The sequence below is a fragment of the Oribacterium sp. NK2B42 genome (assembly GCF_000424445.1).
Classification (GTDB): Bacteria; Bacillota; Clostridia; order Lachnospirales; family Lachnospiraceae; genus Oribacterium.
The window spans coordinates 32,356-90,026 of sequence record NZ_KE384187.1; the positions used below are offsets into that span (position 1 = coordinate 32,356).

46 protein-coding genes and 3 tRNA genes (1 of these 49 running past the window's edge) are annotated in these 57,671 nt (G+C 44.6%); 41 read left to right on the top strand and 8 right to left on the bottom strand.

From position 1 onward, the window contains the following. Positions 1 to 291 precede the first annotated feature (291 nt). The 5 genes from G625_RS20285 (at position 292) to G625_RS20295 (ending at position 6,479) form a co-directional block, all read left to right on the top strand. The gene (locus G625_RS20285; RefSeq protein ID WP_049895935.1) at positions 292 to 687 is read left to right on the top strand and encodes an FMN-binding protein; all 396 of its coding nucleotides are present in this window, start codon (positions 292 to 294) and stop codon (positions 685 to 687) included. 168 nt (positions 688 to 855) lie between these two features. Continuing rightward, positions 856 to 2,688: an MBOAT family O-acyltransferase gene (locus G625_RS0114845; RefSeq protein ID WP_029201717.1), complete on the top strand. Its 1,833-nt coding sequence runs from the start codon at positions 856 to 858 to the stop codon at positions 2,686 to 2,688. Between the two features lie 83 nt (positions 2,689 to 2,771). Next, positions 2,772 to 3,980, top strand: coding sequence for an alginate O-acetyltransferase AlgX-related protein (locus G625_RS0114850; protein ID WP_029201718.1), 1,209 nt, complete (start codon positions 2,772 to 2,774; stop codon positions 3,978 to 3,980). Positions 3,981 to 4,068: 88 nt separating this feature from the next. Then, positions 4,069 to 5,349, top strand: a complete 1,281-nt coding sequence (locus tag G625_RS20290) for a replication-associated recombination protein A (protein WP_044933066.1) — start codon at positions 4,069 to 4,071, stop codon at positions 5,347 to 5,349. Between the two features lie 233 nt (positions 5,350 to 5,582). Next, positions 5,583 to 6,479 (top strand): hypothetical protein, encoded by an 897-nt coding sequence (locus tag G625_RS20295; RefSeq protein WP_049895936.1) that lies wholly within the window; start codon positions 5,583 to 5,585, stop codon positions 6,477 to 6,479. 75 nt (positions 6,480 to 6,554) lie between these two features. Here the strand turns inward: G625_RS20295 and G625_RS0114865 are convergent, their stop codons facing one another. Then, entirely contained in the window at positions 6,555 to 7,682 is a 1,128-nt protein-coding gene (locus tag G625_RS0114865; RefSeq protein WP_029201719.1) for a cation diffusion facilitator family transporter, read from the bottom strand. A gap of 300 nt (positions 7,683 to 7,982) precedes the next feature. Here G625_RS0114865 and G625_RS0114870 point away from each other — a divergent pair, with 300 nt between their 5' ends. The 9 genes from G625_RS0114870 to dtd all read left to right on the top strand — a co-directional run bounded on the left by G625_RS0114870 (position 7,983) and on the right by dtd (position 17,110). After that, positions 7,983 to 9,653: an AAA family ATPase gene (locus G625_RS0114870; protein ID WP_029201720.1), complete on the top strand. Its 1,671-nt coding sequence runs from the start codon at positions 7,983 to 7,985 to the stop codon at positions 9,651 to 9,653. 323 nt (positions 9,654 to 9,976) lie between these two features. Next, on the top strand, positions 9,977 to 11,074 hold the full coding sequence (locus G625_RS0114875; RefSeq protein ID WP_029201721.1) for a glycerol dehydrogenase: 1,098 nt from the start codon (positions 9,977 to 9,979) through the stop codon (positions 11,072 to 11,074). A gap of 343 nt (positions 11,075 to 11,417) precedes the next feature. Further along, positions 11,418 to 13,091, top strand: coding sequence for an AAA family ATPase (locus tag G625_RS0114880; RefSeq protein ID WP_029201722.1), 1,674 nt, complete (start codon positions 11,418 to 11,420; stop codon positions 13,089 to 13,091). A gap of 329 nt (positions 13,092 to 13,420) precedes the next feature. Continuing rightward, complete coding sequence (locus G625_RS0114885; RefSeq protein ID WP_029201723.1) at positions 13,421 to 13,636, top strand: helix-turn-helix transcriptional regulator; 216 nt, start codon at positions 13,421 to 13,423, stop codon at positions 13,634 to 13,636. 17 nt (positions 13,637 to 13,653) lie between these two features. After that, entirely contained in the window at positions 13,654 to 13,977 is a 324-nt protein-coding gene (locus tag G625_RS0114890) for a HipA N-terminal domain-containing protein (protein WP_029201724.1), read from the top strand. Next, positions 13,970 to 14,920, top strand: a complete 951-nt coding sequence (locus tag G625_RS0114895; RefSeq protein WP_029201725.1) for a HipA domain-containing protein — start codon at positions 13,970 to 13,972, stop codon at positions 14,918 to 14,920. Before G625_RS0114890 ends, G625_RS0114895 begins: the two co-directional genes overlap by 8 nt. Positions 14,921 to 14,998: 78 nt before the next feature. After that, positions 14,999 to 15,499: a PD-(D/E)XK nuclease domain-containing protein gene (locus G625_RS0114900; RefSeq protein WP_029201726.1), complete on the top strand. Its 501-nt coding sequence runs from the start codon at positions 14,999 to 15,001 to the stop codon at positions 15,497 to 15,499. 75 nt (positions 15,500 to 15,574) lie between these two features. Then, positions 15,575 to 16,423: a DUF3737 family protein gene (locus G625_RS0114905; RefSeq protein WP_029201727.1), complete on the top strand. Its 849-nt coding sequence runs from the start codon at positions 15,575 to 15,577 to the stop codon at positions 16,421 to 16,423. Between the two features lie 234 nt (positions 16,424 to 16,657). Continuing rightward, positions 16,658 to 17,110, top strand: coding sequence for a D-aminoacyl-tRNA deacylase (gene dtd, locus G625_RS0114910; protein WP_029201728.1), 453 nt, complete (start codon positions 16,658 to 16,660; stop codon positions 17,108 to 17,110). 89 nt (positions 17,111 to 17,199) lie between these two features. Here the strand turns inward: dtd and G625_RS0114915 are convergent, their stop codons facing one another. Beyond that, entirely contained in the window at positions 17,200 to 17,376 is a 177-nt protein-coding gene (locus G625_RS0114915; RefSeq protein WP_029201729.1) for a DUF4250 domain-containing protein, read from the bottom strand. A 365-nt stretch (positions 17,377 to 17,741) separates the two neighbouring features. Here G625_RS0114915 and G625_RS0114920 point away from each other — a divergent pair, with 365 nt between their 5' ends. From G625_RS0114920 to G625_RS0114930, 3 genes are all read left to right on the top strand, one after another. Beyond that, on the top strand, positions 17,742 to 18,158 hold the full coding sequence (locus G625_RS0114920) for an HIT family protein (RefSeq protein ID WP_029201730.1): 417 nt from the start codon (positions 17,742 to 17,744) through the stop codon (positions 18,156 to 18,158). Between the two features lie 142 nt (positions 18,159 to 18,300). Next, positions 18,301 to 19,392, top strand: a complete 1,092-nt coding sequence (locus G625_RS0114925; RefSeq protein ID WP_044933149.1) for an undecaprenyldiphospho-muramoylpentapeptide beta-N-acetylglucosaminyltransferase — start codon at positions 18,301 to 18,303, stop codon at positions 19,390 to 19,392. A 141-nt stretch (positions 19,393 to 19,533) separates the two neighbouring features. Continuing rightward, complete coding sequence (locus tag G625_RS0114930; RefSeq protein ID WP_029201732.1) at positions 19,534 to 20,226, top strand: 5'-methylthioadenosine/adenosylhomocysteine nucleosidase; 693 nt, start codon at positions 19,534 to 19,536, stop codon at positions 20,224 to 20,226. Positions 20,227 to 20,335: 109 nt separating this feature from the next. On the opposite strand, the gene G625_RS0114935 is transcribed toward G625_RS0114930, so the two are convergent. After that, entirely contained in the window at positions 20,336 to 20,593 is a 258-nt protein-coding gene (locus tag G625_RS0114935; RefSeq protein WP_242826651.1) for a hypothetical protein, read from the bottom strand. Between the two features lie 275 nt (positions 20,594 to 20,868). On the opposite strand from G625_RS0114935, the gene G625_RS0114940 reads away from it, so the two are divergent. Continuing rightward, a complete protein-coding gene (locus tag G625_RS0114940; protein ID WP_029201734.1) occupies positions 20,869 to 21,963 on the top strand; it encodes a hypothetical protein in 1,095 nt (364 codons plus the stop codon). A gap of 308 nt (positions 21,964 to 22,271) precedes the next feature. Beyond that, complete coding sequence (locus tag G625_RS0114945) at positions 22,272 to 24,002, top strand: bifunctional diguanylate cyclase/phosphodiesterase (protein WP_029201735.1); 1,731 nt, start codon at positions 22,272 to 22,274, stop codon at positions 24,000 to 24,002. A gap of 107 nt (positions 24,003 to 24,109) precedes the next feature. Here the strand turns inward: G625_RS0114945 and G625_RS0114950 are convergent, their stop codons facing one another. From G625_RS0114950 to asnS, 3 genes are all read right to left on the bottom strand, one after another. After that, positions 24,110 to 26,128, bottom strand: coding sequence for an ATP-binding protein (locus tag G625_RS0114950; protein WP_044933070.1), 2,019 nt, complete (start codon positions 26,126 to 26,128; stop codon positions 24,110 to 24,112). 2 nt (positions 26,129 to 26,130) lie between these two features. Next, entirely contained in the window at positions 26,131 to 27,210 is a 1,080-nt protein-coding gene (locus tag G625_RS0114955) for a metallophosphoesterase family protein (RefSeq protein ID WP_029201737.1), read from the bottom strand. Between the two features lie 355 nt (positions 27,211 to 27,565). After that, positions 27,566 to 28,954: an asparagine--tRNA ligase gene (gene asnS / locus G625_RS0114960; RefSeq protein WP_029201738.1), complete on the bottom strand. Its 1,389-nt coding sequence runs from the start codon at positions 28,952 to 28,954 to the stop codon at positions 27,566 to 27,568. 344 nt (positions 28,955 to 29,298) lie between these two features. On the opposite strand from asnS, the gene G625_RS0114965 reads away from it, so the two are divergent. The 17 genes from G625_RS0114965 (at position 29,299) to G625_RS0115045 (ending at position 47,655) form a co-directional block, all read left to right on the top strand. After that, on the top strand, positions 29,299 to 30,573 hold the full coding sequence (locus G625_RS0114965; protein WP_029201739.1) for a glucose-1-phosphate adenylyltransferase: 1,275 nt from the start codon (positions 29,299 to 29,301) through the stop codon (positions 30,571 to 30,573). After that, positions 30,570 to 31,691 (top strand): glucose-1-phosphate adenylyltransferase subunit GlgD, encoded by a 1,122-nt coding sequence (gene glgD / locus G625_RS0114970; protein ID WP_029201740.1) that lies wholly within the window; start codon positions 30,570 to 30,572, stop codon positions 31,689 to 31,691. Before G625_RS0114965 ends, glgD begins: the two co-directional genes overlap by 4 nt. A 59-nt stretch (positions 31,692 to 31,750) precedes the next feature. Further along, entirely contained in the window at positions 31,751 to 32,026 is a 276-nt protein-coding gene (gene spoVG / locus G625_RS0114975) for a septation regulator SpoVG (RefSeq protein ID WP_029201741.1), read from the top strand. 202 nt (positions 32,027 to 32,228) lie between these two features. Further along, a complete protein-coding gene (gene pth, locus G625_RS0114980; RefSeq protein ID WP_029201742.1) occupies positions 32,229 to 32,813 on the top strand; it encodes an aminoacyl-tRNA hydrolase in 585 nt (194 codons plus the stop codon). Between the two features lie 12 nt (positions 32,814 to 32,825). After that, on the top strand, positions 32,826 to 36,431 hold the full coding sequence (gene mfd / locus G625_RS0114985) for a transcription-repair coupling factor (protein ID WP_029201743.1): 3,606 nt from the start codon (positions 32,826 to 32,828) through the stop codon (positions 36,429 to 36,431). A 124-nt stretch (positions 36,432 to 36,555) separates the two neighbouring features. Continuing rightward, complete coding sequence (locus G625_RS0114990) at positions 36,556 to 36,843, top strand: HU family DNA-binding protein (RefSeq protein ID WP_198014917.1); 288 nt, start codon at positions 36,556 to 36,558, stop codon at positions 36,841 to 36,843. Between the two features lie 125 nt (positions 36,844 to 36,968). Beyond that, on the top strand, positions 36,969 to 37,208 hold the full coding sequence (locus G625_RS0114995) for an RNA-binding S4 domain-containing protein (protein ID WP_029201745.1): 240 nt from the start codon (positions 36,969 to 36,971) through the stop codon (positions 37,206 to 37,208). Between the two features lie 139 nt (positions 37,209 to 37,347). After that, positions 37,348 to 37,656, top strand: a complete 309-nt coding sequence (locus G625_RS0115000) for a hypothetical protein (RefSeq protein WP_029201746.1) — start codon at positions 37,348 to 37,350, stop codon at positions 37,654 to 37,656. Between the two features lie 134 nt (positions 37,657 to 37,790). After that, positions 37,791 to 38,858 (top strand): tRNA lysidine(34) synthetase TilS, encoded by a 1,068-nt coding sequence (tilS, locus tag G625_RS20300; protein WP_044933074.1) that lies wholly within the window; start codon positions 37,791 to 37,793, stop codon positions 38,856 to 38,858. Next, positions 38,851 to 39,378 carry a hypoxanthine phosphoribosyltransferase gene (gene hpt, locus G625_RS0115010; RefSeq protein WP_029201747.1) on the top strand — a complete coding sequence of 176 codons (528 nt, stop codon included), beginning with the start codon at positions 38,851 to 38,853 and terminating at the stop codon, positions 39,376 to 39,378. Before tilS ends, hpt begins: the two co-directional genes overlap by 8 nt. 81 nt (positions 39,379 to 39,459) lie before the next feature. Further along, the gene (locus tag G625_RS0115015; protein WP_242826652.1) at positions 39,460 to 41,538 is read left to right on the top strand and encodes a glycoside hydrolase family 13 protein; all 2,079 of its coding nucleotides are present in this window, start codon (positions 39,460 to 39,462) and stop codon (positions 41,536 to 41,538) included. Positions 41,539 to 41,687: 149 nt separating this feature from the next. Further along, positions 41,688 to 41,758, top strand: a tRNA-Gly gene (locus tag G625_RS0115020). A 5-nt stretch (positions 41,759 to 41,763) separates the two neighbouring features. Further along, positions 41,764 to 41,836, top strand: a tRNA-Phe gene (locus tag G625_RS0115025). 16 nt (positions 41,837 to 41,852) lie between these two features. Beyond that, positions 41,853 to 41,924 (top strand) — tRNA-Gly (locus G625_RS0115030). Between the two features lie 102 nt (positions 41,925 to 42,026). Continuing rightward, positions 42,027 to 44,813: a clostripain-related cysteine peptidase gene (locus G625_RS0115035; protein WP_029201749.1), complete on the top strand. Its 2,787-nt coding sequence runs from the start codon at positions 42,027 to 42,029 to the stop codon at positions 44,811 to 44,813. A 147-nt stretch (positions 44,814 to 44,960) separates the two neighbouring features. Next, entirely contained in the window at positions 44,961 to 45,476 is a 516-nt protein-coding gene (locus G625_RS0115040; protein ID WP_029201750.1) for a hypothetical protein, read from the top strand. A gap of 22 nt (positions 45,477 to 45,498) precedes the next feature. After that, on the top strand, positions 45,499 to 47,655 hold the full coding sequence (locus tag G625_RS0115045) for a hypothetical protein (RefSeq protein WP_029201751.1): 2,157 nt from the start codon (positions 45,499 to 45,501) through the stop codon (positions 47,653 to 47,655). Between the two features lie 144 nt (positions 47,656 to 47,799). Here G625_RS0115045 and G625_RS0115050 read toward each other — a convergent pair whose 3' ends face one another. Next, positions 47,800 to 49,035, bottom strand: coding sequence for a 6-phosphofructokinase (locus tag G625_RS0115050; protein WP_044933077.1), 1,236 nt, complete (start codon positions 49,033 to 49,035; stop codon positions 47,800 to 47,802). 246 nt (positions 49,036 to 49,281) lie between these two features. On the opposite strand from G625_RS0115050, the gene G625_RS21580 reads away from it, so the two are divergent. Further along, positions 49,282 to 50,733, top strand: a complete 1,452-nt coding sequence (locus tag G625_RS21580; RefSeq protein WP_029201753.1) for an NlpC/P60 family protein — start codon at positions 49,282 to 49,284, stop codon at positions 50,731 to 50,733. A gap of 580 nt (positions 50,734 to 51,313) precedes the next feature. Further along, entirely contained in the window at positions 51,314 to 51,904 is a 591-nt protein-coding gene (locus G625_RS0115060; RefSeq protein WP_029201754.1) for a hypothetical protein, read from the top strand. Positions 51,905 to 52,927: 1,023 nt separating this feature from the next. Here the strand turns inward: G625_RS0115060 and G625_RS0115065 are convergent. Beyond that, positions 52,928 to 54,325, bottom strand: a complete 1,398-nt coding sequence (locus tag G625_RS0115065; RefSeq protein ID WP_029201755.1) for an MATE family efflux transporter — start codon at positions 54,323 to 54,325, stop codon at positions 52,928 to 52,930. A 488-nt stretch (positions 54,326 to 54,813) separates the two neighbouring features. Here G625_RS0115065 and G625_RS20310 point away from each other — a divergent pair, with 488 nt between their 5' ends. The 3 genes from G625_RS20310 to G625_RS0115080 all read left to right on the top strand — a co-directional run. Beyond that, positions 54,814 to 55,233, top strand: coding sequence for a DUF2752 domain-containing protein (locus tag G625_RS20310; protein ID WP_044933079.1), 420 nt, complete (start codon positions 54,814 to 54,816; stop codon positions 55,231 to 55,233). A gap of 18 nt (positions 55,234 to 55,251) precedes the next feature. Further along, positions 55,252 to 56,829, top strand: coding sequence for a DUF4234 domain-containing protein (locus G625_RS22580; protein WP_049895938.1), 1,578 nt, complete (start codon positions 55,252 to 55,254; stop codon positions 56,827 to 56,829). 115 nt (positions 56,830 to 56,944) lie between these two features. Then, positions 56,945 to 57,671 carry the 5' portion of a phosphorylase family protein gene (locus G625_RS0115080; protein WP_029201756.1) on the top strand. The gene runs 452 nt beyond the window's last position, so the window shows 727 of its 1,179 coding nt (coding positions 1–727); it begins with the start codon at positions 56,945 to 56,947; its stop codon lies beyond the right edge, outside the window.

Sequence of the window (57,671 nt, forward strand, 5' to 3'; positions counted from 1 at the left end):
TGAGTCAATGTAACCTGCCATTCAGGATGACTCAAATGCTGGTAACCGGAATATGGGTCAATGTAATGCCTTGTTTACTGCGAAAATAAGGCATACCGGCTGAACTGTTATCATATGTAGCATAACGTGAGTGATATCCGATAAAACCCCTTGTGATAATCGGTGAAGTTTGGCATCATAGTTGTTGTAAATGCTTCCTGCCCACGGCGGCGGGATAAAATATATATTTAAGTGAGAAGCGGGGGTTCTAAGCATTAGCCGGAAACGGCAGCCCGCGGAATGGGGAGTTATATGAAAAAAACATTAATGATAATGTCTGGAGTTCTTTTACTTTCTCTTGCAGCCTGCAATGCAAATAAGGTTCCGGAGGCTACAAAGGAAGAAACAACCGAGGCTCAGGAAAGAGAGCTGGTGGGAAGCGCGGAAGGTTTTGGCGGAACCATTACCGTGACACTCACCATGAAGGGAGACGACATCGTTAAGGCTTCCATAGAGGGTAATGATGAAACTCCGGAGGTTGGCGGCGCAGCCCTTCCCGAGCTTGAGAAGCAGCTGGTTGAAAAGGACGGCTATGAGATCGACGGAGTTTCCGGAGCTACCTATACTTCGGAGGGTGTTATGAATGCCGCAAAGGATGCATTGGGACTTTTTGATACAGAGGCGCCAAAGGAAACCACTAAGGGCTGATAAGTTAAGCTGTCAGCTTTGCCGGTCAGGATTTTGAGTAGACGTTCGGCTGGATAATGCTTTTTATGAAGATAACCTTACATACTTTGAGAAGCTTTCAGCGCCGCACGATTTTATAACGTTTTACAGAGTTATGACCGTAAGCGTCTGAATGGAGAGTCATTCCTCATGGTTTTTAGTTCTATATTGTTTTTATTCGGTTTCCTGCCACTGACACTGGCAGGTTACTATTTGTGTCTGTTTTTAGATAAAAAGATATTTAAGGACCGTAAGATCTTCGGTAATTACTGGCTGCTTTTTATGAGCCTTATTTTCTTTGCGTGGTCGCAGATCGGCTACGTTTGGATCATAGCTGCAAGCATATTTATAAATTACACAGGTGCCTTGCTCATTCATTCAGGCAGGGAAAAGAATTCGCTGCCTGATTCCGCAGTACAGGTACGAAATCCTAACGGCCTTACGGCAGAGGATTCCGCAGTACATGCACGAAATTCTAACGGCCTTACGGCAGAGGATTTCGCAGTATATGCACAAAATCATCCTAACGGCCTTACGGTGAACAAGAGGCCGGAGAAGCTGTTTCTTTTCCTTACGGTTGCGGCAAATCTTCTGCTGCTCTTTTATTTTAAATATTTCGATTTTACCATTGCCACTGTCAATCAGATCTTTAAGACAGGTTTTTCGCTCAGAAATATAGTTCTTCCTATAGGGATAAGTTTTTTCACCTTTCAGGCAATGTCCTACACCATCGATGTGTATCGGAACAAGGCAGGAGTTCAGAAGAACCCTTTTAAGCTTGCTCTTTATGTAATGCTGTTCCCTCAGCTCATTGCGGGGCCCATCGTGCGCTACACGGATGTGGAGGCGGAGATCGATGAGCGAAGTGTCAGTATCGATGATTTTTCTGACGGCGCAAGAAGGTTCATCATAGGACTTTCAAAGAAAGCCCTGATAGCCAATACCATGGCAGTTACTGTGGACAGCATCTGGGGACAGGGAATAGAGAACAATACTGTTGCCATTGCCTGGCTTGGTGCCATAGCCTATGGGCTGCAGATATATTTTGATTTTTCAGGTTATTCGGATATGGCCATAGGTCTCGGAAGGATGTTTGGATTCCGGTTTCTTGAGAACTTTGATCTTCCCTATATTTCAAGGTCCATAACCGAGTTCTGGAGGCGCTGGCATATCTCTCTGTCAAGCTGGTTCAGGGACTATGTGTACATTCCTCTCGGCGGAAACCGTAAAGGCACATTTAAAACCTACAGAAATCTTTTTATCGTTTTTCTTCTTACCGGCATATGGCACGGTGCAGCCTGGAACTACATTTTCTGGGGACTCTGGCATGGCATGTTCATGCTTTTGGAGAGGGCATTCAGGAAACCGGGTGGGAGTAAAACCGGCAGGGTTTCAGGAGCAAATGCAGAAATCCGGAGAAGAGATGAACCGGAAGCTCAGCTGCCTAAAGAGGACACTATGTATGCAAATATCAAAGCATTGATCCGGCATGGCTACACGCTTCTCGTGGTGCTTATCGGCTGGGTATTTTTCAGAGCCGGTTCACTATCCGAAGGTGTGTGGTATCTTAAAACAATGCTGGGTCGTGCCCTGGGGCAGACTCCGGGATACAGTGTGATGTGGTATCTGGATGGCTGGACGGCATTTATTCTGGTGGCAGGCATTGCTTTATCCCTGAATATTCCGGGATTTTTGCTTAGAAAGACAGGGTTTGAAACTGACCGCATACTGAATATAAAAGTGAAGAAATGTGAGGAAAGAGAAGTGCAGGGCAAGACAGAGGTTAAGTCCGAGGTTAAGTCTGTGGTTAAGTCCGAGGTTGAGTCCAAGGTTAAGTCCGAGGTTAAGTCTGAGGTTGAGTCTGCTGGCAATCCGGCTGTATGGACTTTTGTGAGAGACATTGCACTGCTTCTCCTGCTCCTGTTATCGGTTATGCGTATAGTATCCGGTACCTACAATCCGTTTATTTATTTTCAGTTCTGATTTTTCGGGATACCGTTCAGAGATTACGGTATATCTGATTCATCTGTATCTTAAAGGTTTTATAGTTAAGGAAAGGTTTTCCGGTGGAGAATAGAAAACATCTGAAAAAACAGAATATACTATTTGCGGCAGCCTTTCTTCTGGTTCTCTTCATTCCGGTCATTACAACAAACAGGGAGAATGGCGGACTGTCAAAGGATGAGAACCGGTATCTTGCGAGGAGAGCGACCCTTGTGAAGGATGACGGAAGCCTGAACGAAGCATTTGCCTCAGACTTTGAGAACTGGATCAATGACAACATCGGGCTCAGATCCGTGCTGGTCAGGCTCAATGCAGGGCTCCAGTACAGGGTGTTCGGGAATCTTTCTTCTGCGGGAACCGGAAGCTCCGATTTTTATCTGGGACCCAAGGGTGAGTTCAACTATGCGGAAAAGGAAATGCTTGTCGACTATCAGCACAAGAACCTTTACTCTCAGGAGCAGCTGGATGAGACTGCGGCGGCGTACCAGAAGATAAAGGATACTTTGGAGGCGAGGGGTATAAGGTATATTTACCTGCAGTGCCGCGACAAACACAGCATTTATCCCGAGCAGTTCATGACTTCAGTGAACCAGTATGGTGAGGAATCTCTGGTGGACCAGGTCATGAAGAACCTGAAGGCAAACACCACGGTGGAGGTTATCGACACTACCGGGGTTTTGAAAGAAGGAAAAACAGAGGGAGAGACCTTCGGGCGGTACACTGACCCTTCCCATTGGACAGAGTTTGGAGCATATCTAGCCTACAGGCAGCTTATGGAGGAACTGTTAAATACAGGTTCTGATCCTGATGGATCAAAGCAGATCACGGAGAATGCCGTAGAGCCGGCAACTAAGTACAGAGTGCTGGAACCCGAGGACTATGACATTGAGCCGGTGGATATGGGGACCACTCTTTACGGCGGTATACATGAGAGAGATGTACAGCCGTGCTACAGGATAAAGCATCCCGGAGCAGTGGAGGATGATCTTCAGATAACTCCTCTGGAGGGCACCGGGCACAGGGTATTCACCTGTGAAAGCGCCGGAAATGACGAGGTGGTTCTCATCATAGGAGACTCTTATGTTGAGAACTATATCCTTGATGACATTGCCGAAAGCTTCGGAAAAACCATATTTGTCTGGGGAGATTACTCGGACAGATTCATGGATTTTGTTGAGCTGTACAAGCCCACCATCGTGATAAATGAAAATGCCGAACGCTGCAGCTACCGTTTCCCCATGATGGTCAGGATGGCATCGGAGCTGACTTAGAAAGCTGCCGATTCCTTTTGCCGGTCAGGACGACCTCGGGGATTGTGCAGGATGGCCTCGGAGATTTCAAAGAAAGGAAAGAGATATAATGGATCTTTTTGAATATATGGCGGAAAAGAATAAAGAGGATGAAGCTCCTCTTGCTTCACGTATGAGACCCCGGACTCTTGATGAGGTGGTGGGGCAGGAACATATCATCGGCCCGGGAAAGCTGCTTTATCGTGCCATAAAGGCAGATAAGCTTGGTTCCATTATATTTTACGGACCACCGGGAACCGGAAAGACAACATTGGCAAAGGTCATCGCTCATACCACAAGTGCTGATTTTGAGTCTGTCAATGCAACTGTAGCCGGTAAAAAGGACCTGGAGGAAGTGGTGACGAAGGCTAAGCAGAATCAGGGAGGATACGGCAGGAAAACCATACTGTTTGTAGACGAGATACATCGTTTTAACAAAGCCCAGCAGGATTTTCTCCTTCCCTATGTTGAGGACGGCACAGTCACTCTCATAGGCGCCACAACGGAAAATCCTTATTTTGAGGTAAACAGTGCGCTCATATCCCGCTCGAGGATATTTGAGCTTAAACCCCTGTCCCGGGACAATATTGCGACCCTTATAGACAGGGCACTTTCCGATTCCGTAAAGGGCGTCGGATCGTTCCATGCCTACATCGACGATGATGCCAGAGAGTTTCTCGCGGATATCGCAAACGGGGATGCGAGAGCTGCTCTTAATGCCATCGAGCTTGCTGTCCTCACCACTGACAGGGAGCCTGACGGACGTATCCATATCACTCTTCCGGTTGCGGCGGAATGCATACAGAAACGGGCTGTCAGATATGATAAGGACAGCGACAACCATTACGACACCATTTCGGCCTTTATCAAGTCCATGCGTGGCTCTGATCCTGATGCGGCAGTTTATTATCTTGCCCGCATGCTGAAGGCCGGCGAAGATATTAAATTCATTGCGAGACGTATCGTTATCTGCGCTTCCGAGGATGTGGGTAATGCTGACCCTGAGGCATTGGTGGTTGCTACCAATGCTTTTCTGGCTATTGAACGCGTGGGTATGCCGGAAGCACAGATCATTCTCTCCCAGGCCTGTACCTATGTGGCGTCGGCTCCCAAGAGCAATGCCTGCTGTGAGGCTGTATTTGAGGCAATGGAGGAGGTGGAAAGATCCGGAAATCTTCCCATTCCACCATATCTTCAGGATGCACATTATCATGCAAGCGCAGAACTTGGACGAGGGATCGGCTATAAATACCCCCATGATTTTCCCGGAAACTGGGTTGAGCAGCAGTATCTGCCGGATGCCATAAAGGATGCGGAATTTTATCATTATCCTCATAAACATAAAAGGTGATTTCAGATAAAAGTTCCCCCTGGTCCACATCGGCTGAACTTTTACGATTTTCACTTTTTTTAATAAAGAGTTAAGAGGTTTTGGGTAGAAGTGAAGCTTCTTTAGTGCTATTTTTATTATCACCTGGTCTGGGAGAGGGATTACTCTTTTTTGACCGGGAAACAAGAAAAAGAGGAGAATAACAGTGTGTTTATGGCCTTTTTTGGTCGGGAAACACGGAATGGAGAAACATTATGAAAAAGTTTGTATACACAGCGATGACAGTTTTTGCGGTTCTTTCTCTTGCTGCTTGTCAGGGTGGAAAGAAAGAGGCGGCAGAGACTGCTGCTTCAGTGGCTTCCGGAGAGGCTTCCGGCATAGGAGTTGACGGGGATTCCAGTGTTGCAGGACCTGTTGACGTATCAAACATGAAGGATTTTCAGGCTACAGTACAGAAACTGGACGGCACAAAACTTACAGTTGAGTATGAGGATGGCACAAGTTTAACATTGGACACATCCGATGCATTTATAAATCCTGCATGGCAGCTTATGCCGGGGGATGAAGTCGATATCTTCTATAACGGAGAGGATGGTGTAGATATCCCTGCCGATGGCACAAAGGTGGCAGAGGTTGTTATGTCGGTTCCTTATGAGTATGTTTCTGAGGACTTTTCATCAGAACCCCAGGTTTATGGAGAGATAACAAAGCTTTCTGATGATTCCATCACAATTAAAGAGGATGAGGGTATCAATTCTGACAACGGTCCTCAGGATGGAGTTGAGTATACATTTAAGATTCCTTCATATGCCACAACCATAGGAAAAGCAAAGGTTGGTGATTATGCTCAGGTTCTTTATCTCGGAAAGCTTTCATCTGATGATGCCAAGGCGTACCGCATTTGTACAGAGGACATGATGGAGAAAGAGGATTCTGAGGTTTATGAGATCAAGGGAACCATCGCTCAGTTTGCAGACGGTATCATCTACCTTAAGACGGATGAGGGTGAGGTTTTCAATTTCACTGTAGACGGTGATGAGAAGCTGGCAAAGGTTGCCGCTGATTCCATCGGCAAGAAGGCTAAGATAAGCTACACCGATTCTATCAGAATGAGGGTTTCAACCTGTAACGGAATAAAGTTTGTGAAGTGATAAAAAAGCCGGAGGGCATCCATTTAAAAATGGATGCCCTCCGGCTTTTCCTGATTTATTCACGTAAAGCGGCAATTAGTCGCTGAAGTCGGTATCCAGTGCGATGGTTAATGTATAGTCCGGATATACTTTCCGGATTCTGTCTGATACTTCTTTAAAAATTTCATCTTTATTGTTTGCCTTAAAGCTTAAAACCATATCGAAGGATATGTTTTTTGTTTCTTCGTCAACATAGAATCCATGCATCTGCAGCACATATTCATGTGACATTACGATGTTTCTGCAGGTTTCCATCATGGCGTGAGCATTATCATCCTTCGTGTTAATGGAATAAACGCTGACACCCTCAAGCATCACCTTATGTTTCTTATAAACCTCTCGACGGATATTTCTGGTGAGTCTGTCTATCTCTCCTGCAGTCATGGTATCAGGTATTTCAATGTGTACTGAACCTACATAGGTATCGGGACCGTAGGCATGAAGCAACAGATCATAGGCTCCGTTTACTTCCGGGAAGCTTGCAATGGTGGCTTTGATGGCTTTTGTAAAAGAGGCATCTGCTCGTTCTCCGAGTATCTGGGAAACCGTATCCCTGAGCATCTCAATACCTGATTTTATGATCACGATGGAAATAATGGCACCGAGCCAGGCTTCCAGGGAAATGCCTAAAGTCATATATATGGCTGCTGCCACCAGTGTCGATGCAGAAATAATGGAATCAAGGGTTGCATCCGTTCCTGATGCGATAAGGGCATCGGAGTTTACTTTCTCACCAACACTCTTTACATATCTTCCGAGAAGAATCTTAACCACCACTGCAGCCGCAACTATAACAAGTGTGACCGTACTGTAATCGGCTTTCTCAGGAGAAAGGATCTTCTTTACCGATTCCACAAAAGATGTTACGCCGGCATAGAGAACGATGACAGAGATGATGGTTGCACTGAGATATTCAAGTCTTCCGTATCCCAAAGGATGTTTTCTGTCGGGTTTTCTTCCGGCAAGTTTTGTTCCTGCTATGGTTATGACCGATGACATGGCATCGGATAAGTTGTTGACCGCGTCAAGCACGATGGCGATGGAGTTTGACAGTACACCGACTATCGCTTTAAAGGTAGCGAGGAAAACATTGGCAACTATACCTAAGATGCTGGTTCTAACGATGACGCTGTCTCTGCTTTGCTCTGTATTTTCTTGTGACATAAATTCAATCCTCCCTATAAAGGTATATTTTTCTCCGACTATGCCTTACATACCGATGCAGATATATTCGGATCCATATAGCTCTTTTTAATATATTATATCAAAGTATGTTAACCTAATCGGAAATGTTTTGTAAATAGTTAAGCTGCAAGCGGGATTGTCAGCATGATACTCTGTGGTAACAGTTCTGTCGGTGAGCCATGGGGACGGGGTTAGTGGTCCATCAATTGAGGGAAGTAATGAATTATGATAGTATAAGCACATAAGTATATATGTATGTAGTGAGAAGAGGTGCATCACATGTTAAAGACTGTCGGACTTGGCATACAGGATTATGAAAAGGTCATAGAACAAAACAATTTCTATGTTGACAAAACAAAGTTTATTTCTGAGTGGTGGAGAAGCAACGATGATATCACCCTGATCACCCGTCCGCGTCGTTTCGGAAAAACACTGATGCTGAGTACAGTAGAAAAGTTCTTCTCGGTGAGACAGGGAAACAATGAGGAACTCTTTAGGGGATTAAATATTTCCAAAGATACAGAAATGATGGAGGAGTGTGGTAAGTGGCCGGTACTCTTTGTTTCGTTTGCAGCAATAAAAGCAGAGAATTTTAAAGATGCTTTGATTCAGTTCGTTCAGACTTTTATGGATTTGAAAATAAATCTATCTTTTATAAAGGATAATCTGTCTGATGATGAACTTGAGTTATGGAATGAAATTAATTATAAAATGGATGCATCTGTAGCGATTAAGTGTCTGAACAATTTTTCATCGTGGCTCAATAGATATTATGGAAAAAAAGTCATAATCCTGATTGATGAATACGACACTCCTATGCAGGAAGCATATGTCAATGGCTATTGGGATGAAATCTCCGGATTTATGCGGAATATGTTCAACTCTACACTTAAAACGAATCCTTATCTGGGAAAAGCACTTCTGACCGGTATTACAAGAGTCAGCCGAGAGTCATTGTTTTCAGATCTTAATAACCTAAAGATAGTGACTGTATCTTCTGACAAGTATGCGGACTGTTTTGGATTTACTGAAAAGGAAGTATTTGAAGCTCTGGATAGTTACGGATACAGTTTTGAAAAGGAAAAGGTAAAAGCTTGGTATGATGGGTTCAAGTTTGGAAACACTGAGGATATCTATAATCCATGGTCCATCATCTCTTTCCTTCAGGAAGGAAAATATGAGCCGTACTGGGCCAATACAAGTTCAAACTCACTTGTTTCAAAGCTTGTAAGAGAAGGTGATGTTGAGATAAAGAAGTCTTTTGAAGAACTCCTGAAGGGCGGTAGTGTGAAATCAGAGATAGATGAGCAGCTTGTTTTCGGAGAAATGGACGGAAATAAAAAAGCAGTCTGGAGTCTTCTGTATGCAAGCGGGTATCTCAAGGCAATAGCCAAAGAAGATGTCAGTGGAGTAACTGAATATGAGCTGAAACTGACAAATTATGAGGTTATGGTGAGCTTCAGCATACTTGTAAAGAGATGGTTTGAAAATGCCGGATATAACTACAGCTATTTCGTTAAAGCACTTCTGGAAGGCAACATAGACGATATGATGGATACAATGTCGGAAATCTGTGAAGACATGATAAGTACCTTTGACGGGAGCGGCAAGGCGGCTCCGGAAAACTTCTACCATGGTCTTGTGATTGGTCTTCTTGTAGAACTCCGGGACAGATATGAGATAAAGTCAAACCGTGAGAGTGGCCTCGGACGTTATGATGTGATGCTCCGCCCGAAGGACAAAAAGGATAATGCTGTGATCATCGAGTTTAAGTCAAAACGAAGAAGCGAAAAAGGAAAATCCCTTGACGAGCTTTGCGATATGGCTCTTAAACAGATCGAAGACAAGAAGTATGAAGCTGAACTTCTGGAAGCAGGATTCGACAAGGAAAAGATAATAAAACTTGCTTTTGCCTTTGAGGGAAAGGAAGTTATGATTAAAAGGGATTAAAGATAAAAAACGGTTATACCTAATCTGCAAAAATTGCAGTGGGTATAACCGTTTTTTGAAGTGATTAATTATGAAAATGAAACAACTCAGAATCTGTAAACAAAGACGTTTTCGGTGTCCATCGTCCCTGTCACCACTGTGTTTGCCCCTATAGCAGCATTACGAATATACAATTGAGAGTCACAACGAGAGGGAAATAATTATGTGAATTGTTTATCAATAAGTACAATCTTAAACATTGTAACCCAATAGTAAAAGGGTTAAAATTATATCAGCATTGTTAATAAATTAACGTTTTCTGATAAGGAGGCACATTCATTATGATGGGCAGGTTAAGAGCAATGCGCGAACCACTCAAGTATGTTCAGGGGCGAGACGCATTAAACAAGTTTTACGATGAGATGGGTTACATGGGCAAGCGTTGGCTGTTTGTATGTTCCAACAGCGGATACAAAGCTTGTCACGACAAGATTGAGAAGAGCTTTGAAGGTCATGATGATTACAGACGTTATGAGATCTTCGGCGGAATCTCCAGCAATGGTGAAATAAAGAAAATGCAGGAGATAGTTAAAAATGACAACATTGACGTTGTTGTCGCTATAGGTGGAGGAAGTGCTGTTGATACAGCCAAGGCTACTGCATACTATGAGGGCAAGCATATCGTCATAGTTCCTACAGTTGCTGCAACAGATGCTCCTTGTACAGGGCTTTCAGTTATTTATAACAATGACCACAGCTTTGACAAGTATCTTTTCTATCCGACAAATCCTGATGCGGTAATTGTTGATTGTAATGTAATAGCAAACGCACCAGTACATTTCCTTGTTTCAGGAATGGGTGATGCTCTCGGAACATATTTCGAGGGAAGAGCTTCTATTCGTACAGAATCAGCAAGCCTTGAGGGAACCGGAATCACAAGAGCCGGTCAGGCACTTGCAAAGCTTTGCTATGAGACACTTCGTCAGTATGGAAAGCAGGCTATAGAGGCTTGCAAGCTTCATGTAGTAACTCCTGCACTTGAGAATATTATTGAGGCAAATGTTTACCTTTCAGGTGTAGGTGCTGATAATGTAAACTGCGCAGCTGCACACTCATTCTATAATGGTGTCACTGCTGTAGGTTGTAAACATGCGGATCATGGAGATTGTGTTGCTCTCGGGACACTGGTACAGTTGGTACTTGAAGGTGCAACGAAGGAAGAATTTGATGATGTCCAGAGTTTCTGTATGGAAGTTGGTCTTCCTGTAACTCTTGAGCAGATAGGAATTACAACAGAAGATCAGGTAAGAATCATTGCTGAGAATGCCTGTGTACCTGGTGAAACGATTCATAACCTTGCAGGCGATGTTCAGCCATGTGAACTTTATGATGCGATCATGCAGGCAGATGCCATGGGAAAAATCGCATTAGGCAAGGTATAATATTTAAATGATATGAATGTAATCAAAATTGGCATATCACTTTAGATGTTTTTGTACCGACCCCCAAAAAGTCAGAACCAAAATCTGACTTTTGAGAGGTCGGTATTTTTATGGCACATAATTAACAAGCACAGCATAATGTATTTAGAAAAACAGCTATGTAATATCTGTTTGATGATAAGAACAGATATGCATAGCTGTTTTTTATCATGAGCTGATTTTGTAATAATAAACGTTTAACGGAGCCCACGCTGACAATGCTGCACTTAATTGAGGGAAGTAATTAGTTATGGTAGTATATGCATATACAACTATACAGATGTAGCGAGAAGAGGTGCAGTGCATGTTAAAGACAGTCGGACTTGGCATTCAGGATTTTGAAAAGGTCATAGAACAAAACAATTTCTATGTTGACAAAACAAAGTTTATTTCTGAGTGGTGGAGAAGCAATGATGATATCACCCTGATCACCCGTCCGCGCCGTTTCGGAAAAACACTGATGCTGAGTACAGTAGAAAAGTTCTTCTCGGTGAGACAGGGAAACAATGAGGAACTCTTCAAGGGTTTAAATGTTTACAATGATACGGAAATGATGGAGGAATGCGGCAAATGGCCGGTACTATTTATTTCATTTGCCGTGGTTAAAGCAGAGACATATCAAGGTGCGTTACAACAGTTTAACTGGCTATTTACTGAATGGATTGCACGAAATAACTGGCTCAAGGATAAAATGAGTGATAAAGACCTGGAATTTTACAAAAAAGTAAGTTACGACATGGATGAGAAAACAGCAGGTCAATGTCTTAATACTTTTTGCAGGTGGCTTTCAGATTACTATGGTAAAAAAGTCATAATCCTGATTGATGAATACGATACCCCTATGCAGGAAGCGTATGTAATCGGATACTGGGATGAGCTCGTTGGATTTATGCGGAACATGTTCAACTCTACACTTAAAACAAATCCTTATCTCGGGAAAGCGCTTCTGACCGGTATCACGAGAGTAAGCAGAGAGTCTTTGTTTTCGGATTTAAATAATCTACAGATAGTAACTATTTCATCAAATATGTATGCAGACTGTTTTGGATTTACAGAAAAGGAAGTATTTGAATCTTTGGACAGTTACGGATATAGTTCCGAAAAGGAAAAGGTAAAAGCATGGTATGACGGGTTTAAGTTTGGAAACACTGAGGATATCTATAATCCATGGTCCATCATCTCTTTCCTTCAGGAAGGAAAATATGAGCCGTACTGGGCCAATACAAGCTCAAACTCACTTGTTTCAAAGCTTGTAAGAGAAGGTGATGTTGAGATAAAGAAGTCTTTTGAAGAGCTCCTGAAGGGCGGTAGTGTGAGATCAGAGATAGATGAGCAGCTTGTTTTCGGAGAAATGGACGGGAACAAAAAGGCAGTCTGGAGTCTTCTGTATGCAAGCGGGTATCTCAAGGCAATAGCCAAAGAAGAAATCAGTGGAGTAACTGAATATGAGCTGAAACTGACAAATTATGAGGTTATGGTGAGCTTCAGCATACTTGTAAAGAGATGGTTTGAAAATGCCGGACATAACTACAGCTATTTCGTTAAAGCACTTCTGGAAGGCAACATAGACGATATGATGGATACCATGTCGGAAATCTGTGAAGACATGATGAGCACTTTTGACGGAAGCGGCAAGGCAGCCCCGGAAAACTTCTACCATGGTCTTGTAATTGGTCTTCTTGTGGAACTACGTGACAGATATGAGATAAAGTCAAACCGTGAAAGTGGTCTCGGACGTTATGATGTGATGCTCCGTCCGAAAGATAAAAAGGATAATGCTGTGATCATCGAGTTTAAGTCAAAACGAAGAAGCGAAAAAGGTAAGACACTTGATGAGCTATGCGATATGGCATTAAAACAGATCGAAGATAAAAAGTATGAAGCAGAGCTGCTGTCAGCAGGATTTGACAAAGAAAAGATAATTAAGCTTGCCTTTGCATTTGAGGGAAAGGAAGTTCTGATAAAGAAGGCATTATAGTCAATTACCCACGACCTAAAGGTCATGGGCTTGCAACTACCTAGTCGTGCTAACGGCTCTCGCCTCCGACCTTTAAACCCCGATAGGCATTAGCCTAAAGTGGTGTTGCATCATGGTGTGATTGACGACACCCCTTACGGCAAAGTTTACTCTGTCGTAACTGTATATAATGCCATAAGGAAGTGGATGTTGCATAGTTTGCAGCATCCACTTTAAAATATATACCCTGTAGGGTATATATTTGTGAAGAAAATATAAAATGCACCCAAACGGGTATAAAACGATGAAGTCCGATTGAAATAATACCCGATTGGGTATATATTGTTGTTATGAGTAATACTATTTCAGAATTTATCAAAACAGAGAGAAAGAAAGCCGGGCTTACCCAGGAAGAATTTGCACTTAGAGCCGGATTAGGACTAAGATTTGTCAGAGAACTGGAACAGGGTAAGGAGACTGTTCGCATGGACAAAGTAAATCAGGCGCTGGGGATGTTTGGCATGGAAGCTGTCCCGGGAAAGATAAACCGGGATGAATTTAAGTGAATCTTTGAGAATATAGCATGGGTAGATCAGGAAAAGTTTTTGTCCAAAACAAATACGCGGGGATTATAAAAGAAACAGAGGAAGGGTATGAGTTTTTATACGATGATGAATATCTTAAATCAGAAGAAGCTTTGCCGATAAGCTTAACATTTCCTTTGTCAAATGAAGTTTTTAAGTCCAATACATTGTTCCCTTTTTTTGATGGATTGATTCCGGAAGGGTGGCTTCTGGGAGTTGTCGAAAGAAACTGGAAGATAGATGGGAAAGACAGATTTGGTTTAATGCTTGTGACATGTGGTGATTGTATAGGAGATGTAAGAATAGAGGCCGGCGATGACTAGATGTTTGTGCTGCAATAAGATCATACAAAACCCTAATGACTATGAATCAAAAGTTTCATGGCATCAAAAATGTATAAAATCATTTTTTGGAACTGTGATGCTTCCTGAACTTGACTGCTCAGATGAAGAGTTAGAAGCATTGGCCCAAAGTACTGTCAACAAGGGACTTACTGTGCCGGGAGTACAAAAGAAATTATCGCTTCATCTTGATAAGGATGCTAATGTTTCGAGACTTACAGTAGTTGACTATCCGACAGGTTATATTCTGAAGCCACAATCAAATGATTTCGATCATTTACCGGAAGTGGAATATCTTACGATGAAAATGGCCGAAGCATGCAGGATAAAAACTGTACCCAATGCATTGATAAGCAGCAGGGGCAAACTCGCATATATAACGAAAAGAATTGACAGATCAAAAGGGAAAATGTATGCGATGGAAGATTTTTGCCAGTTATCAGGCAGGATGACCGAGGATAAATACAGAGGTTCCTATGAGCAGTGTGGGAAAATAATAAAGAAGTATTCACAAAACATCGGAATCGATCTGGCTGAATTATTCTATAGACTCGTTTTTTGTTATGTAACCGGGAATTCTGATATGCATCTCAAAAATTTTTCGTTGATAGAAAATAAACCCGGAAGCAGAGTGTTTGGTTTATCAGAGGCTTATGATCTTTTGCCTGTGAACATCATACTTCCTGCTGATAAAGAACAGGTAGCTTTAACTCTTAATGGAAAAAAGAGAAATCTTCGAAAAAAAGACTTTTTTGCATTGGCAGAGAGCTTTGAGCTGAGCGAAAAAACTGCCCAAGGTTTGATGAAACAGGTTCTTAAGTATAAGGATGTATTCATTGAACTTATAAATCAGGCATATATTCCTTTTGAGATGAAGGAAGACTATATAAATCTGATAAGTCAGAGAGCAGAATCTTTTAAGTGATCAAGGAAATTGGCAATAGCCAAATAAGATATCAGTGGAGTAACTGAATATGAGCTGAAACTGACAAATTATGAGGTTATGGTCAGTTTCAGCATACTTGTAAAGAGGTGGTTTGAAAATGCAGGACATATCTATAGCTACTTCGTGAAAGCACTACTTGAAGGCAACATAGACGATATGATGGATACAATGTCAGAAATCTGTGAAGACATGATAAGCACCTTTGACGGGAGCGGCAAGGCAGCCCCTGAAAATTTCTATCATGGCCTTGTGATTGGGCTTCTTGTGGAACTCCGTGACAGATATGAGATAAAGTCAAACCGTGAAAGTGGTCTCGGACGTTATGATGTGATGCTCCGTCCAAAAGATAAAAAGGATAATGCTGTGATCATCGAGTTTAAGTCAAAACGAAGAAGCGAAAAGGGTAAGACACTTGATGAGCTATGCGATATGGCATTAAAACAGATTGAAGATAAAAAGTATGAAGCAGAGCTGCTGTCAGCAGGATTTGACAAAGAAAAGATAATAAAACTTGCCTTTGCCTTTGAAGGAAAGGAAGTTCTGATAAAAAGACATTAAATTAAACACATAAACATATAAAAATCGATGTTATTATAGTAACAATTAAAGACATTATATTGAGGAAAGAGATTAGTGAGAGATACGGTTATAAAGAACGAAGTATTTGATGAAGAGAGAGCTCTTTATGGAAGCAGGGATATCGTAGTTGAGGGCTGTAGGTTTGACGGACCCGCAGATGGGGAGAGTGCTTTTAAAGAGAGCAGAAATGTTGTGGTGAAGGATAGTTATTTCAATCTTAGATATCCGTTTTGGCATGATGATAAATTAGAGCTTGATAATATTGAAATGACTGAGAACTGTAGAGCAGCTCTTTGGTATACAAATGATGCAGCAATCAGAAATTCAAAGATGCACGGAATAAAGGCACTGAGGGAATGTTCTGATATAAGGATAGAAAACAGTGACATCATTTCTCCTGAATTTGGCTGGTCTGTAAAGAATATCAAAATGAAGGATACTGATGTTCAGAGTGAATATTTCATGATGAGATCCGAGCAGCTTGATTTTTCGAATGTGACACTCAAGGGCAAATATTCTTTCCAGTACATTGCGGATTCTGTTTTTGAGAACTGTAATTTAGACACAAAAGATGCCTTCTGGCATGCGAAAAATGTAGTGGTGAGAAATAGTGTGGTAAAGGGTGAATATCTCGCATGGTACTGTGAAAATGTCATCTTTGAAAATTGCATGATCATAGGGACTCAGCCTCTTTGCTACTGCAAGGGATTAAAGCTTATCAACTGCAGGATGATCGATACAGATCTTGCCTTTGAAAAGTCAGATGTCGAAGCAACCATAACCACTCCGATGATCAGTATAAAGAATCCTCTTTCGGGTTCCATATCGGTTCCTGAAGTATCAGAGATCATCAGGGATGACGTGAATGCAAAGGGAAAGATCGTAATAGGTGGAAAGGAATAGTACACCTGATCAGAATATACCTGTTCTGGCATTGGCAGATAGCTTTGATTTGCAAAACCTTACCCATGTGGAAAAAATATGATTCGAGGGTTCACGACTTCTTTTATCACATCACCATTGAAGATCTTGTAAATGGAAATATATAGGCATTGTAACGACTGCTCATTTGGTATAATAGCTCTTAAAAAGAATGGATTCTGACTAAAAACATTGTAGTAGAGAAGAGGATAAAGAATGAGATGTGTAGTTCAGGTTGTGCAGCATGCAGCTGTCACAGTAGATAATGAAACAATAGGCAGGATCGGACGGGGATTTCTGATATTTCTGGGTGTTTCAGACACCGATAATGAAGAAATGGCGGATAAAATGGTGAAAAAAATCTGCAGTCTTCGTATATTTCCGGATGAAAACGGAAAGACAAACTGCTCTCTTTCGGATGTAGGAGGTTCCGTACTTGTGGTCAGCCAGTTTACACTGTATGCCAACTGCAAAAAAGGTAACCGCCCAAGCTTTATCGAGGCCGGAGCCCCGGACAAAGCCGATGCCCTTTATCGGTACTTCACAGAACGCTGCAAGGATTACGTTCAAAAGGTAGAGCACGGAGAGTTCGGTGCCGACATGAAGGTCGAACTCCTGAACGACGGTCCCTTCACTCTGATGCTGGATTCAGACCAACTGTTCAAATAGCCGATCAGGTATTAAGGCTAAAAAAACAACGTTTACAGTTGAGAAGATGAATGATAAATCAACCCTCCGGCCCGGTTCTTTACTGTTTTTTACTTAAACTGGTTTATCTCGCTGTTATAGTGATAATCAATCACCGAAAGAGACTTCACTATGCTGTCCTGATCGACATCAAAAGCTTTGCAAAGACTCTCGAGCGAATCATAATTATCACGGAGCTGAGTATTGATAAAGCTCAAAAGCATAACAGGATCTTTTGGAAGTGACATATAAAACCTTCTTTCTTTTTTTGTTATCAGCAACTTCAGGTTATATCGGTTACTGTTCAGTTAACCATTAGAACGTGTAAGAAAATGCAAGGGATGTGTGCCTAGGCTTGCGAGTTGAAAGAACAGACGACTTTACATGTACGGCACAGATGCACGTTAGTGCAGCTGGGACGAACATGTAAAGTTGGCTGTACTTTCAATCTCGTGGGCCGGCGCGCATCCCTTGCATTTTCTGGCCGGTATAGAACACCTAAAACTTTTCGCCCAATTATATAACCTGAAGTTTGCTCCGTCAATTTCCTTGTATAAGCCTCGCCAAAATTATATAATATTTCTAGTTTTTAACGAAGAATCGGAGGTTCGACATGAAAGACGATAATTGCATTTTTTGTAAACTTGCCAATGGAGATATACCTACAACAACATTGTATGAGGACGATACATTCAGAGTGATCTTTGATGCAAATCCGGCATCAGACGGACATGTGCTCATTATACCAAAGGAGCACTACACAGACCTTACAGAGCTTCCCGAAAGCATTGCTTCAGGAGTGATGCCCCTTGCAGGAAAGATTGGAACAGCCATGAAAAAGGCATTAGGAGCAAAGGGCTTTAATGTTGTTCAGAACAATGGAGAGGCTGCAGGACAGACCGTAAACCATTTCCATACCCACATCATCCCGCGCTACGGCGATGCCGACGAGATGGTACTCTGGAAGCCCGGAAAGACAGCCCCCGAAAAGATGGGCGAAATCTGCGATAAACTTATAAAGGCACTTTGATCAAAGGACTGTTAAATCAAAATCGGTAAGCCGGAAATAAACGGCAGGAAAATCGCTTACAAAGGAACCAATTAAATCTGCAGCTGTATGTCGGTTATTAAGGCTCTCGTAAGCAGCATTAATAGATGAGGAGAAAAGAATGATCGGTAAAGTAGTACTGACCGGTGGAGGAACAGCCGGTCACGTCACTGCCAATATAGCCCTTATCCCCCGGATGAAGAAGGACGGTTACGAGGTCTACTACATTGGCTCCTATGATGGTATAGAAAAGAAAATGGTAGAGGCCGAAGGCATTCCCTACACCGGTATATCTACGGGAAAGCTTCGAAGATACTTTGATGTTAAGAATTTTTCCGATCCCATAAGGGTACTTAAAGGCTACAATGAAGCCAGAAAAGCGTTGGAGGAGATCAAGCCTGATATAGTATTCAGTAAGGGTGGTTTTGTTGCGGTTCCGGTAGTGTGGGCGGCCCGCAGTCTCCATATCCCGGTTGTTTCTCATGAATCGGATATGACTCCCGGACTTGCAAACCGTCTGAGTGTCAGGGCCTGCGACAAAATCTGCTGCAATTTCCCTGAAACACTTGCGAATCTCCCTAAGGGAAAGGCGGTTCTCACCGGTTCTCCCATCAGAGAGAAGCTTCTCCAGGGTACCCGTGAAGAGGGTCTTGAAATGACCGGCTTTGACGGAAAGAAGCCCGTTCTTATGATCATCGGAGGTTCCCTTGGTTCCGTTGCCATCAACAATGCGGTACGTGAACTGCTTCCCAGATTCCTGGAGGACTTTGACATTGTCCATGTCTGCGGCAAGAACAATCTGGATGAAAGTCTCAAGGATACAAAGGGCTATAAGCAGTATGAGTTCCTTACAAATGGACTGAGAAATCTGTATGCCCTTGCAGACGTGGTTATTTCACGTGCAGGTGCCAATGTTATCTGCGAGCTTGTGGCGCTGAAGAAGCCAAACATTCTTATCCCGCTGCCTCTTGATGCAAGCAGAGGCGACCAGATACTGAACGCTGAATCCTTCGAAAAGCAGGGCTTCAGTTACGTGCTTGACCAGCATAAGATGGAGGAAGACATTGAACTCCTTTATAAGGCAGTTCATGAGGTGTATCTCAAGAAGTCCGGATACATCATAGCCATGCAGAATTCGGATCAGGCTAATGGCGTTGATCGTGTACTTCAGGTGCTCAGGGATGTGGTCAGGGAGAATCAGGAAAAGAATTCCTGATGAGAGACAATTTCAGATCTGCAGCAACATCTCAGTTATTTAAGGCGAAAAGATGAATTAAAGAGTCGGTCATATGGCGTCTGTGAGTCAGATATAAACAAAAAAACATACATGTAGAGACGAGGAAGGTGAATTGCTATCATGATTGGAATAATTGGCGCAATGGATGAGGAAGTTGAGAAGCTGAAGGCGGATATAACAGACGCTGTCACGGAAGTACATAACGGCCTCACCTTTGTAACGGGAAAGCTTAAGGGAAAGTATGTTACTGTTGTCCGTTCAGGTATAGGCAAGGTTAATGCCGGCGCCTGCACAGCTGTGCTCATAGACCGCTACAAGGTGGAGCAGGTTATAAACACGGGTATCGCCGGATCCCTGGACGCCCACATTGACATCGGTGACATCGTGGTTTCAGAGGACGCTGTCCAGTATGATATGGATGCGGTTAGCTTCGGATATCAGCTCGGTGAGATTCCGAGAGTGGGAACACTTTCTTTCAAGGCAGATGACAGGCTTATAGCATTTGCGGAGGAGGAGAACCGGAAGGTAAATCCGGATATCCACACCTTCATAGGGCGCGTGTGCAGCGGCGATAAGTTTGTTTCCGATAAGGACACAAAAGAGTGGATAGTAAAGCATTTTCAGGGGAAATGCTGCGAGATGGAGGGCGCTGCCATAGCTCAGGTTGCATGGCAGAACAAGGTGCCGTTCCTTATCATAAGAGCTATTTCGGATAAGGCAGACAATTCAGCACAGATGGACTATCCTACCTTTGAGAAAAAGGCAATTGAGCATTGCGTGAGACTTACAGAGGCTCTGGTGGAAAGACTCTGATGAAATGACAGGTGGTTTTGATGCCTGAATTAAAAGTCAGCCTGTCGCTTCCGCAATGTCATGGCAGAAACGGCAGGCTGAAGCATCGACAGAAAAGAGGGAGAAAGCATTACTCCTCTATGACTTCAATCCTCAAATAGTCAAAGCCGATGGGTTCAACAAAGGAATCGGATCTGAAGGCAGTGATGGATTTTCGTCTGAACTCATTTATGTTTGACTGAAGCCAGATGGGGACGGCAAGATCCATATACTCACATATTTCTTTAAGTGCTGTAAGGACACGGTCTGTTCTGGACATGGAGTTGTCCTCCTGCCGGGATACGCATTCTTTTACGATCTGACCGTTTCTGTAAATTGAGCCGCTCATTCGGAACATGGGATTCTCCTTTATAAAGTCAAGTTTTTCGCCGTTTGTTTCTTATATACAGATTCAGATCGGATGAGCTCTGTGAGACAACCGAACGGATATCTGTTCTTAGGATAACAAGGCATGAAAAAACGGATTTTGGCTTACACTATATTCCAAAGGAGCAATCTTTGCAATGCTGTAAAATAGAAAAAAATTCAATTGTTAATAATTAATTCACAAAAATATCCTATGATAATACCAGTTCATAACGTGACGATCGGGAGGCATACATAATGGGAATGGAAATTGAAAATCCCCAGGCATTTTTGGAGGATGCGAAAAATGCAATAGCTGAGTATCAGAATATCTGTAATCAGATTTCAACTCAGATAGAGACGGAAAGGCAGGCTTCTGTCGCTCTTGATGAGTTCAGAAAGAGCATTCAGGATAAGATCGACAAGACTTTGAAGCAGAGAAGTGAGGAGCTTACCGAGACTCATGACAAGCAGATAAGTCAGGTGGAGGTCAGTCTCAGAAAGAAACAGGCTGAGAGGGAAAGAGCCAGAGAGGAAGGCGTTAAGGGCCGTATAAAGAATGAGACCGAGCCCAGACGCATTGAGATCACCGAACTTAAGCGTCAGCTTGCAGCTATAGTCAAGAAGGATAATGCTCCCTTCTTCTTCAAGTGGCCGATTTTTTATACATTATTCCACCCGTCAGGAATAGCGGAGTTTATCTGCTTTCTGGCAGTGTTCATCATCCTTTTTGCTCTGTTGCCCTTTGGTGCATACTTCCTGATACCGGAAAGAAAGATACTTTATCTCGTGGGAATCTACCTCGTAGACATTATCCTTTTTGGAGGTATCTACGTAGCCATCATGAATCTTTCCGGCAGGCATGCTGACACAGTCCGCCAGGGCAGAGACATTATAAACCGCATCAAGACCAACAAGAAGATCATAAAGAAGCTTGAGCACAGTATCAGAAAGGATTCTGACGAGGCTGTATACAATCTTGTCTCCTATGATGATGAGATCGCTAAGCTGCAGCAGCAGAGAAGTGACATCATAAGCCAGAAGCAGAGTGCCCAGAACAATTTTGATACCGTGACAAGGAACATCATCATAGATGAAATAGAGACTGCCAATAAGCCGAAGATGGATGAACTCCAGCAGGCCTTTACGGTGGCCACGAACCTTAAAACAAGTCTTGAGTCACAGGAACGGGAGCTTGCCCTCAGGCTTTCCCAGAACTATGAGCAGTATCTCGGAAAGAATCATATGAATGCTGAGGATATCGATAAGATCAGAGAGATTCTGGAAACAGGTGGAACAACCTCGATAATTGATGCCGTAACAAAGCTTGATCATCCTGAAAAAGAACAGTGACCCTGATTTAATATGGCAAGGGTAATAAACAGCTTGTAACAAAGCTTGATCAATCAGAAAAGGAACAGTGATCATTAAAGTCTGATATGACTACTCAAAAGAGCAGCATATCAGGCTTTTTAATTTTGGGAGTATTTTGGAAGTTGTCTACGGGGGACGGTTTTCGCCGAAGGGAACCGTCATCGGTGGATGTCGTCCCTTGCGGATGTCCGGCAAAAAGATTTTTTGCGAAAAACTTAATTTTTTTTATTTTTTTGCCGAAATACAACTAAAGGCATGTCGGGATTGAAAGAGCAGGAGTCCCGATTTTGAAAGAAAGGAACGGATGTCAGGTACGTACGTTTGCCGGTGAATATATGGAAAGCAATCTGAAAGTAAAATACTTCGACGAATTATTTAAGGTCTTTACCAACAAAAAAGAGGGTTGGTATGCTTTTTATGCGGATTACACCATAGGAAAGGTCTGGTGGTGCGAGGAAATCGTAGATTATCTTGGTCTTTCCGGTCAGGTGATGGATGAAGCCGAGGCTCTGAGTGAATATATCAGCTTGATCCATCCTGATGACAGAGAGCAGTTTATCCGGGAATCTGTGAGGATGAAGGCCGGTGAGATAGAAGAACTTAATATTCCCTACAGGATCATGAATAAGGAGGGCAAATTTGTTACAGTATCCACTTATTCAAAGATGCTTAGAGAGGACAGTGAGCCTGTGTTTTATGCAGGTCTCGTTGTCAATTATGAAAAGAGTAATCTTATTGATGCCACCACGGGGCTTCATACAACAAGCATGATGATGGAGAAGATGAATGAGTACAATGCTGATGGTAAGCCTTACTTCATTATGCTTCTGGGTATCAGGGATTTTGCGTCCATCAACAATAATTACGGCTACATGGAGGGAAACAGGGCACTTCGTGTGATAGCCGATATCATGATGCTTAACAGAAACGGTGCGGAGGTCTATAAGCTTGAAGGGACTAAGTTTGCCATGCTGAAGGCCTTTGAGGAGGGGGATGAGGAGCTGAAGATTTTTGGCTCAAAGGAATTTGAGAATATCCGTAACCGTCTTCTTGATGGAATAGGGATCAAAGGCAGAAATGTAGTCATTGATGTTTACGGAGGAGGGGTTTATACAGATGATATCTCCATCATGCCGGATACGGTATACACCAGTGTTCTCTTCGCTCTCGCCAAGGCAAAGGATAATACCAGTGCAACAACTCTTAATGTTTTTAACCAGAGTTTGCTGGTGAGGGATTCTCAGAAGCTTTCTCTTTACAATGCCATAAGAGAATCCATCATGGATGAGTGCCAGGGCTTCTTTATGGTTTATCAGCCGATCATCAGCAGAGGCTCGGGAAAGCTTGTTGCCATGGAGGCTCTCCTCAGATGGTACGGCGATGAATACGGGCAGATATTCCCGGGAACCTTCATAGAGTGGCTGGAAAAGGATCCTATATTCTTTGATCTCGGATCCTGGATCATCAGAAAGTCTTTGGAGGATGTAAAGAAAATCATAAAGGTAATACCTGATTTCAAGGTCAATATCAACCTTGCATATCCACAGCTTGGAAGGGATGATTTTGAACAGGAGCTTAAGAGGATAGTTGAAGAATCAGGAGTTTCTCCCAGGAATATAAGACTGGAGCTTACGGAGAGATGTAAGCTGCTGGATGTAAATCTTCTCAGGCAGAAGCTGGAGTTTATTCAGGATATGGGAATGCAGACTTCCCTGGATGATTTCGGTACAGGTTATTCTTCCATAAATCTTCTTTTTGATCTTCCTGTTAATCAGATAAAGATTGACAGAAGCTTCATTCAGGATATCGATAAGGAAGAGCCAAAGAAGGTAATGCTTAAGGCTATTGTTGACTGTGCAAGGATCCTTGGAGCCCATGTGTGTGTTGAGGGGCTCGAAACCAGGGAAATGGTAGACTATGTATGTGATAATTTTGACATCACCAGTATGCAGGGCTACTACTACTCGAAGCCTATAATGCTGGAAGATTTTCTGGACAATATGCATAAGTGGATGTAAATAAACACGCCCATAGACAGAGGGCATCTATTTAAACACGTTGAGTTGAGTCGTGTTTAAATAGATGCCTTCTATCTTTGGACTTTTTATACCCGATGGCTATTACATCAAAGTTCTACAACATTGAAGGTGTCCTTCGCCTGCTTCAGCATCCTGCGCTCCCGGGTGTGGCAGGTGAAGAGGAGGATCTGGCCTTTATGGATGTCCATGATGAAATGGAGGGCGGAGTTCAGGCGCTTCTCATCATACATTGCAAAGGAATCGTCAAAGATGAGAGGAAGTCTGCTTTTATCTGACTCAGTCTGATGACCTGATGCAGCGGAATGGCTTTCAGTGGCGGAAGCTTCGGCAGTCTGTGATGCGGAAAAGCCGGCCGGTATGCTGCTTAAATGTTCGTCTTTGATGTCCCGGACTTCGTTTTTCTGCATGAGACGGGATGCCGCAAGTCTCAGTGCCAGATAGATCTGATCCATGGTTCCGCTGGAAACATCCTCTATGGGAACAAGCTTTGTCGGAGTGTTCATATAGATATCCAGATTCTGATCTATCCACATGGAGTCATAAACTCCGCCGGTGATACCTGAGATAAGGTCTCCTGCTTCCTTGTTCAGATGATGTCCGAAGCTGGATCTGATGGAGCCTTCGAGCTCTGTCATGGTCTCGTAAGCGAGATTCACGGCATCGATTTCTTCTGTTATGGCATCATTTTCGCTAATGGTGCGCTTCAGCATCTCAACGCGGTTTTTAACATTAACAAGATGCTGTAATTTTCCTTCCAGCTCCGTCTGCTTTTCGTTCTGCCTCTGGAGCTCAACATCATATTTACGTTCATTGTCATTCAGTCCCTTGATTTCCTGCGTGAGAGCTTCAAGGGATGCTCTGTCTTCGTTCAGTTTATCGCTTATCTTTAAAAGCTCATCCATGTGTTTTTCAAAGCTGTCCATGGCTCTGTCACTTATTTCAGGACTTCCGAGAAACTTTGAAAGTATCCTTGCCAGTTCCAGATTGGAATTTTGGAGATTTTTTTTGCCGTTCCGGTTATTATTCACAAATACTATTCCAAGTATCAAAGTCAGAACATAGAGGAAGGTGAATATGGCTACCGGGACTGTTGCTCCGAGCAAAGCATTGTCAACAAAAGCCTTGAAGGCCGGAATCTTATCCGGAGTGAGCCTGAAGAAGGCGGCAACATTATCCGAGCCTGCGGAGGCAAACAGTATGTCCAGTACAAGGCTGAGTATTGCGACCGCAAAGCAACCCCCGGGAAGAATATACTTTTTCGGGTCCTCGTCCCTTTCCTGCTCTGCTACATAGGTGTTGTACAGGGTTATTCCCCGGTTCAGGGTATATTGTATCTCGTCTTCGTTTTTAAGACCTGACTGCTGGAGGACGGCTTCCTGGGCGGCTACCTTCTGAAGCATCACTTCTTTCTTGGTCTGGAGGTCTACCTGCTCTGTACGGGCCTCCGAGCGGAGGTTCTGGTATTTTCTGAGCTGGTTTTCGTATTCCGGCTGCTGGATGTCCCGCTCGATGTTCCTGACTTCACCTATGAGTTGTGCATAGGTTTTTGCAGCGTCCGGAACAAGCTTGGATTCAAGCCTGGTTCTTTGTTCTTCAAGGATAGACAGAGCACCTTCGCTGTCCAGTGAAATATCGCCTGTGGCATTCAGGTTCCTGATACAGGATTTCAGCTCATTTATCATGCCGCGGCTTGTGGCGCTCCGGAGCTGACCTATGGAAACCGTATTTTCAAAGGCGGTTTCCGAAATGCCTTCCAGCATGGTGTTCAGCCAAAGCTCGGGGTATTCTATCCCGGCACTGTCCGTTTCGTTATAGATAGACAGGAGGTCCCGGTTAAAGTCTCTGGATATGAGATAATTCTTTCCCTTGTACTCGATCCGAAGCTGTCCGCTGTAATCTTCAGGATAATCCCAGGACTGGTATTTCCTGGACAGCGGCTTTCCCGAACGCCTTCCGAGACCGTAAAGCATGGCCTGGAGGAAGGAGTGCAGGGTTGACTTTCCGGCCTCATTATGACCGTAAATAATGTTCATGCCATCTTCAAGATGCATGTCAAAGTTATGGAATTTACCAAATCCATCGATGTGGATGTCAACAAAACGCATGATCACTTACCACCCTTCTGAGATTTGAGTAAAGCATCTATACCGTAGTACAATGCTTTCTTTTCCACGTAGCTCATGTCGTCGGGATCTTCCCGAAGAAGCTTTCGTATATAAAAACCGATCAGATCGGAGGGATGTTCTTTGTAAAGAGCGGCAAAATCATACTGTGGTTCCGAGTCATCCTGGACGCTTACGATCCTGTGATCATGTGTAAGGGAAGACAGGTCGAAGCGGACTTCCGGATCATGCTTTCCGGTGATGCGGAGCATGTAAATATTGTGTTCTCCGGAGGCTTTTATCGTGTTGGTAATGCTTCGCACAAGTGCATCATTGGTGGTCTTGTCATTAACCGTAAAATCAATCGGAATGTAAGATACCTGCGCGGTTTCGATAAATTCCAGCTTCTGAACCTTGTGGGTTATGGGGTTAATGTCTCCGAAATAAAAACCGTGAGGACCCGATTCCGTCATATCCAGAGGTTCCGGAGAACCAGAGTAGACAACTCTTCTTTCGATAACCTCAACAGGCTTGTGAAGGAATCCGAGAGCAATGTAATCAAAGGGAAGCTTATCGAGAGTTTCCACATCCACCGGCATATGATCCGGATCGCCTCCGTGAGCAAGAAGTATATGGATGTGGCCGTCATTTTCCGGTTCGATGGTATCTATGACAGTTTCCTTCAGTTCTCTTGAGTGATAGGAAAAACCATAGACCCTTGTGTTGATGTCATCAAAGTAGACCGAATCCGGTTTGTCGCTCAGGATCCAGTGTACATTAGCGCTCCAGTTGAAGCTTAACAAAGCAGAGTTTGGGCTTATGCGGTCATTTTCGCCTGAAATGATCACGACATGTGTGGATGGTATGGAACCAAAAAGATAGTTGAGTTCCTGAAGATCCTTGTTCATGGGCTGGCGATGAAACAGATTGCCTGAGATAAAAAGGCAGTCAACGCTGAAATCACGACATTTTTCGATTATTCCCCTGAAAGTGGATTTAATGTCATTGGCACGATCCTTGCCCCAGGAACGATCCGAGTCAGGCGTCATACCCCAATTGATATCCGATGTGTGAATAAAACGCATTTGATGCTCCTACCTATTGGTGCCTGCCCCGGGCAAACATCAATATTCCCTAAAATCGATATATAACATTATTTTAACTTAAAAATATTAAATAAAAAAGAGTTTTAAATAAAATGAAAAACTATAGAAAGAGCCGGAAGGCATCTGTTTTGATGCGTTAAGCTTCGGTGTGAAAAATCAAAATCGGACCCCTTAGAAACCACTTGGTTCTTTATTCCTTAGTTCCCTCGCCGAGCAGGAGTTTTCGTCAGGGAAATCTCCTGCATTGGCGGGGGCCCGGTGGTTCTCAGGGGTCCGATTTTATATTTTTCCGCTGAAGCGGCCCGTATTTAAACAGATGCCCTCCGGCTCTTTATCAGATGTCACAGTTTCCGACTGTTCTTGGGAACGGAAGCACGTCACGGATGTTCTGGACACCGGTGATGTACATAACTGCTCTCTCGAAGCCAAGACCGAATCCGCCGTGGCGTGTTGTGCCGTACTTGCGGAGGTCAAGATAGAACTTGTACTGATCCATATCCATGCCCAGTTCTTCCATACGCTTAACCAGCTTGTCGTAGTCTTCCTCACGCTGTGAACCGCCCATGATCTCGCCGATTCCAGGTACGAGACAGTCAACGGCTGCAACAGTCTTTCCGTCAGGATTCTGCTTCATGTAGAAAGCCTTGATATCCTTAGGATAATCTGTAACGAATACCGGCTTCTTGAAGTGCTTCTCGGTAAGGAAACGCTCATGCTCGGTCTGGAGATCAACGCCCCATGAAACCTTGTACTCGAACTCGTCATTGTGCTCTTCAAGGAGCTTTACTGCATCTGTGTAAGTGATGCGGGCAAAATCCGAATTCATAACATGTGTAAGACGCTCGATGAGTCCCTTGTCCATGAACTGATTGAAGAATGCCATCTCTTCGGGAGCATTCTCAAGAACATACCTGATGATGAACTTGATCATGTCTTCCTCGCAGGCTATGACGTCATCGAGATCTGCGAATGCCATCTCCGGCTCGATCATCCAGAACTCTGCGGCATGGCGCTGAGTGTTGGAGTTCTCTGCACGGAAGGTTGGTCCGAAGGTATAGATATTTCTGAAGGCCTGTGCGTAGGTCTCGCCGTTCAGCTGTCCCGAAACGGTAAGAGATGTTTTCTTGCCGAAGAAATCCTGTGAGTAGTCGATCTGACCGTCAACCATAGGAGCTTCGTTGATGGGAAGTGTGGTTACCTGGAACATCTCACCTGCGCCCTCGGCGTCAGAAGATGTAATGAGAGGTGTGTGAACATATACGAAGCCTCTCTCCTGGAAAAATACGTGAATGGCATAAGCGATAAGTGAACGTACACGGAACACTGCCTGGAAGGTGTTGGTTCTCGGACGGAGATGTGTCATGGTACGAAGGTACTCAAGTGTATGTCTCTTCTTCTGAAGAGGGTAGTCGGGAGTTGTGGTGCCCTCCACCATTACCTCTGTTGCCTGAAGCTCGAAAGGCTGCTTAGCCTCCGGAGTTGCAACGATCTTTCCCTTTACGATGGCTGCGGCGCCAACACCGAGCTTTGCGATCTTCTGGAAATTGTCCATGTCATCGTGATAAACCACCTGAAGCGGTGAGAAGAAGGTTCCGTCTGAGATAACAAGGAAACCGAACTGTTTTGAGTCACGGTTTGATCTGACCCAGCCGCCTACGGTAACTTCCTTGTCATAGAAGGACTCTTTGTTTTTGAATATTTCTCTTAAAGTAGTAACTTCCATATCGAATGATCCTCTGTTCTTTCTTTGGTAAAATGATTAAACATTATACTTTAAAGGTTTTTGGTTTTCAATGGTTCACACAGTGGATTTTGGGAATTCCGGCGGGGGAACCCGGAGGACGGAACCCTCTTAAAATTGCACAACAATAAAAACAATTTCCTCCAAAAGACAAATAAAAAAGCAAAATATCAAAATCATTATCATTATTTGACAAAACCACGAAAGAATATAATTAAACTATGGTAAAAATCACCATTTTTGGTGTTAACAGAGTAACAATCCGGTGCTATAATAAAGTAAGCTTGAATACAATTAACACTTAACTAACACTATGAGGTGATGACGTGATTAAAAAAGAAATGATCGCCATGCTGCTTGCTGGCGGCCAGGGTTCACGCCTTGGCGTACTTACAAAGAATGTCGCAAAGCCTGCAGTTTCTTTCGGTGGTAAGTATTCTATTATTGACTTCCCGCTTTCTAACTGCATTAATTCCGGCGTTGACACTGTTGGTGTACTGACACAGTACAAACCATTACGTCTTAATGCCCACATCGGAATCGGTATTCCATGGGATCTTGACCGTAACAGAGGTGGTGTAACCATTCTCCAGCCTTACGAGTCCCAGACCGGAGCAGACTGGTTCTCAGGTACAGCTAACGCTATCTATCAGAATATCGAATATATCGATAATTATTCACCGGATTATGTTCTGATCCTGTCCGGAGATCACATCTACAAGATGGATTATGAAGTTATGCTGGAGTACCACAAAGCGATGAATGCTGACTGTACCATCGCTTCCATGCCGGTTCCTATGGAGGAGGCAAGCCGTTTCGGTATCACAGTAACAGATGAAAATAACAGGATCATAGATTTCCAGGAGAAGCCAAAGGAGCCTAAGTCAAACCTTGCTTCCATGGGTATCTATATTTTCTCATGGCCTATCCTTAGAGAAGCTCTTATCACAAACAAGGACGTACCGGGTGAGGATTTCGGAAAGCATATCATTCCTTATCTTTTCCAGGGCGGAAAGCGTATATTCGCTTATGAATTCAATGGTTACTGGAAGGATGTAGGAACACTTCAGTCCTACTGGCAGTCCAACATGGAGCTGGTTGCCATCATTCCTGAGTTCAACCTTTACGAGGAGTACTGGAAGATCTATACAGATACCAAGAATCCTGCACCTCAGTTCATTTCTCAGAATTCACAGATAGAGAGATGCCTCATTGCCGAGGGCTGCGAGATCCACGGAGAGGTTCACAATTCGGTTATCGGTGAAGGTGTTATCATCGAATCCGGTGCTGTTGTTACCGATTCTGTTATTATGTCCAATGCTGTTATCGAGGCAGGCACAAAGATCGACAAGGCCATCATTGCCCAGGAAGTAAAGATCGGAAAGAACTGCGAGCTTGGTGTCGGTGAGTATGCACCAAGTGTTTATGACAGTAGAGTATATGATGCTGAACTTGTGACTGTAGGAGAAGGTTCTGTAATTCCTGACAATGTCAAGGTCGGCAGAAACACCGCTATCTATGGCGTGACAACAGCGGAGGATTATCCTGACGGATTACTCGCAAGCGGCGGAGCAATCATTAAGGAGGACGGCGAGATATGAGAGCGATAGGTATTATTTTAGCAGGTGGAAACAATAAGCGTATGAGAGAGCTTTCCAACAAGAGAGCCATCTCAGCCATGCCTGTGGCAGGCTCATTCAGAGCCATCGATTTTGCACTTTCCAATATGTCCAACTCACATGTTCAGAAGGTTGCAGTATTAACACAGTACAATTCAAGATCACTCAATCAGCATCTGTCATCCTCAAAATGGTGGGATTTCGGACGTAAGCAGGGCGGTCTTTACGTATACACACCGACCATTACGGCAGAGCACAGTGACTGGTTCAGAGGAACTGCCGATGCACTTTATCAGAATCTTGAGTTCCTTAAGTCATCACATGAACCATATGTTATCATTGCAGCCGATGACGGTGTTTACAAGCTTGATTATAACAAGGTTCTTGAGTACCACATCGAGAAGAAGGCTGATATCACAGTGGTTGTTAAGACCATGGAGCCCAATACTGATGTATCAAGATTCGGATGCGTTAAGCTTAATGATGACGGCCGTGTAGTTGATTTCGAAGAGAAGCCCATCGCTACAGACGCCAATACCATTTCCTGCGGTATCTATGTAGTGCGCAGACGCCAGCTCATAGATTTCCTTGAGAAGGCTCATGAAGAGGATCGTACCGATTTCGTTAATGACATCCTTGTTCGTTATAAGAATGTAAAGAGAATCTACGGATATAAGATAGAGACTTACTGGTCCAGTATTTCTTCTGTAGAGTCCTACTATCAGACAAACATGGATTTCCTTAAGAGAGATGTACGTGATTATTTCTTCCGCACATTACCGGGAGTTTATACAAAGCTTGAGGATAACCCTCCTGCAAAGTACAATCCGGATTGTAATGTAAGACATTCTATCCTTGCAAGCGGATGTATCGTAAACGGTACAGTTGAGAACTCTGTTCTTTTCCGTAAGGTATACGTAGGAAACAACTGTGTAATCAAGAACTCAATCATTCTTAATGATGTTTATATCGGAGACAATACTGTTATCGAAAACTGTATCGTTGAGAGCAGAGATACTATCCGTGCCAACACCACTTATATCGGAAGCCCTGATGACATAAAGATCGTTGTTGAGAAGAATGTAAGATATCAGATGTGATTAATCCGGGTTTCGAAAAATCCGGATGCTAACCTGATTTAATTCAGAAGGGAGCAGATATGCAGGTAACAGACGTGCGGATCCGAAAAGTGGATAAAGAAGGCAAGATGAAGGCTATTGTATCTATAACCTTTGATAACGAGTTCGTGATTCATGACATTAAGGTGATAGAGGGTGAAAAGGGGCTCTTCATTGCGATGCCGTCAAGAAAGACTGCTGATGGAGAGTATAGAGATATCGCTCATCCTATCAAGTCATCCACCAGAGATGCCGTTCAGAGTATCATCTTAGACAAGTATCAGGCGGAGATGATCAGCGAGGCAGAAGGTTTTTGATCTTAACTGACACGGTTAAAGAGAGAAGGTAAATCGGAGTCGTTGCCTTAGGGCGGCGGCTCCTTTTTCTTGATTTGCAGCAGTTCAGTCGGTGGACCGGGGGCGGTGCTGTGTGGACCAGGGGGGCGGTGGTTCACACACTCCGTCCCCCCCCGGTTCACCGACTGAACTGCTGCGTAAAAACAGCATTGGAGGAAAACAAATGTATCTAATTGCCGGTCTCGGGAATCCTGAGAGAAAATATGAGGGAACCAGACATAATGTTGGCTTCGAGGCAGTGGACGCGTTGCTTGATAAGCTTGGCGGAGAGAAGCTGAACGAAACAAAATTCAGTGGTGCATATACAAAGGTAAGATATAACAGCGCAAAAGGAATGGAGCAGATCATCATCGTGAAGCCTCTTACCTATATGAATCTTTCGGGAAACTGTATAGCGCCACTCGCTAATTTTTATAAGATAGAGCCTGAACACATAATTGTGTTTTCCGATGATATCAACCTTGATGTAGGCCGTATGCGCATAAGACCGTCAGGCTCAGCCGGAGGTCATAACGGATTGAAATCCATCATTTCGTCCCTTGGCTCCGAAAAATTCGCAAGAGTCCGTGTGGGAGTGGGAATGAAGCCGGACAATATGGATCTTGCGGCCCATGTTCTTTCAAGATTCAGTCAGACTGATGAGAAGATCATGAAGGAGATGTATGAAGAGGCTGCAAATGCGGCTCTCGACATAATCGATAACGGAACAGAGCATGCAATGAATAAATATAACCCCATGAAGCTATAAAAAGGTAGATGTATGGCAAACCCATTTTTAAGAACAAAAACTTATAGTGAACTGGAGCTGGCGCTAAAGAGTGGAAGAGGACCGCTGGCGGTAACCGGAACCGTGGATCCTGTCAAGGCGCAGCTTCTGGTTTCTTTGAATGTGAAGACGGGCAGTGCTGAAAAAAGTGAAGATGGAAAATCCTGCAAAAGGTGGAAGCTTCTGGTTGTTAAGGATGAGCAGAAGGGTAAGCAGTTTGTAAAGGATATACATGCTTTTTCCGAGGATGCCTGGTACTATCCCGCAAAGGATTTTTTGTTTTATCAGGCGGATACCCAGGGAAACCTTATCACGAGACAGCGTGTAGAGGTGCTTAAACATCTTATGGAGGACGAATCCGGCGTTGTGGTTTCGTCCATTGATGCGCTGATGGATAAGGTGCTGAAGAGAGAGGAATTCACAGAATCGGTTCTCAACATCCGGCCAGGTATGATCGTGGAGATGGAAGCATTATCCCAAAGGCTCACTGAGCTTGGCTATGAAAGAATGGCTGAAGTTGATTCCATGGGAGAGTTTTCCGTGAGGGGAGGCATCGTAGACATCTATCCTTTTACCGCGGAAAATCCTGTTCGTATCGAGTTCTGGGATACCGAGGTCGACAATATTCGTTCCTTTGATGCGGAAAGTCAAAGGTCCATAGAGAATCTTTCAGAGGTGGAGATATATCCGGCTTCAGACAGGGCTTCGGTAGGAAAGAATAAAAAGGGGAAGGAAGTCAGCCTTCTTGATTACTTTGACAAGGATACCCTGATTTTCGTGGATGAACCTGACCGTCTTATGGAACGGGGACAGATGGTGGAAACTGAGTTCAGGGAAAGCTTTGAAGCGAGACTCAGGGAAATCGAGAACCATGCGAAGCTTGCGGCAGTCCTTGAGGAAAACGGCATGGGACTTCAGGATGAGAGGGATCCCGATAAGCTGATATACGGAATAAACGAGATCATGGGGAGACTATCCGGATCCGGCACAGTGGCCTTCAGTACCCTGGGAAATAATCTTACGGAGTTTAAGACAGTAGAGGAATTCCGGTTTGAAACCAGTGAAGTCACACCGTATAAATCCGGCTTTGATCTTCTGATAAATGATCTTAAGCGCTGGCAGAAGGAAAAGTATGAGATAGTTCTTCTCAGTCCGTCGAGAACCAGAGCGTCAAGACTTGCCCAGGACTTAAGGGACTATGATCTCAGGGCTTACTGTCCGGATGTTTCTGTGGACAGCGTTTCCGGAGCGGGCTCTTCTTCCGTAAAGGGATCCGGAAATAAAAATCCTGAAGAGGTGAATTCCGGAGGCGCAGTGAAAAATGGCAGAAAGCATAATCCTGAAGGTACAACGGGCTCTCTTGAAACTGCGAGAAATGAGGAAACCCGTGGAGCCATACAGGTAAAGTTCGGAGTTCTCAACAGTGGCTATCAGTTCCCCGAGGAGAAGTTTGTACTGCTTACGGAAGGCGACATGTTCGGTAATGCCGAGATGGCGCGCAAAAAACGTAAACAGAAAAAGTTTGACGGTCAGAAGATCTCAAAACTCAGCGAACTGTCCGTGGGGGACTATGTGGTTCATGAGTCTCACGGAATAGGTATCTACCGGGGCATCGAACGCATTAAATCCGAAGGCATTACCAAGGACTATATAAAGGTTGAGTACGGGGACGGGGGAAATCTTTATCTTCCGGCAACAAAGCTTGAGGGCATACAGAAGTATGCGAGTCAGGATGTGGGGAAGGCTCCGAAGCTCAATAAGCTGAACAGCACCGACTGGCAGAAAACCAGGAAGAGAGTTCAGCATGCCGTAAAGGAGATCGCAAAGGATCTTGTGAAGCTTTATGCTGCAAGGCAGAATACGGCAGGTTACAAGTTTGGAAGTGATACGGTCTGGCAGAAGGAATTTGAAGAAATGTTTCCCTATGTTGAGACTGTGGATCAGGAGCTTGCCATCGATGCTACAAAGCAGGATATGGAAAGCAATAAGATCATGGACAGACTCATCTGCGGCGATGTGGGTTACGGAAAGACAGAGATAGCCCTGAGGGCAGCTTTTAAGGCAGTGCAGGATTCAAAGCAGGTGGCGTATCTTGTCCCCACCACTATCCTTGCACAGCAGATTTACAACACCTTTGTGGAGAGGATGAAGGGGTTCCCGGTGAACATTGCCCTGCTGTGCAGATTCAGGACACCCCAGCAGATCAAAAAATCCATAGAGGATCTGAAGGCCGGACGGGTGGACATCGTTGTGGGAACCCACAGACTTCTCAGCAAGGATATCAGGTTTAAGGATCTGGGTCTCCTTATCATCGATGAGGAACAGAGATTCGGGGTTACTCATAAGGAGCGGATCAAGAATCTGAAGCAGGAGGTGGATGTGCTGACACTTACAGCCACCCCTATACCCAGAACTCTCCATATGTCTCTTGCAGGTATCAGGGATATGTCGGTCCTGGAGGAACCGCCCATGGATCGCCGTCCCATCCAGACCTATGTTATGGAGTACAATGATGAGCTGATCCGTGAGGCTATCAACCGTGAGCTTGCGAGAAACGGACAGGTTTACTATGTTTACAACAGGGTGAACAATATCGCTGACATAGCAGCCCATGTTCAGAAGCTTTGTCCCGACGCAAAGGTGGCATATGCCCACGGCAAGATGACTGAAAACCAGCTGGAAGACATTATGCTGCAGTTTATAAACGGGGAAGTGGATGTCCTGGTTTCCACCACCATTATCGAAACGGGCCTCGATATCCCCAATGCCAATACCCTGATAATTCAGGATGCGGAGCGCATGGGCCTTTCGCAGCTTTACCAGCTGAGGGGCCGTGTGGGAAGGTCCAGCCGTACGGCGTATGCATTCCTTATGTACAGACGTGGCAGGATGCTTACGGAGGAGTCGGAGAAGAGACTCAAGGCCATTAAGGAGTTCACCCAGCTCGGCTCAGGCATACGTATAGCCATGAGAGATCTGGAGATACGAGGCGCAGGTAATGTTTTGGGCGCGGAGCAGCACGGCCATATGGAGGCTGTGGGTTACGATCTTTACTGTAAGCTTTTGAACATTGCGGTAAAGGCGGAAAAGGGAGAAGTCAGTGAGACTGTAGAGTTTGATACTCAGATAAACTGTGATATCGATGCCTTTATCCCGGATTCCTACATTTCCAATGAATCTCAGAAGCTGGATGCCTATAAGCGGATTTCTTCAATAATGGATGAAGAGGATCACAGCGATATACAGGACGAGCTTATGGACCGTTTCGGAGAGCTTCCGAAGGAGTGTGAGAATCTTCTGGAGATCGCAAAGCTGAGAGCTCTCGGACACCAGTGCTATGCCACCGAGATCGACATCAGGAAGGGAATGTTTAAGATCCTTCTGGATGCGAAGGCAGATATCAATGTTGACGCCATACCTGAGGTGATCCGGGAGAATCACGGACAGCTCAGATTTTCCGGAGGAGCGGCGCCCGGATTTGTATTCCGGCAGAGTACGAGAGAGAAAACCTGGACCATTAACGAGACCATGGAGCACTTGGAAAAAACGCTCATTCGTTTAAAAAGAAGCCCCGGTGACAAAAATATCAAAAATGCCTAAAAACCGCGTAATAATGCGGTTCTTGGTTGACACGGGTGTTATATAAAAGTATAATTTCTAAGGTAAAACAAAGTATATGATCCATTTTGGCCTGTTTAAACAGGAAAACAAACCTTATGGGATTATGGAGGAAAAGAACATGAATAGAGTTGAATTGGTAGCAGAGGTTGCTAAGAAGGCTGATCTTTCAAAGAAGGATGCAGAGGCTGCTGTAAAGAGTGTATTCGATGCCATCGCAGATGCACTTGCTGATGGTGACAAGGTACAGCTTATCGGCTTCGGTACATTCGATGTTGCTGAGAGAGCTGCCCGTGAGGGAAGAAACCCAAGAACAGGTGAGACAATGAAGATTGAGGCTTCAAAGGCACCTAGATTCAAGGCTGGTAAGGCTCTTAAGGACAGAATCAACTAATTGCTCAAAGCGTGTTGAATCCTTTGGGATGAAGATTTAAAAAGAAACTCAGGTAGTAGAAAAGAGGATGGCTGTCTTGCAGCCATCCTCTTACTGAATTTAACACATTAAAAAACAGGAAAGTTATGAGATTAGACAAGTATCTTAAGGTTTCGAGACTTATTAAGAGACGTACGGTTGCCAATGAGGCCTGTGACGCCGGACGTGTAAGCATTAACGATAAGGTGGCGAAGGCCGGCACAGAGGTGAAGGCGGGGGATGTAATCGAGATCTCCTTCGGAACAAAGTCTGTAAAGGTCAGGGTTACTACAATTCAGGAAACTGTTCACAAAGAAGATTCGAAGGACATGTACGAGTATCTTTAAGGCGTTGTGTTTTTATGACAAATCAGACTTTGACGGGACTTTTTTGCATCGATGTAAATCTGCGGAAATTTCCGGCACGGAGCCCCGGATTGATATTTAGAAGGTTTATGATTATAATGATGGCAGAGGGATATGCTATATGAAAAACAGATATAAGAGTAAGAATACAGTTTCAAACCGTTTGGCCATCGTAGGTATCACGATAGTCGTGATGTTTATTGCGTTTGCCATGCATGTGCGAAGTGTCACCCTGAAGGAACAGGATAGAGAATATCAGCTTCAGGAGGAAAGCCTTCAGGCTGATATCGATGCCCAGAAACAGCTTTCTGAGGAGCTTGAACAGAAAAAAATATACGTGAAGACAAAAGAGTTTACCATGGAAAAGGCCAGGGAGATTTTTGGGCTGAAAATGCCGGACGAAATAATCATTAAGCCGGATTCGAACTAAAGCTTTATATTATGATGTCGTAGCCGGAAGGCATCCATTAAAAAAGGATGCTTTCCGGCTGTTTCGTTGCAGAAAAACGAAAAAAAATTTAATCAATGGGCGGTTTCTTGTTATAATAAATGGTGTATATGGTAATGAAAAATGATAAAATTACTTTGGAGATTAAGAATTATATACTTAGGAACCGGCTGATAGAAAAAGGCGACTGTGTTCTCATGGGGATTTCGGGAGGACCGGATTCGGTCTTTCTTCTGGAGGTTCTGAACGGCTTCCGTGAGTCTATGGATTTCAGGCTTTTTGCAGTGCATGTGCATCATGGTATAAGAGGAGAGGAAGCCGACAGGGATGAGAAATTCTCACAGGAGCTTTGTGGGGAAAGAGATATTCCCTTTAAGGCGGTTCATGTGGATGCACCGGAGTATGCAAAGGAAAAGGGACTGAGTCTTGAAGAGGCTGCCCGTATTCTCAGATATGAGGTATTTGAGACCGAAAGAAAGGGACTTGAGGAGAGACTTGGCAGTGAGGCTCCCAATTGCAGGATCGCGGTGGCACATCACATGGACGATCAGGCGGAGACGGTTCTTCACAATCTGGTAAGGGGGTCAGGGATAAAGGGACTTTCCGGTATGGAAGCAAAAAGAGGCTTTATCATTCGCCCGTTGCTCTCCGTGAAACGAGAAACCATACTGAGGAAGCTTCAGGATGAGGGGATTCACTATGTGATCGATTCCACAAATCTTGAAACTCAGTATACCAGAAATCGCATAAGGTCTTCCGTTCTCCCGGAGCTGAAGAAAATAAATACGGAAGCGGCTTCTCACATTGCAAAAACTGCCGATATACTGAGGGAGGCTGATGATTTCTTCCGGAAGCTGGCTTCAGATTATGTGGACAGATTTTTGAAAACCACATCAGATTCCGGCGATGGTGCCCGGGAGATTTCCATTCCGGTGGAGGAGCTTAAAAGCTATCCTGAGCTTGTGAGACAGTATGTTATGATGGAGCTTGTGAGACATGTCGGTACACCCCTTAAGGACTGGAGCACGGTTCATTTCAGGGATATGGATAAGCTGATTCACGGAAAGGGCAATGCCCATCTGGATCTGCCATACAGGATGAGCGCCGATTATAGAAAAAAGCACCTGATCCTGAAGATCAATCAGGAGATTTTGAGTATAAAAAGGAGAAAGAATAATGGCTGAACATGTAAGAGTTCTTATCCCGGAGGATGAGATCCGGGATAAGATCATTGAGGTGGCAGATAAGATCTCAGAGGCTTATAAGGGAGAATCACTGCACCTTATCTGCATACTTAAGGGCGGCGCAATGTTTATGTGTGAGCTTGCAAAGAGGATACATGATGTAAATATTTCTTTTGATTTCATGTCTGTATCAAGCTACGGGGCAGGAACCACTACGAGCGGTATCGTAAAGATCGTCAAAGATCTGGATGAGCCCCTGGAGGGCAAGAATGTTCTTATCGTGGAGGACATCATCGATACAGGACATACCCTTAATCATCTCAGCAAGCTTCTTATGAGCAGGGGTCCCAAGTCTATTGAGATATGTACTCTCTTGAACAAGCCTTCACGTCGTGAGAAGGAGGTTCCGGTTAAGTATTCCTGCTTTGAGATCCCGGATGAATTTGTTGTGGGATACGGGCTTGACTATGATCAGAAATACCGTAACCTTCCATATATCGGTGTAGTAGAGTTTGATTGACAAAACCGGTATGGTGGGCTGAAGTATTGAACTCCACTTATTTTTTTAATATGAAGGGAAGAGTATAGAAACTTAATGGGGATGAGCAAGATCAACTGGGATGCGCTCTATACAGCGGGATCGGAGGATTACCGGTCCCCGGCAGAGCAGCAGCCCGGTGACACCGTAAAGATACGGTTTAGAACTAAACATAGTGATGTGGATGCGGTATATATATATTTCCACGAAATCGATACCGAGTATAAGATGCATGTTATATTCAGTGATGAGTATTTCGATTTTTATGAGTATCAGATCGTTTTGGGAAATATCACCATGAGTTACAGCTTCTTCATTCATAAGGAAGAGGAAAGACTGCATTACAACCGGATGGGGGTATCTGAGGATATGAATCCACAGATGGCCTTTCATCTCATGCCCGGATTTAAGGTTCCGGACTGGGTGAAGGGTGCCGTCATGTACCAGATATTCATTGACAGGTTCTATGACGGAGACAAATCCAACAATGTGGTGGATAATGAGTATCTCTATCTGGGAAGAGCCGTAAAAGGCATCAAGAACTGGGAAACTCCCGTGGAACCCTTTGATGTACACAGGTTTTACGGAGGCGATATTCAGGGGGTTCTGGAAAAGCTTGATTATATCCAGTATCTGGGAGTTCAGGTTATTTATTTTAATCCTTTGTTTGTATCACCGTCCAATCATAAATATGATATACAGGATTATGATCACATTGATCCTCATATCGGAAAGATCGTAAGAGACGGAGGATCGGTGATCGAGGACTGGGAGACGGATAATGCACGTGCCACAAAGTATTCTGTACGTACCACCAACCTTGAAAATCTGAGAGCCAGCGATGCGCTGTTCCTTAAATTTGTCAATGCATGTCACGAGAGGGGCATGCGTGTGATCATTGACGGTGTTTTCAATCATTGCGGCTCTTATAATAAGTGGATGAATAAGTCCAACTTTTATAATTACAAGGATAAGTCCAATGATTACCAGGCGGGGGCATATCAGCTGAAGGACAGCCCGTTCCACAACTATTTTGCATTTGATGACAACAGTGATGAGGCATGGCCCAAGAACAATACTTACGAGAAGTGGTGGGGCAATGATACATTGCCGAAGCTTAATTATGAGGGTTCTCAGGAGCTTGAAGAGAAGATACTTCAGGTTGGCAGAAAGTGGGTCAGCGCTCCTTATAAGGTGGATGGCTGGAGACTGGATGTTGCAGCCGACCTTGGACATACCGGTGATTACAACCATCTGTTCTGGAAGAAATTCAGGATGGTGGTCAAGAAAGCAAATCCGGAGGCTGTCATCCTTGCGGAGCACTACGGAGATCCTTTCTGGTGGCTTCAGGGTGATGAGTGGGATACCATCATGAATTATGATGCTTTTATGGAGCCCATAACCTGGTTCCTGACCGGAATGGAGAAGCATTCAGACTCAAGAGAGGACAGGCTAAGAGGTGACGGAAAGCAGTTTTTTGCAGCTATGACTTACCATATGTCGAGAATGCCTGAGTCTTCGATCCTTTGTTCCATGAATCAGCTTTCAAATCATGATCACAGCCGGTTCATGACAAGGACAAAAATGGAGGTGGGCCGTATAGGCACCAGAGGTTCCGCCGAAGCCGATCAGGGTGTAAATGTTGCATTATACAGACTTGCGGCTATGATGCAAATGACCTGGCCCGGTGCGCCCACCTTGTATTATGGTGATGAAGCCGGCATGACGGGATGGACAGAGCCGGATTCCAGACGTCCCTATCCATGGGGGCATGAGGACTTTGAGCTTATTGAATTTCATCATTACCTGGCGGATATCCATAAAAGATACCAGGTGTTCAAGTATGGAGCGCTGATGAAGCTCATGGCCGGACATAATTATGTGGTATATGCAAGGGTTTATAAGCACGAGGTCGTTATCGTGGTCATCTACTGCGGTGTAGATAAATTTACCATACAGATACCTGCATGGCGCACCGGGATCAAGGACTACAACCGGATCGACAGAGTGCTTCTGACTCAGGAAGACAGGTATAATGCCGGTAGGATCAGCAGTTCCCCTCTGGATGGCATGTTTGAGTGCGAGTGCAGTCCCTACACCGGGAAAATATACTATTGTGATCTTTCTTCACGGAAGAAATAAGGCCGGAGCCGGTGCTCCGGTCTGCTCATGTCCCGGCTGAACTATTACGGCAAATCCGGCAGTGATTGAATTTATTTCAGAAAGTGCTTGACTTTGATTCGTTTAATGGGTATATTAAACAAGTCGCTTGAAACGAGTGAGCGACTTTTGCGGGTGTAGTTCAATGGTAGAATGTCAGCCTTCCAAGCTGAATATGTGGGTTCGATTCCCATCACCCGCTTCCCTGCCCAGATAGCTCAGTTGGTAGAGCAGAGGACTGAAAATCCTCGTGTCACTGGTTCGATTCCGGTTCTGGGCATTTGGAAACAAAATATGCGCGAGTAGTAGAGTGGTACTACGTCGCCTTGCCAAGGCGAAGATCGCGGGTTCGATCCCCGTCTCGCGCTTCTCAACACCCCAAAGGAATAATCCTTTGGGGTGTTTTCGCGTCCAATAGTCTCGTGGTAAAATATAAGAAAGTGTGAATGTTTGAAATATGGAGATAACGTATGAAAAAATCCGATACTTCAAGAGGACATATCAGGAGACATATGGGTGTAGAAGATAAAACCGTTACGGATTCTTTTGGATCGTTTAAAGCCTCACGGCTTTCGCGGCTTTTAATAGTGGGCAGTATAGTATGTCTGGTATTAATGTTATGCCTACTGTCGGCCTGCAATAAAAATACCCCCGGTAATGAAAAGAATGGTAATGCAGCAAGTACAGAAGCTGTTGTGTTTGAAACTGATCAGGAAGATAGATCTACCTTTACCCTGATGGTCTACATGATCGGCTCCGATCTTGAATCCATGGGAGGGTCCGCTACAGCTGACATTAAGGAGATGCTTGCAGCACAGAAATCCGGGAACCTAAATATTGTCTTACAGACAGGTGGTGCTTCTGCCTGGGAGAGTGAACTGACGGGCAAGGACAATACCTGCAGACGTTTTGTTCTTAATGGAGAGGAGCCGGAGCTTCTGGAGGATCTCGGGATCGTAAATATGTCCGAGCCCGCTTCGCTCACGGACTTTATCAACTTTGCTGCAGAGAAGTATCCTGCGGACCGCTGTGGTCTGATCTTGTGGGATCATGGCGCAGGCACCCTGATGGGCTACGGTATGGATGAAAACTTTGAGGATGTTATGCTTGAGATCGGAGAACTGAAGCAGGCGCTTTCCGACAGCGGTAAGCATTTTTACTTCATAGGCTTTGATGCCTGTCTCATGAGTACCGTGGAGGTCGCCTCAGCTCTGGAGGAGTATACTGATTATCTGGTGGCTTCCGAGGAAACGGAGCCTTCCGGAGGGTGGGCTTATACTCCATTTCTGTCACAGCTGGCTGCCCGTCCCGGTATAGATATGCATGAGCTGGCTCCCCGTATCGTGGATGACTTCGTGAATGACCCGACATCAACAAAGTATGACAACAATACTCTTGCTGTCCTGGAGCTCTCCAAGTTATCTGCTGTGCGCGGTGCAGTGCAGGATTTTTTGAAAACGGTTCGGGATTACCTTCCGGAAAGCTATGATCTTTTGTCTCTTTGCAGAAGCCGGGTTCGCAGCTTCGGCGGTGGTATGTATGAGCAGGTGGATCTCCTGGATCTTCTTGAAGAGCTTCCCAGGTGTCTCACCGACCCGGAGCTGGGCGGTGATAAGTCCCGGGACCTTTCCGGAATCCTGACTGCTGCTGATACACTGAAGGCAGCGCTTTCCGATACGATCGTTTATACCCGAAGCGTGGACAGCCGTTCCGGTGGTCTGGCTCTGTATTTCCCGTATTTGCTGCTGGACCGCTATGAGTCGGTGTCCGGGATCATGCAGGAAGTGGGATACGATAAAAGCTACTTTGATTTCTTTGACGGTTTTTTAAGTTATGTGGTCGCAGAGCAGGAAAGAGCGGATATACAGCCCGTGGCTTCCGGTGTAAAAGCTGCTCCCTGGTATCATCCTGAGGAGACAAAGCTTAAAGAGGACACTTATATCGATCCGTCCACACTGGTAGTGAAGGAACTGGAATCAATGACTATCCAGAATCCTGACGGTAGTAACAACTATATCGACAGAACTATAGGCATTGACTTAAGGGATGACCAGTGGATGCTGATAGATCAGGTGGAAAATGTGATCTATGTGGATACTGAAGAATACGGCAGGCTGGAGCTTGGGTGCCGCAACCTGCAGAATATGATAAACGGCGATCCCTACTATGACTTTGACGGAACCTGGATGGCGCTGGAGGATCGGATAGTTCCGTACTATGAGGCGTTTTATACATTGAACGCGGGTGATGAATCCTATAGTTATGGATTCATTCCGGCAGAGCTTGAGGGCAGAGACATAAGCATAGTTGTGTGGTACAGCGTCAACGGTTTAAATAATGGAGTATATGTCCCTAAAGTGCTCGGGTACCGACGGGAGCCGGTTATGTCTTTTGCACACCGCAGGTCGGTGATCGACATTTCGGCAGGTCTAACGCTCCCGGACAAGGGCGTGCATTCTTTTAAGGAAGGGGATAAGATCCGCCTCTACGCCTATGACGAAAATGGCGGTAAAGTTTATCCTTATGATCTTCCAATCATTTACCATGAAATAGAAGGATTATCTGTGAAGGATGAAAGTCCTGTGGAGAGCTTCGCGGGTGGACGTTTTAACTCCATGTTCCAGCAGATCGCTCTCAGGGATATTTTTAATAACACTTATCTTTGTGAAGGAGTGGATATCGACTATAACTGGCAGGAGGAGCTGCCAAAGATGGAAGTAAACAGCCCGGGCTACGGAGCGGGACCTTATAGCTGGGAGGGCGCGACGGAGCGCTTTAAGCTTGTGTGGGATTATGATGTGACCCTAAGCTTCCCTTCGGATCTGTTTAAGCAAAATGAAGGGGAGTTTGGTGAGCCTGATATCGTGAGCCGTGATGGCAAGGTAAAGATATATCTTGAGACATTTGGAGAACCGGATGATTACACGACTAAGGAAAAGGAGTTTGTGTATTGGGCTTCACAACAGGATGATGTGGTGGTTTATACTGTTACAGACGAAAACGGACAGCACGGATTATTGGCACCCCGTGATTTCAGTCTGGAAAGCTACAGCCTGGCAAACGGCATGTCGGGTCAGCGTTTCCTCTATCATGACAGCGATGGCCGTTGGCGCTGCGGACAGCTTGCCGGAAGCACCCGCATGAGGGGCGGCATCTATGGCTTCTCCATGGAGGTTTTTGCAGACGAGGATCCGGATGAAGAGCTTATGAATGCGATATTTTATATCGGGAACTCACTGGAGATTTCCTACGAATAGGATGTAGATTGATTTCTGATATTATTTGACCAAGCACAGAATCCCGGAGGTTCCTCCGGGATTTTTTCGTGTACTCGAAACATTATAAAAAAACTGAAGAAAGTCGAAATAATTAATAGTTGATAATGATTTAAGGAGGGCGTAGTTATGAAAAAAGGAATGAAAGTTCTATCCACGCTTCTTTTTCTGTTAATGCTGGCGTTTATGACCGGCTGTGGGGAGAAGGCGGAGCCCTTTGTGGACAAGAATATGCCCTATGAGCCGGACACACCTGCACCGGATCCACATGAGGGGGTGTTTGCCTCCGAGCACGGAACCATGACTTTCCCCGGTGATGGGGAAAATGTAGTCATTGACTTTGATAAGGAGCTTTCGGAGTATCTGGAACTGCCGGAGGGAAAGCAGGAGGCGAGATACTTTTTTATGACAGGAATACTTCCTCCTCATGGGAAGATGCCTATAAGGTATGATGTGGCACATGAATTTCAGATCATTGTAGGGGAAGGTGAAAACCGTAAAGCTGTAGATATTGAAATCGGAGTATATAAGGATGGCAGCTTCAGCACTGGAACAAACTGCACTACAGCGGATCGTATCACTTTCTTCGTGGACCTGGATAAAAACGGGGATTGGGAAGCATTGGATTTCCTGAAGCAGGATTGATCATGGAAAGGAGGAAACTATCATGAGACGATTTATTGCGGTTCTTATTTCTGTATCAATGTTTATGTCGGTGCTTTCGGGGTGTAAGGGTAAAACAGATACTACGGACACGAAGGGTACCGAAGCGGAAAGTAAAGTTGATACAGGTGTAAAAAAGAACGAAGGAGCCGGCACAACCGAAGCCACAAAACTGGCGGAGGCGATGCAGACAGTCGAGACGGCAACATTATCACCGGAAAATACCAGTGCAACCCTGGGGGACGGAATTACGGTGGATGTGGGTGATTTTGTTCTGGACGGAGAAGAGAATCTGACTGTTGAGAAGCAGGAAGTTGAGGAGAATCAGGATGAGGGATATAAAATTGAGTCCTATGATTTCTCTATAGGTGATATGAAGGAGCTTGATGATTTCATCACCATCCGAATCCCCTATGATACAAGCTTTTGTGAGGCGGGACAGGATCCTGCCAGGTGCGTCGGTGCAAAATATAAAAATGAAGAGACCGGGGAATGGGAGGATGTGCTGTTCGAGGTTGATTCCGATGCAAAGGAGCTTGTGATATACACGGACCACCTGTCTGTTTACGGTGCCTTTTATGTTGAAAATGAAGGTCGTCGCAATGCCTATATAGCGGATGTACTAGGTTATTATTCATACATGGATAAGTCACAGACCATTGACTTTGCAAAGCGGATAGCCGGAGATGATCCTTCTGTGATGAGGGAGATAATGAGACAGGGAGCAGAGGCAACCGGACTCTTTTTTGACTATGCGGACCAGCTTGATAATGCAATAAATATTGTCTGCTCTGATGATATTCCCAATTGGCTGGATACAAGTATTCCGGAAACCAACCAGACCTTGTTTTCCGCCCTGGGATATATCAACACCTGCACAAATCTTCTGAAGATAAGCCTGAAGGATACAGTGGGCGGCGGCGCGGATAAGAGAGAGGTTCTTAATCTCATAAGAGATGTTGGAAGCAAGGTGACTACCTACTGGGCGAATGCATTAACAAAGGTAGGAACAGGCGCTTTATCCATCAGCATGGGTGGAGTTCTCGTTCTGGATAAAATGCTTACGGCTTTTGCGGAAGAGGCACAGGCAACAAAGCTTGAGGATATCGCTTATGTTTATCATCACTATAATGAAGGGTACTATGGTAAAAATCATAAGCCCATGACGCCGAAGGACTGGCGTGCCAAGGTTATTCAGGTTCTGGAAAGACATCCGGATGATCCTGAGATAGCGATGGCAGCCCTGGAGGCTGGGTTTAATGAATATGCCAGTCAGTTCTTCAAATTAAGCGGTGATGATATGTATGATGTGGCAGCGGATACTCCCAATGTTACGGTCAGGAGGATTCCGAACTTCACCGAGGCGGAAAAACAGCAGTTGATGGATGAGTATATAGTACACCTGAAAAACACGACCATGCCGGCGGTGCTCACCAGTGTAAGAAACTACATGATCAAAAAGATGGAACAGCAGCAGCTGGAGGCGGTTGAGAAGGTAAGAGAATACTATAATACAAAGATAACCATTAATATGACTGAAGAGATCAAGGAGGGGGAAGGTTCACAGTATAAAGGCTATAAGCTGAGAATGGCTCCTTTAAGCAATAAAGCTATCGAAAAAGACTGGGCCGGAATCTGGCCGGAGGGTGGCAAGCTTCGTTCCTCGGCAACTCTTCTTGGATTTACTATCGCGGGTTATCCTCATACACTTGAGTTTTTTAAACCTGATGCCGATATGAACACGGATCAGCCGGAACTTACGGTTCCGTTTGTTATAAGTATGCCGGAGATAAACATTACCTTCGGAGGCAAGGAAGCTTTGTCTGTTGAGTCCTTTATGGGTGAATGGATCAATCAGGATGGTGAGCGTATGATACTTATTCTGAACGGAGGCAATGTTATCGAAAAAGATCCGGATCTTTCCTGGTATGCGGGAGATGTTTGTGTGACAGAATATTCTGCAGAGGTTGATGACCAGACTCTCGTGTTTAAGGGAATCACCACCTGGGTTACCGGTCCTGATAATCTCTATACTACTGATGAGGCACACCGCCTTGAGCTGGATGCTTCAAGCCTCAGTGATGAGTTAACTGCATTGGCGGTGCAGGATGGAATGGTTACGGAGATGACGAACGGAACGAACCACTATACGAGATATTAATAATATAAAATGAAATAGGAGTTTTAATGAAAATTCCCCTTAAGTAGACAGGTTATATGACCAAACTACTTAAGGGGGATTTTCAGGCTTTTCTATCTATCGTGGACGGTTCTCGCCGGCGAGAACCGTCCACGGTGGATATAGTTATGCCTCTTCGCCGATGTAGATATGCTGAGGAAGTCCTCCAACATAAATCGGAGTAAGCTCAGCCTGGATGAGAGGAAGAGCATAGTCGATGAATTCCTGCTTCATCTGGGTGTGGTCATCATTGACCCACTCAAGAGGAACCTTCTTTTCGAGGTTTGCGACCTCGGAGATAGGATGAAGCTCTGTTGTGCACTGGTAAGGAGCGTTGGAGATTCTCTTAAGGGCAACCATCTCTCCGGTATGTCCCTCAAAGGCTGCCTTAACCGCAGCACCACCAACCTGGTAAGCCTCTGTGATATCGGTGCGGCTGGTAAGATGTCCTGCGCAGCGCTGGAGTGTTGAAAGCTCGATACAGCGAGTCTTGGTGTCCATGGCTCTGGCAACGGTATTGGCAAGGAATCTGGCTGTTCCGGTTAATGCCTTGTGGCCGAAAGCATCTACTGCATGCACATCGTCTGAAAGCTCGCAGACATAGCGGCCGTCCTCAAGCTTAACGCCCTCAGAAACTGCGATGACAATGCTGCTCTTCTTTTCCTGCATTTTGCGAACCTTCTCAACGAAACGGTCAACATTGAAAGGAACCTCAGGGAGACATATCATGTCAACGCCTTCACAGTCATTGTCCTTTGCGAGAGCTGCAGCAGCAGTGAGCCAGCCTGCATTTCTGCCCATGATCTCTACGATAGTCACATATTTTGTGCCGTAAACAGTGGCGTCACGGATGATCTCCTTCATTACAACGCCGATGTACTTGGCGGCGGAACCGTAGCCGGGGGTGTGGTCTGTCACGGTGAGGTCATTGTCAATTGTCTTAGGCACTCCCACAAATCTGATATCGCTTCCGATCTTTTCGCCGTAGGCCGCCAGCTTGTTGATGGTGTCCATGGAATCATTTCCGCCGATGTAGAAGAAGTATCCGATATTCATATCATCGAGTTTTTTGAATATATCTTCATACACGGCCTTTGCGCCTTCTGCATCCAGCTCCGGCAGCTTGTAACGGCAGCTTCCCAGATAGCTTGAGGGTGTGCGCTTCAAAAGCTCTATATCCATTTTCTTTTTGAAAACTGCAGTCATGTCAATGTATCTGCCCTCCAGGAATCCTTGGATACCATTGCACATGCCATACACATGATCTGCGCCGCGATTCTTTGCAGCCTCAAAAACACCTGCCAGTGATGAATTGATTACTGAGGTAGGACCTCCGGATTGTCCGACAATTGCGTTCTTCATACTTCTCCTTTGATAAAAATGCAAAAATTGTATTACGTTCTATTATTATGATAGCGCTTACATTTTATTTGTCCACAGTTATTTTTTATATATTTATATTAAATTTCTAGTGTATAATGATGAGAGAAATCAGTTCCGGGAACCTTTTTCACGGCGCAACAGGCATGGTTTCAGGCGCATATAAGGTTTACATATATATGTAAGAAAGCTTTGGGAATCAGGAGTTTACAAAGAGGGGATTATCTAATGAAGAAAGCATTGGCACTTGAATATAAAAATCCTATCACAACCGGGCGGAGGTATGCTCTGACCGTGGCGGCAGCAATCTGTCTGTTCATGGCGGCAAATGTGTCGGGAATAAAATCCTACGCCGGTGTAAGCTACATGCCGGATGTCACAAAGGAGATGAATACTCCGGAATTCTGGCTTTCTTTCTCCCCGTATGATGCGGATACGGTGCAGGCGGACAGAGGAAAGATAGAACAGATCAACCTGGACAACCTCATGAACGAGAAAACAAATATGAACGATCTTCAGCATTATACCGAAAGTATCAATGGAGTGAAGTTCAATGAACAGGTTCTGGCAGGTGCCAGAGAGGATCTGAAGTCCTATCAAAACAAGGGCTATTTCGATCAGTACGGAAACAAGTTAAGCGACATTCTGATCGAGAACATTGCCCAGAATACTCAGAACAGATCTGCGTCACAGCTACAGGGACCCACCTATGCCATCGTAGTAAAGAGAACCACGCTTAATGCATTTCCCACGGATACCATCATCACCGATGAGCTTGGAGATGTGAATTTCGATTACAATGTGCTTTCAAGTGTGAGGGTGAATGAGCCGCTGGTGATCAAATCTGTGTCCGCCGACGGCCTCTGGTATTATGCGGACGCACTGAACTGCAGCGGCTGGGTTAATGCTTATGACGTGGCCATCTGCAGCTCCAGGGCTCAGTGGGAAAGCGCCTGGGTGATCCCGGAGGACAGGGTTCTGGTGGTGACCGGCAGTAAGATAATACTTGCTGAGTCCAATACCAATCCCGAAAGCTCAAATCTCCTTCTTACGGTGGGAACGGTTCTGGAGGAGGCGCCGGCCGGATCCTACGGCGCGAGGGTTACAAACCGTTCACCCATTGGCAACTATGTTGTTTATATTCCGGTGAGAAACGGTGACGGAAGCTACAGAAAAGAGCTTGCCCTTATAAACGGCAACGCGGAGGTCAGCGAGGGGTATCTTCCGCTCACAAAGAGGAATATCCTGACAGTTGCTTTCCGGATGCTGGGTGACGCCTATGGATGGGGAGGAATGCTTTCCTCCAACGACTGCTCCGGTTATGTAGGTGATGTTTACCGCTGCTTTGGACTGAAGCTTCCCAGAAACACCACCTGGCAGGCGGCTTCCCATAGTTTCAGCTATGATGTTTCGGAATGCACAGACAAGCAGAAGATGGCGTTGCTGAATACCATGCCTATCGGAAGTGTGCTGTTCTTTAAGGGGCATGAGATGATGTATCTCGGAACGGTTAACGGAAAGTACTATGTAGTAAGCTCTGTCAGCTCTATTGCCTACTATGCAGGTCCGGGAGTTATGAGAACAAGATCTGTTATGATAAATACTTTGGATATCAGAAGAGCTAACGGAACTACCTGGCTCAGTAATCTTTACAAGCTTCAGGTGCCGTATATGATGTAAAAGAATCAACCTTGGAAGGTTCTGTGGCTGCACTGTAAGGTGTTGCTGCAGGACCTTCTTTTTTGCTCAGCCGTGTTATCCACCGGGGACGGTTCTTGCCGGCGAGAACCGTCCCCGGTGGATAACACGGCTTAATTCTTTGGCTTGTTGCGGGTAATGCTTGAAATAGCCAAAAGTAATAATTTTGAAATTTATAATGCAAGTGGGCAGGATAAAGACGGTAAAATACAGGTGAAAAAAACATTTTTTGGAATGATTTTATTAAATTTTTATACTTTAAGCATATAAATACGTATAAAAACCCTTAAAAAACGAAGAATTTTAGAAAAATTTTTCGCATTTTGCAGAATTACGTAATTTCAAGGGGTTTTATTATTTAATTTATTGTGAAGAACGCTAAATAAAAATTATTACACTTTTCTGCAAAATAAGATGATATATGATGGATAATTGTGTATAATTACTACTAAATAATTACATTGTAATTAATTCGAGGGATGAAAAAAGAAATGGGAATCGCATAATTCTGATATATAAAAAATATTTCCGGAAGTCAGAATTATGTAAGGGGAGCAGAAAAGTGAAACAATATGAGGTTAAGGGCAACACAGTACGCTCTTTTGAAGTAGAAGATCGTGAAGCTTCAAAGAGTACTGTAGTTATCCAGCAGAGGGGAAGAAGAAACCAGCTTCATCTGTATCGTACGGAAAACGGTCAGATAAAGATGGAATATGACATTGATAAGAGCATAATCAAACCCGCATTGAGATGCATTCCGGATGCTATCATTGACAGGATTTGTTACGCAGCGCTCATCATTTCACTTTTGTTTATTTTTGGCAGCTGCTATCAATGCGTAGAGGTGGATACATCAGTTGCAACCAGACTGGAGAGCATTGATCGTAAGCGCAGTGAATTAAACGAACTGAAATTGGCGAATGAAGCAGTTAAGTCAGCGATTGACAGTGCTGTTAATCCTGATCTTATCTATCGTGAGGCAACAGAGGTTTACGGAATGGTTCTTCCGACGGATTCCGAGATTATTACTTTTGAAAAGGAAAGCAGTAATAAGGGATATGTTAGAACCTATGATACTATTCCCGCAGGTTACGAGAAGATCGAAAGCCCGGTAATTGTTCTGGCTAATGAATTGGCAAAGCTGATTGGATGATAAAAGGATTTGTGTAAACCATAAGCACATTGGGAGGATGGAACTATCCGAACTGATGTGCTTTTTGGTTGCCTCAGAAAGTGTATCGCAGGAGCCGCCCGGCTTTGAGCAGTTCAGCAAAAATCCGCAAGGATTTTTTCCTTGGTTGACAGCGGACAAAATAAAAAGAATTTCCGTAAAATAAAACTTTACAAAATGCGTTTTCGGTGTTAAAGTAAGGACAACAGAAAAAGAAAAGTCAACAGAAAAGTTCACCTGACGAGAAAGGGTGAAGGGCCGGTTGGCAAAAGTGCAGGAGATGGACCTGCGAAACTAAATTAAAGAAAGCAAGAGGTACAAAGACATGACACCAGATCAGTTAGTCACTAGTATCCTCTGGACCGCTTAAAAAGAAGAAGAACGTGAGAAGATCTCCGGACCGTACATCCGGGAGATGGTTCAAACCAATAGAGAAATGAATTTTCGGATTATTTCTTAATTAAAGTCCAGACGATATTATTGCAAAGGGAGATCGACATAAGAATATACAGGAAGCTGTAAAGAAAGATTCTTGTAGAGAAAAAAGTTGAGTGGTTAATTTGAGGTCTTAAAAGGGAGACCGGATAAATAAAGATCCGGAAAATCTGATAAGAAGAATACTTAGAAGGATTCGAAGGATAAATTCAAGTAATAAAAACAGTCGATCTGATAATTGAATATAGAGTCAAAACTGAATATTGAAATAATCTATTTATAGATGATATCCATAAGATATAATAATTATTATCGAAAAGATATTTATAGAATTTAAATAGAAATCTAAGAAACGAGGTACAAACCGAAGTACAATTAAGTAAGGGGACGTAATACCGAGTCCCAGGGTCAAGTAAATAATATAGAATATAAAAGCTGTCGCGACGCGGCAGCTTTTTTAGTGCATAAGTCCGGTATCTGTCGGAAGACCACCGGGGACGGTTCTCGCTGGCGAGAACCGTCCCTGATGGTTTTCGAGAAGTAGTGCTTTGTCAGAGCAATTAGTAGGACTCATAGGTTTTTATTATTCAATTCTCTCCTGACTTTCTTTATGACACTGAGATATGCTATGGCGGTGAATGCTCCGGCGGTGATCCAGGCTGCGGGATCGCAGAATACCGCAAGAGGAAAGCTCATGGTATGCATAGCTATAACAGCCACCACAAGTCGTGCAAAAAATTCAACCACGCCACCCATCATAGGGAGGAAACCATGTCCGCAGCCCTGCATCGCGTTTCTGAAAATAAAGATGAAGCTGAGAGGGATGTAGAAAATGGTTACTATGCGGATATAGGTGGTTGCCCAGGGCATCATAAGGGTTATGGTGTCAAGTGCAGCGGCTGTGCCCTGAGCCGCATCGGAAGCTGACCCTGAGCTTGCAAAGAACAATGTCATAACGGGTCTCAGCAGCAGGTTGCATCCGATGGCGCCTATGATGGAATAAATTATCTCAATGATCACAGAAGCACGGATTCCCTTGTTGATTCTGTCGCTGTCTCCGTGACCGTAGTTCTGACCGCTGTAGGTTGCCATGGCCTGACCCATGGCTATCATCTCCTGAGTCATTACGCTGTGGAGCTTGTTGGCTGCGGTATAAGCTGCAACTGCAGTGGAGCCGAAAAGGTTGATGGCCGACTGCATTATCATGGTTCCGGAAGCGGTGATGGCAAACTGGAGGGCCATGGGGATGCCCACTGACATCTGGTGCTGGGTGTCAACTCTGTTTATTCGCCAGTCTCTTAATTCCGGCCAGAGAACATTAGCCTTAAAGCGAATGTAAAAAAGGCAAAGCAGAGCGGACAGTCCCTGGGAGATGTTTGTGGCCCAGGCAGCTCCGGCAACGCCCATCTTTCCTACTATAATAAAGAGGAGATCCAGGACAACATTGATACATGCGCTGAAAACAAGGAAATAAAGGGGCACACGGCTGTTTCCTATGGCTCTCAAAAATGCAGAAAAGAGATTGTAAAACACGCTTGCCACGGTTCCGAGACAAATGATGGTTATATAGGTCAGAGAATCATGGAAAATGTTTGAGGGCGTGTTCATCAGGTGCAGGAGTGGATTCATAAGTGAAACCGAAAGCAGGGTCACTGTAAGAATAACTATCATAGCAAGCAAGATTCCGTTGGCCACGCTTCGTTTTACCTTCCTGTAATTCTGGGCACCGAAGGCCTGGGCCGTAAGAACGGTGAAGCCGGTGCACAGTCCCTGGGAAAAGCCAAGGACCAGAAACATGATATTTCCGGTGGCACCCACGGCTGCCAGGGCATCCGAGCCTACGAAACGGCCTACTATGATGGTGTCTGCCATATTGTAAAGCTGCTGGAAGACATTTCCTATAAAAAGCGGGATCATAAATTTAAGTATAATAGGAAATGGATTTCCTTTTGTCATATCTACTTCCATAAAAGCTCCTTTATAAACTCATGTTTTCCGCCGTTTATCTCTGACATACAGATGCAGATCTAATCGGCTCCTTTAATGATTTATTTCCGGCTGTTATGTCTGATGTACAAATTGAGACATAAGCGGCATCTTTTTCAATAATGAATGAGCATTATAATATTTCTTTGTCCAATTTCCAATAGTAATTTTGTATTTTTTGGAATCCCGCCGGAGAAGGGTAACAGTTTGGTCGGGATGCCTTATTTTCGCAGTGAACAAGGCATTACATTGACCCATATTCCGGTTACCAGCATTTGGCTCAACTTGAATGGCAGGTTACAATGACTCCTCCAACGGTTGGGAACCGTCCTCCGGGGGTGATCTTCTGCGGTGCGTGCGTAGTGTTATGAAATTGTAAAAATAGAAATTATATTCTTAAATTCTTGAATTCGCGAATATTTAACTAATGATGTATAATTAAATTGAATTTTTAGTAACGGAGTAATGCTTTGAGGAATTGGAAGTCGGACATTGAAGCTTTCTGCATCATTGCGGGATTTTATCTTTTTTTGCAAATGGTGCTGGGAATCGGCTGCCCTGTTAAATTTCTTACGGGGGTTTCCGATGCGGGCTGCGGTATGAGCAGAGCCTGGTTAAGCGTGCTGCATCTGGATTTCGCCGGGGCGTTTTACTATCATCCCCTGTGGATGCTTCCGGCGCCTGCGGCGTTTGTGATCCTTTTCAAAAAAAGGATTCCGGACAAGACATACAGGCTTCTGGTGATCTGTTTCGTGGCGGCATTTCTCATGGTTTACGGTTACAGGATGTTCTTCATGCCGGATCAGGATATAGTCGTTTTCAGACCCTGGGAAGGCTTTATATGGAGGAGCATCGAAACAATAGCTATAGTCATAAAAAGTTTTTTATGATGCATTGGGGGGGTAAATATGATTTGTAAAAAATGTGGATCACAGATAGAGGATGGTTTTAAATTCTGTCCGAATTGCGGAAATCCTATGGAGGAGTTTGCTGCGGCAGCTGGTGCGGAGGTTAATGCTTCTGCCGAAACAACAGCCGCGGAGACTTCGTCAGTCATTTCGGATGATGCTAATGTTTCTGCTGAAACAGCAGGCACAGTAACTGAGGAAGGTGCTGCGGAAAATCATAATGTCAATACCGCACAGCAGGCTCAGGAAAATGTAAATCAGACTCAGGGAACAGTTAATGCTTCTTCTGACCAGGGCGGTTTTACTCAGGGAGCCTTCAATGGTACACAGGATCAGGGAAGCTTTAGCGCCCATCCAAACCAGACCGGCTTCACCGGTGCTCCGAACCAGGGAAGCTTTAACGCAAATTCCAACCAGGCCGGCTTCACCGGTGCGCCTTATATGAACGCACCGGCGCCTAAGTCAGGAATAAGCACAATCGGTCAGGTTTTCACCATTGTTGCACTTGTGCTCATGTTCTTCCAGTGCTTCCGTGTTATCGGCAGTTTCTTTGGGATTCTTGCCTGCATTGTGGATGAAGGTTTAATCGGACTTATATATGGACTGATGAGCTTCCTTGTTAATGTCATCAAGCTCGGTGGTCTTGCGCTTTCCGCAGTAACTACCTATCTCATCTGGAAAAAGTGGGATGACAGTAAGGCTGAGCCTCTTATGGCAGGTGTTTTGACCGGCGGTGTACTTATCCTTGCAACAGTTGTGCTTAGAGCGATCTTTACTTCACTTATCAACTTTGCCGTTGGTTATGATTTTGGAAGCCTCTTCTCAGGAGCATTCCTCAGTGTGATTTTCTCCGCTGCCATGATGGCTCTCGTTTACATGAAGATCACTGAAAAGCAGATCGATCCCATGGCCGGTCTCAAGAGTAATTTCGGAAATGGCATCAAGGAAGATCTGAAGACCGTAGGCGAGATGGCTGTTCAGGCAAAAAATGAGTTCCAGGCCGGAAAGAACACCGCTCAGTACACCGGTGCAAATGCTCCCACCGGAAACAACATGAACCAGCAGTACGCCGGTGCGAATGCTCCTGCCGGAAACAGCGTGAATCAGCAGTACACCGGTGCAAACGGAAACATTAATCCGAATGGTCAGCCTTACGGTGGTCCGGTAGGTCCTCTTTCAACGGACAGAAGCATCGTGGCTTACATTCTTCTCGGACTCATTACCTGCGGAATTTATGATCTTTACATGATTCACCTTATGATTCAGGATGTGAATGTTACCTGCGCGGGTGACGGAAAGGTGACAAAGGGTATCCTTGAGTATATTCTTTTTGGTATCCTTACCTGCGGAATCTATGATTATGTATGGCTGTATAACTTTGCCAACCGTATCCAGAGCAATGCTCCGCGTTACGGCATGAGGTTTGAGGAGGGCGGTACTACAATCCTTCTCTGGTGGATTCTTGGAGCATGGCTTTGCGGCGTTGGTCCGTTCTATGCGATGTACCTTATCATCAAGAATACCAATGCGCTTAATGCAGCTTACAACAACATGATTGCTCAGCAGAACCAGGGCTGATCTTCTTAATGATTTAAATTCGCTTCCCCTCCCATTTGGACTAAACGTTTGGATGGGAGGGGTTTGTGCTACAATGCGAAGAGATGACAGATGGAATGTTTTACGGGTGGTTTGAATGGTATTTGTTTTTATGGCGTTGTATCCGGAGGCTAAGCCGGTGATCAAGAGGCTGGGGCTCAGGAAGAGGACTGACAGGACGAGGTTTCAGGAGTTTGTTTCGGAGGATCCGGAAATTGTTCTTGCGATTACCGGTGTGGGGCCGGTTGCGGCTGCGGCTGCGGTGGCGGCGGTTCTGACGGAATATGGTGCGGGACAGGGCGATCAGCTTCTGTCCGTTGGTACGGCAGCTGCGCTTCGTGGAGAACATGGATCAGTTGGTACGGTGGCACTTCGTGGAGAACACGGAGCGGTTGGTACGGCGGCGCTTTATGGAGAACATGGATCAGTTGAAACGATGGAATCGTTATGTGGTGAAAAATCTTCATCGATAATTCTGACAGAATCGGGTCATGATTTCGGAATTTTTCTTTTGAACAAGCTTTTGGATCAGAATTCGGACAGGACTTTTTATCCGGATATGTTGATCAAATCTGACCTGATGGAGGCTTCGTGCATCACCGGAAGCATGGTGTTATCTCAGAGGGCGGCGGCTTTTATGGCTGTGGCCGCAGAGGGGTATGACCTCTATGATATGGAGTCTGCAGCGGTTTATCAGGCGGGGAATTTATTTCTCGGACCTCATCAGATGAGTTTTATAAGGGTTGTATCTGACAGAGGAACTGAGGCTGAAGACAGGAAGAAAGTTGTTTCTGATGAAGGAATAGAGACTGAGGACCGGGGGC

Coding starts and splice junctions, on each gene's coding strand:
- G625_RS0115015 (WP_242826652.1), top strand. CDS start 39,460: ATGAGCAAGATCAACTGGGATGCGCTCTATACAGCGGGATCGGAGGAT.
- G625_RS0114885 (WP_029201723.1), top strand. CDS start 13,421: ATGAGTAATACTATTTCAGAATTTATCAAAACAGAGAGAAAGAAAGCC.
- asnS (WP_029201738.1), bottom strand. CDS start 28,954: ATGGAAGTTACTACTTTAAGAGAAATATTCAAAAACAAAGAGTCCTTC.
- spoVG (WP_029201741.1), top strand. CDS start 31,751: ATGCAGGTAACAGACGTGCGGATCCGAAAAGTGGATAAAGAAGGCAAG.
- G625_RS20290 (WP_044933066.1), top strand. CDS start 4,069: ATGGATCTTTTTGAATATATGGCGGAAAAGAATAAAGAGGATGAAGCT.
- G625_RS0114845 (WP_029201717.1), top strand. CDS start 856: ATGGTTTTTAGTTCTATATTGTTTTTATTCGGTTTCCTGCCACTGACA.
- G625_RS0115040 (WP_029201750.1), top strand. CDS start 44,961: ATGAAAAAAGGAATGAAAGTTCTATCCACGCTTCTTTTTCTGTTAATG.
- G625_RS0114920 (WP_029201730.1), top strand. CDS start 17,742: ATGAAAGACGATAATTGCATTTTTTGTAAACTTGCCAATGGAGATATA.
- G625_RS0114950 (WP_044933070.1), bottom strand. CDS start 26,128: ATGCGTTTTGTTGACATCCACATCGATGGATTTGGTAAATTCCATAAC.
- G625_RS0114870 (WP_029201720.1), top strand. CDS start 7,983: ATGTTAAAGACTGTCGGACTTGGCATACAGGATTATGAAAAGGTCATA.
- G625_RS0114915 (WP_029201729.1), bottom strand. CDS start 17,376: ATGTCACTTCCAAAAGATCCTGTTATGCTTTTGAGCTTTATCAATACT.
- pth (WP_029201742.1), top strand. CDS start 32,229: ATGTATCTAATTGCCGGTCTCGGGAATCCTGAGAGAAAATATGAGGGA.
- G625_RS0114890 (WP_029201724.1), top strand. CDS start 13,654: ATGGGTAGATCAGGAAAAGTTTTTGTCCAAAACAAATACGCGGGGATT.
- G625_RS0115050 (WP_044933077.1), bottom strand. CDS start 49,035: ATGAAGAACGCAATTGTCGGACAATCCGGAGGTCCTACCTCAGTAATC.
- dtd (WP_029201728.1), top strand. CDS start 16,658: ATGAGATGTGTAGTTCAGGTTGTGCAGCATGCAGCTGTCACAGTAGAT.
- glgD (WP_029201740.1), top strand. CDS start 30,570: ATGAGAGCGATAGGTATTATTTTAGCAGGTGGAAACAATAAGCGTATG.
- G625_RS0114940 (WP_029201734.1), top strand. CDS start 20,869: ATGGGAATGGAAATTGAAAATCCCCAGGCATTTTTGGAGGATGCGAAA.
- G625_RS20285 (WP_049895935.1), top strand. CDS start 292: ATGAAAAAAACATTAATGATAATGTCTGGAGTTCTTTTACTTTCTCTT.
- G625_RS22580 (WP_049895938.1), top strand. CDS start 55,252: ATGATTTGTAAAAAATGTGGATCACAGATAGAGGATGGTTTTAAATTC.
- G625_RS0114875 (WP_029201721.1), top strand. CDS start 9,977: ATGGGCAGGTTAAGAGCAATGCGCGAACCACTCAAGTATGTTCAGGGG.
- G625_RS0115000 (WP_029201746.1), top strand. CDS start 37,348: ATGAAAAACAGATATAAGAGTAAGAATACAGTTTCAAACCGTTTGGCC.
- G625_RS0115035 (WP_029201749.1), top strand. CDS start 42,027: ATGAAAAAATCCGATACTTCAAGAGGACATATCAGGAGACATATGGGT.
- G625_RS0114895 (WP_029201725.1), top strand. CDS start 13,970: ATGACTAGATGTTTGTGCTGCAATAAGATCATACAAAACCCTAATGAC.
- G625_RS0115065 (WP_029201755.1), bottom strand. CDS start 54,325: ATGGAAGTAGATATGACAAAAGGAAATCCATTTCCTATTATACTTAAA.
- G625_RS0114930 (WP_029201732.1), top strand. CDS start 19,534: ATGATTGGAATAATTGGCGCAATGGATGAGGAAGTTGAGAAGCTGAAG.
- G625_RS21580 (WP_029201753.1), top strand. CDS start 49,282: ATGAAGAAAGCATTGGCACTTGAATATAAAAATCCTATCACAACCGGG.
- G625_RS0114900 (WP_029201726.1), top strand. CDS start 14,999: ATGGTCAGTTTCAGCATACTTGTAAAGAGGTGGTTTGAAAATGCAGGA.
- hpt (WP_029201747.1), top strand. CDS start 38,851: ATGGCTGAACATGTAAGAGTTCTTATCCCGGAGGATGAGATCCGGGAT.
- tilS (WP_044933074.1), top strand. CDS start 37,791: ATGAAAAATGATAAAATTACTTTGGAGATTAAGAATTATATACTTAGG.
- G625_RS20295 (WP_049895936.1), top strand. CDS start 5,583: ATGAAAAAGTTTGTATACACAGCGATGACAGTTTTTGCGGTTCTTTCT.
- G625_RS0115045 (WP_029201751.1), top strand. CDS start 45,499: ATGAGACGATTTATTGCGGTTCTTATTTCTGTATCAATGTTTATGTCG.
- mfd (WP_029201743.1), top strand. CDS start 32,826: ATGGCAAACCCATTTTTAAGAACAAAAACTTATAGTGAACTGGAGCTG.
- G625_RS0114935 (WP_242826651.1), bottom strand. CDS start 20,593: ATGAGCGGCTCAATTTACAGAAACGGTCAGATCGTAAAAGAATGCGTA.
- G625_RS0114990 (WP_198014917.1), top strand. CDS start 36,556: ATGGAGGAAAAGAACATGAATAGAGTTGAATTGGTAGCAGAGGTTGCT.
- G625_RS0114955 (WP_029201737.1), bottom strand. CDS start 27,210: ATGCGTTTTATTCACACATCGGATATCAATTGGGGTATGACGCCTGAC.
- G625_RS0114880 (WP_029201722.1), top strand. CDS start 11,418: ATGTTAAAGACAGTCGGACTTGGCATTCAGGATTTTGAAAAGGTCATA.
- G625_RS0114865 (WP_029201719.1), bottom strand. CDS start 7,682: ATGTCACAAGAAAATACAGAGCAAAGCAGAGACAGCGTCATCGTTAGA.
- G625_RS0114995 (WP_029201745.1), top strand. CDS start 36,969: ATGAGATTAGACAAGTATCTTAAGGTTTCGAGACTTATTAAGAGACGT.